Here is a 54,413-nt window from a genome sequence, read left to right on the forward strand (position 1 = left end):
ACAGGTTGTTCTTCATGCTCCGCCCGACCGCTGAGGCAGCATCCGAAGCGATGGAGATCGCCCAGACTTATCGCAACGCCCATGCATTGACGGGGCCTTCGCGACCCCTTGAGCTGCTTCATATCACGCTGAATGGTGTGGGCGCCTATCGCAGGCTGCCGCAGGATATCGCGTTCGCTGCGGAACAGATGGCTGCGACGATACGCGTCCGACCGTTCGAATTGGTGCTTGATGAGGTCATGAGCTTCCGCCATCCGGGCGAACCCCAGGCCTTCGTCATCTGCACCAGGCAGGAAAACGAAGCGCTGCTGGATCTTCGCCACCAAATCCAGGAAGGTCTGTATGAGGCGGGACTGCCCTATAACCTCGGTGGCCATCTGACACCGCATATGACGCTGCTCTACGATCGCAAGACAGTTCTGCCTGAAGAGCTTAATCGGCCGGTGCGGTGGACCGTCCGGGAGTTCCTGCTGATCCACAGCTTCTATGGAAAGAGCGAGCATAATGTCATTGGCCGTTGGCCTCTGCTCGGCTGAGCCAAGCTTGCACCGCGGGTGGGGATTCGCATACAACTCCCCACCCAATAGGCACAGGCGGAGCAGGACAGTGGACGTTTCAGAGATCATCATCCCCGGCGATACGCCCGGCATCGAATGGCGGTTGCCGGTCATCCGTTTCGAGGGAAACGATCCCGCCGCCCCGAAGGTCTATATCCAGGCCGCACTGCACGCGAACGAACTGCCGGGAACGGCGCTGGCGCATTTTCTCTGCCTACAACTCAGGCAGGCCGAAGGCGAAGGACGGATCGCCGGCGATATCACGCTTGTGCCACAGGCAAATCCGATCGGTGCCGCACAATCGCATTTCGGCGAGCTGCAAGGCCGGTTCGATCTGGGATCGCGGACCAATTTCAACCGAGACTTTCCGCTGATCTCCGTTCGTGATCGGCCAGAGCTGATTGACGGGCTCGACAACTACCCGGCAGCTGATCGATTGAAACGGGAGCTCATCCATATGGCGCTCGGCGCCGATCTGGTGCTCGATCTGCATTGCGATGATGAATCGCTGCAATATGCCTATATCGACGAAGCCTTCTGGCCGGAGGCGGCGGACCTTGCCAATGCGCTCGACATGGAAGCAGTGCTGCTTTCAGATGGCGAAAGCAGCGCCTTCGAAGAAGCGGTCGGTTTTGCCTGGAAGTATGAGGTGCCGGGCGAGCGCAAGGCGAAACTTCCGGGCAAGCTTTCAGTGACGGTGGAACTGCGCGGCCTGCGCGACGTCGACCCCGGTATGGCCGCAAAAGACGCCGAAGGCATGCTGCAATTCCTGATCGGGCGCGGTGTCGTCGGCGGCGGAGCGACCGTAGACAAGACCTTCTCCGGACCAGCCGTGCCGCTCGACAATGTTGAGATCGTGCGCGCGCCGCAGGGCGGTACGGTCCTCTTCCACCGCAATATCGGCGAGCGTGTCTCGGAAGGGGAGCTTCTGGCGACGATCGTCACCCGACCCGGTTTTGCCGAGGGCGATATCAAGATCCGGGCGCCGCAGGACGGGCTGTTGCTGACCCGCACGTCCGACCGGCTGGTGCGCCGACGCGGCGACCTGATGAAGATCGTCGCCGACAAGCCGAGCAAAGCAACGCGAAAGGCCGGCACCCTGGAAGACTGAACCGCATTCTTTTCCACGCGCGAATGTAAGGCTCCGCGCAACTGTCACACAGGCTTCAAGAAAATCCGCCAAGCCGTGGCAGACATATTGCGAAGGAGCGTACATGCCGCATTACGACATTGCGATCGTCGGCGCGGGAATTGTCGGGCTGGCGCATGCGCTGGCGGCGGCAAAGCGTGGCAAACGGGTCGTCGTTGTTGACCGTGACGCACAGGCAAATGGCGCTTCGGTGCGCAATTTTGGCTTTGTGACGGTGACCGGCCAGCAGGCCGGCGACTGCTGGAACAAGGCGCGCCAGGCCCGCGATATCTGGGCCGGGATTGTCGATGACGCCGGCATAGACGTCCTGCAGCGCGGGCTGCTCCTTGCCGCAAGGCTCGACGAATCCGAAGCCGTGATCGACGCCTTCCTGCGCACAGAGATGGGCGAGGGCTGCGAAAGGCTGACGCTCGATCAAGCACGGCGGCTTGTGCCGGCACTGCGACCGGAATCGGGGCGCTTCACACTCTATAGCCCACATGAGGTGCGGGTCGAATCCAGCACAGCCATTCCGCTGCTCGCCCGCTATCTCGAAGTCAAATATGGCATAGAGTTCCGCCGCTCGACAGCAGTGAGCGCCGTCGAGCCGCCGCGAATCGAAACGTCAACCGGCTTGATCGAGGCGGAGACGGTGGTTGTTTGCCCCGGCGACGATTTCAAGAGCCTGTTTGCGGATCGGATCGCTGCCTATAACGTCACACGCTGCAAGCTGCAGATGATGCGTGTTGTGCCGGCCCAGCGGGTTTCGCTCAGCACTGCGGTTATGTCCGATCTCGGGCTCGGGCGTTATCTCGGTTATGCCGAATTGCCGGAGGCGACTGCCCTGAAGGCGCGGCTTGACCGCGAATTCAAGCCGGAGCGGGAAAACGGCATCCACCTGATCGTCACGCAGTCGGAGGACGGATCGCTGATCGTCGGCGACAGCCACCATTACTCCGAAACACCCGATCCGTTTGGACTGGAGCGGGTCGACCGGCTGACCCTCGACGAAATGGATGCCGTGCTCAACCTGCCGGGTCGCTTCATTACCGAGCGCTGGATCGGCACCTATGCCTCCGCTCCAGACCGCTGGCGGTTTACCGACAAGCCCTCCGACGCGCTGCGCATCGTCGTCGTCACCGCGGGCTGCGGTGCTTCGACCGCCTTCGGTATCGGCGAAGAAACCATCGAGGATCTCTACGGGAGCGCAGCATGACGCAATTCAAGGCAGTGGTCTTCGACTGGGCCGGCACAATGATTGACTTCGGCTCTTTCGCGCCGATGGGGGCCTTTGTGGAAACCTTCGGCAAACTCGGCGTCGAGGTAACCATCGCCGATGCCCGCAAGCCCATGGGGCTTCCGAAGCGTGCCCATATCGCCGCGATGCTGGCCGAGCCGCATATCGCCGCGCGCTGGAAGGCTGTACAAGGAGCGCTTCCGGACGAGGCTGCAATCGACAAGGTTTACGAGCTCTTCGTTCCGCTGAACGAAGCTGTCGTGACTGATTACTGCGCTCTGGTGCCGGGCGCGATCAAGACGATCCAATATCTGCGCGAGCGGCAGATGAAGATCGGCTCGACCACAGGCTATACACGCTCGATCATGGAGCGCGTGCTGCCGCTTGCCGCCGAACAGGGTTATGCGCCCGACAATCTGATCTGTGCTGACGATCTGCCGCTTGGCCGACCGACGCCGATCGGCATGTATAAGTGCTTCCTCGACCTGATGGTCTATCCGGCCTCTGCCGTTCTCAAGGTCGATGATACCAAACCCGGCATTGCCGAGGGTGCTGCCGCAGGCTGCGTGACCGTTGGCGTGACGCTCTCGGGCAACGAGGCGGGGCTGACACCTGCAGAGCTGGATGCACTTTCGCCAGAGGCACGAGCTGCGTTGCACAAGCGGATCGGCGAGAAGCTGATTGCCGCCGGCGCCGACTATGTTGTTGAAACGGTGGCAGACCTGCCTGCCCTTATCGAAGAGCTTGAGGGATAAAGGACCAACGGCGTTTGCAGCGCTTATAGAGCGTGGTATCTCCCTTAGGAATCAGGGAGATCGAACCCGCATGGCCGTCACCATCTACGGTATCAAGAACTGCGACACAATGAAGAAGGCCCGCGGCTGGCTGGACGACCATGGCGTCGCCTACGACTTTCATGATTACAAAGCAGTCGGCATCGATCGTAGGCATCTGGAACGATGGATCGACGAGGCAGGCTGGGAGACGGTGCTGAATCGCGCCGGCACGACCTTCCGCAACCTGCCTGACGCCGCGCGCGAAAATCTCGACCGCGATAAAGCCATCGCCCTGATGCTCGACCAGCCGTCGATGATCAAGCGGCCAGTACTCGAAACTGGCGGCAAGCTGCTGATCGGCTTCAAGCCGGATATCTACGCGCAGGCGCTCAAGGGCTGAGCCATGTCCAAAACCACTCGCGCCACACAGGTCCTCACACAAGCCGGCGTCGCCTTCACGGTTCATACCTATGACTATGATCCGAATGCCGAGCGCGTCGGGCTGCAGGCAGCTGAAGCGCTCGGCGAGGAGCCTCATCGCGTGCTGAAGACGCTGATGGCAGAGGTGGACGGCAAGCCGGTCTGCGTGGTCGTGCCTTCCGACCGCGAAGTGAGCATGAAGAAGCTCGCGAGCGCCTTTCATGGTAAGTCGGGCAATATGATGAAACCGGCCGATGCGGAGCGGCTAACGGGATACCATGTCGGCGGCATCAGCCCTTTCGGGCAGAAGAAGATCGTGCCGACGGCGATCGAGGAAACCGCTCTTGCCGAACCGCTCGTCTATATCAATGGCGGGCAACGCGGGCTGCAGGTGCGGCTCGATCCGAAAGAGGCATTGAAGGTAGTGAAGGCGGCCGCCGCACCGCTGATCGCCTGATCAGAGAAAGCGGTCCAGCAGGCCGGCGATCGTCCTCGCCTCACTTTCTGCGAGCTTGCCGCCGATATGAGTTTCGATCGCTTTGCCGTAGACGGTCCACATGCGCTCCCGAAGCTGACGGCCGGCATCAGTGATCACCACCCAGCGTCCGCGACCATCCTCTGCGAAGACCTCGCGAGCAACCAGACCCTCCTTTTCCAGCCGATCGATCAAACGGGAAAGATTGTACTGCGCCAGCAGTGTCCGCTCCTCCAGCTCATAGGGGCGCAGCCTGTCTGATTGTGAGCGCGCCAACTCCCAAAGCACGTCATACCAGGCAAGCGGCGGCATACCGGCTGTCTTCAAATCGGCTTCGATCAAGCCCAGCAGCCGCTCGCGGGCGCGCATGAGGCGCGTCCAGGCAGAAACCACGGCTTCGTTCGGCTTTGGCATATTCTCAGACATAAATGTAATTACATCTATCTTGAAACTCAGCGCAAGCGATATTAGATGCATCTGCATGCATGCAAAGCCAACGATCCCTTGCCAAACCCCGGGAGATTTTCATGAGCAAGCTTACCCTCATCAGCCATCATCTCTGCCCCTATGTGCAGCGCGCCGCGATCGCGCTCCTCGAAAAGGGCGTGCCATTTGAGCGCATCGACATCGATCTTGCCGACAAGCCGGATTGGTTCCTGAAGATCTCACCCCTCGGCAAGGTGCCACTGCTCCGGATACAAGAGGACGATGGCCGCGAAGAGGTGTTATTCGAAAGCAGCGTCATCTGCGAATATCTGGAGGAAACGCAGGCGGGTATCGCCCTGCATCCGACCGACGCGCTGGCCCGCGCCCACCACCGCGGATGGATGGAATTCGGCTCTTCCGTGCTTTCCGATCTCTGGGGCTATGAGACGGCGCAGGATGCCGCGCAATTGGAGGCCAAGCACAAGGCGCTTGTCGCCAAATTCGCGACTGTCGAGCGGGTGCTGGCGGACGGACCCTATTTCGCCGGGGTTAACTTCAGCCTCGTCGACACGGTCTTCGGGCCGATCTTTCGGTACTTCGATCTGTTCGACACGCTCGGCGACAGTTCCATCTTCGACGGGCTCGAACGGGTCAAGCGCTGGCGCAAGGCGTTGTCGGAGCGGGCAAGCGTCCGGGGCGCCGTTGGCGAAGACTATCCGCAGCGCCTGATGGAATTCCTCGATAAGCATAACTCAATCCTGCTCAGGCTGCCCGCCGCCGCTTGAAGCGTATCCATAAGCGGCCGGACATGCATCCGGCCGCGTTGAAATCGGATGCGGCGCGCTTCATTTTCGCCGTAAAGGGGTCTAAGTCTTTTACCTCCCGTCGCAGACATCAGAAGGCAGGTTGATCCTATGACGTTCATGCCCCAGAGCCACAGCTCCGTTGATCCCGGCAAACTTGAGAAACTTGCGGAAGTCGCCATCAAGGTCGGCCTGCAGCTTGAACAAGGGCAGGATCTCGTCATCACCGCCCCGATCGTGGCGCTGCCGCTGGTGCGGCTGATCACCAAACGCGCCTATCTCGCCGGCGCTGGCCTGGTTTCGACCTTCTATTCCGACGAAGAAACGACGCTTGCCCGCTACCAGTATGGCAGCGACGAGAGCTTCGACCGGGCTTCCGGCTGGCTTTATGACGGCATGGCGAAGGCCTATGAGAAAGGCGCCGCCCGTTTGGCTATTGCCGGCGACAATCCGATGCTGCTGTCGGAACAGGATCCGGGCAAGGTCGGCCGCGCCAACCGCGCCAATTCCACGGCTTACAAGCCAGCACTTGAGAAGATCTCCAACTTCGACATCAACTGGAACATCGTCTCCTACCCTAACCCTTCCTGGGCGAAGGTCGTCTTCCCCGACGATCCGGAAGCAATTGCGGTCGCCAAACTCGCAAAGGCGATCTTTGCGGCGTCGCGCGTCGACGTGCCTGATCCGATCACAGCCTGGGCCGAGCACAATGCCAATCTGCGCAAGCGTTCTTCCTGGCTGAACGGCGAGCGTTTCGCTTCACTACATTTCACCGGGCCGGGCACGGACCTGACCGTCGGCCTCGCGGACGGCCATGAGTGGCACGGCGGCGCCTCCACGGCGAAGAACGGCATTACCTGCAATCCGAATATTCCAACCGAGGAAGTCTTCACCACGCCGCATGCGCTGCGCGTGGAAGGCCACGTGTCCAGCACCAAGCCGCTCTCACATCAGGGCACGCTGATTGACAATATCCGGGTTCACTTCGAAGGCGGCCGCATCGTCGAGGCCAAGGCCTCACGCGGCGAGGAAGTGCTGAAAAAGGTGCTCGACACGGATGAAGGCGCCCGCCGGCTGGGCGAAGTGGCATTGGTACCGCATTCCTCGCCGATTTCAGCGAGCGGCATCCTCTTCTACAATACGCTGTTCGACGAAAACGCTTCCTGCCATATCGCACTCGGCCAGTGCTATTCGAAATGCTTCCTCGACGGCGCATCGCTCAGCCAGGAGCAGATCAAGGCGCAGGGCGGCAATTCCAGCCTGATTCATATCGACTGGATGATCGGCTCCGACAAGGTCGATATTGACGGCATCAAGCCCGATGGCTCGCGGGTACCGGTGATGCGCCAGGGCGAGTGGGCGTAGTACCGGCCTTCGGCATCAGGCTGCGCTGACTGAGCCAGACGCTGACCAGCACCATGGCAAAACCTGAAAGCTGGATCGGTGTCAGGCTCTGGCCGAGCGCCAGCCAACCGAGCATGGTCGCGACAACGGGGCTCAGGAAGCCGAGCGACGCCGCGGCCGAAGGCTCTATGCGCGAGAGGCCGCGGAACCATAGCAGATAGGTGAAGGCAGCACCGACGAGGCCAAGCCAGGCAATGCCGAGGATATTGGCTGTCGTCGGCACGGGAAGCGCCGGTTCCAGGAAAAAGGCCACGGGCACGAGCAGAATCCCGCCTGCGGTCAATTGCCAGGAGGTAAAGGTGAGGCTGGAGACGGGCGGCTGCCAATGGCGGGTCAGCACCGTACCGAAGGCCATGGAGACCGCGCCAGCGAGACCTGCGACGACGCCAACGGGATCGAGGGCCGCTTTCGGCGTCAGCACCAGAAGTGCGACACCTGCGATGCCGATCAGGCCGGCCATAACGGCAATGAAGCGGATCGGCTTGCCAAGGAAGATGCGCGAGAGCGCGATGACGATCAGCGGCTGTACGGCGCCGACCGTCGCGGCCACGCCGCCGGGCAGGCGGTAGGCTGAAACGAAGAGCATCGCCCAGAAGAACGAGAAGTTCAGTGCGCCCAGAATGAAGACGCGGCTCCACCAGATGCCCGTCGGCAGCTTCCGGACAATCAGCAGCAGAAGCAGCCCTGCCGGCAGCGCCCGCAGCATCGCTGATGTCAGCGGGTAGCCATGCGGCAGGAAGGATGTCGTGACGAAGTAAGTGCTACCCCAGATGGCTGGTGCGATCGCGGTCATCAACACATCGGTGACGTATCGGATATTTGTCTTCATTTCAAGAATCTCTACTTCAAGATAATATTAAGATAACATGTTTTACCTTGACGTCAAGATATCTGCTGATATCGATGCAGCATGGACAAGGAGAAATCAGATCACGTCGACAGGATCCTGGCGCAATGGCGGCGCGAGCGGCCGGAGCTGGACGTTGAACCCATGGGCATCTTCGGCCGGCTGAAGCGGCTGACGACGCATATCGGCCGCGAAGTGGACGCGGTTCTGCTCAAGCACGGCCTTTCCTCCTCCTCCTTCGATGTGCTGGCCACGCTTCGCCGCTCCGGCGCGCCCTACCGGCTGTCGCCCGGAGAGCTGCTCGGCATGACGATGGTCAGCTCCGGCACGATGACGAACCGGATCGATCAACTGGAAAAAGCGGGCTTCGTGGAGCGCCTGTTCAATCCCGAAGACCGGCGCAGCGTGCTGATTGCGCTGACCGAAAAGGGTCTGGCGACAGTGGAAGAAGCGGTCGGCGCGCATGTCGCCAACCAGCAGCGGTTGACGCGCAACCTGACGGCTGACGACAAAGCCGAGCTCGACCGGTTGCTCAAAAAATTTCTGTCGGATTTCGAATAGTCAGACGGCGGCGAGGGCTTTTCGGACGCGTTCCAGATGCGTCTTGCGCTTGGCGTCCGTCGCGCGGTCCATGTCGTGCAGGCTCAGCATCCGGAACTTCACTTGCTTGGCGCAGAAATTGGCGATCCCGCGCTTCAACAGACGGCGGACGGGGTTGCCCATATAGACGTGCACCAGCCACCAGGGCGAACCAGTTGTCGTCAGCGCGTAGAGCAGCTTGATATTGGTCAGTTGCGGCACGATACGGCCGCCGGCAGCATCATGGGCAAAGGCGACATCAGGCGCAAAGACGCGATCGATGAAGCCCTTCAATATGGCCGGGAAATTGAACCACCATTGCGGAAAAACCAGAATGAGGCCGTCAGCCGCTTTCAGCCTCGCGACGATACCGGAAACGGCCGATGTATCGTAGGGCACATCGAAATAGCCGCCACGCTCGGCCTTGGACAGTCGCGGGTCGAAATCCTCCGCATACAGATCCAGGAGATCGACAGTATGGCCGGAGGTTTCGAGTGTCTCGCAAGCGGTCCGCGCCACAGAAGCGGCATAACTTTCCGGCAGCGGATGGGCGAGCACCAGCAGAATGTGCATCGCTAAAACAGGCTTCCCTGTTTCGGTGGCTCGCCGGCCTTGACCGTGCGCTTCCTGGCGCCTGATGGCGCAGCGCTGCCTTCCGTCGTCATGGCGCCGACGCGGCCGTCGGCGAACTCAATGGCGATGCCCATGCCGGCGGAGAGTGCCGATGCCTGCGAGACCGGCCTGTTATCCTCGTCGCGGATGACGGCATAACCGCGCTTCAGCACGTTCTTGTAGGAAAGAGACTGAAGAACGCGGTCCTGCGCCGAAAGCTCGGCGCGGGCACGCGTCAGCTGGTGGCGGATTGCGGTATCGGCATGGCGCGAGAGATTGCCGAGGCGCTCACGACCGCGATCGGTCTGCGTCTTCAGCCGGGCCGGCAGCGACGCAAGGATCGCCTCGGCACGTTCGATGCGGGATTTCGAGCGATCGAGCAGACGCTCGACGGTGCGCTCTGCGCGAGACATCCGTTCGTTCAGAAGCTGTCGGCGCTCGGTGATGCGGTTGGACAGCACGTCCGGCCGGAGATGCGAGGCGACACGCTCGAAACCGCGGCGTTTGTTGATGGTGTTGAGCTCCAGCCCGCGCCCGAGACCGGCAGCGGCCTCATCGAAGCGGCGTCGGGGCAGCGCCAGCAGCTGATCGAGCGACGGCAGGGCTCGCATCAAGGCGCGGACGGACTGGCGGCGCTGATCCATCTGGCGGCTCATGCAGCCCTGCAGGCGGGCAGTGAGACCTGCGACCTGGGCCTCGAGCTCGGCCTTGACGGGCACCGCCATTTCGGCAGCTCCGGTTGGCGTCGGGGCGCGGACATCGGCTGCGTAATCGATCAGCGTCCAGTCGGTCTCGTGGCCGACGGCGGAAATCAACGGAATCCGGCTACCGGCTGCGGCGCGGACGACGATTTCGTCGTTGAAGCTCCAGAGATCTTCCAGGCTGCCGCCGCCGCGGGCGACGATCAGCACGTCAGGGCGCGGAATCTCGCCGCCAGGCTCCAGGGCATTAAAGCCGTTGATGGCATTTGCCACCTCCTCGCCGGAGCCCTCCCCCTGCACCTTGACCGGCCAGACGATGACATGGACGGGGAAACGATCGGAGATGCGATGCAGGATATCGCGGATGACGGCGCCCGTCGGCGAGGTCACGACGCCGATCACCTTGGGCATGAAAGGCAGGCGCTTCTTGCGTGACGGGTCGAAAAGGCCCTCGGCACCAAGGCGGCGCTTGCGCTCCTCGATCAGCGCCATCAATGCGCCGGCGCCGGCTGGCTCCAGCGTCTCGATGACGATCTGATATTTGGAGGAGCCGGGGAAGGTTGTGACCTTGCCGGTCGCAATGACCTCCATCCCCTCTTCTGGCCGGAACTTCAGACGGGAAAAAGTGCCCTTCCATATGACCGCATCGATACGCGCACGGTCGTCCTTCAGCGAGAAATAAGCATGGCCCGAGGAATGCGGGCCGCGATAACCTGAAATCTCGCCGCGCACACGTACCTGATCGAAGGCTGTCTCGACGGTCCGCTTGATGGAACCGGAGAGTTCCGACACCGAATATTCTGCGAGATTGGTAGGCGAATCGCCATCAAAGACATTGCTCATCTCCCCTTTCTATTTTGATCGCCTCCAAACGGAAAGATCGGGGTAGGTGAAGGGTGAATTTTTATCCAAAAATTGGTGGGGGACCCAAGAAATAGGGATATCGCTACTCCGAAAAAAAACTTAGTATCACTCATGTTCGTAGGGAGTGGCGAACACCGACCCGAAAATGAGCATGCTGATGACAGTGAAAATTCTCCGTCGATGACCGACGCGGGAGCGATCGCCTTTCTCATCATCGCTATGCTCGACCTCATGGGAATCGGCTCGCGCTCTTTCTGGACAATCGGCTGATCAGACGGGATCGAATTGTAAGCGTCGTGCTGCTTCGTTCAACGCCGTGGTTGCACCTGGAAACTTCCGTTTACGTAAGTGAAAAAAGTAACGGAACTTTTCAGCCTGTAACAGAGTTGATTTAGATCGGAACACATACCCGGCGCAAGTCGGAGGAAATGCCGTCAGGTGAACGCATCCGTAACCATGGCTGCAATTGCAGCTTTCATTAAGGGTGACCAATAAACTTTTGTTAGCGGAGGGCCCCTAGGTTCCTCGCAAACGACCTGAAGAAGAGGTGACAACATGATCATCCTGACAGCAATAACGCTAGGCCTCACCGTCGGTCTCATGCGCTCGGCCAGCGTCATCGCGCTTGTCGCCATGTTGATCGGCGTCACCTTTGCGTTCGCCGCCATTGCTGCCGGTGGCGCGGTATCATTCCTGGCGCTTCTCTACACCATCATCGGCTACAATGCCGGCCTGCTGCTTTATCTCGGCGGCCTGTTCACCACCGATCGTCTGCGGGCCGTGCTCGTCCACTCCTGAAAGAGAGGACGTCAGTCCGACGTCCTCAGATAGCGAAAGAACTGGACGCCGCTATCAGCCGCTCTCGGCAGCGGGTCGAGATAGGCTGGAATATTGCCCTTGCCAAGCTGCGCATAAAGCCCCTCTGGCTTCAATCTGGCGATTTCACGTGTCTGCAGATCATCCGGGCAGAAGGCAAGCACGGTGACGCCCGTTCCCTTCAGAAATGCTTCCGCCTCCTGCGGCTCGGCCAGACCGATATGCATCTCCGTCAGCATGCCACCCTGATTGCGATGATAGGGCGCCGACAAAACACGGTCGGCGGTATAACGCAGGATCGGCACACCCATTTCCGAGGGCGCCGAAACGAGACCGGCAGGCAAGCCGCCAAGCGGCGCGAGCGCCTGCCTGGAGGAACATGAGGAGCCCCCCGGCTCGTCAACAGTCTTTGTCTTATTGATCTGCATTTCGACGAGCGCGCCGCCGACGGCCCATACGGCCGGCACGCTTGCCAGAACCGTGATGATATAGACGAGAGCCGCCGCCGCATTCTCGCTATCGCCGTTCGACACGCGCCTGATGTCGATGATCAACAGGGCCAACGGCAGGATAGAAAGCAAGTTTGCGAAGACGGCGCCTCGCACCTGGACCAGAGCGACGGCCCAACTGACGCTCAAGAGTGCCAGAAGGATAAGATGGACCTGCATGCGATCGCCCTGAACGGAGCGGAAAATGCAGACGGCGATCGCGAGCAGGCCAGGCGCATAGAATGCGCCAAGGGAAAAGGGATCCGTCCGGCCGAGCGCGAGAATGGATTGCGCTTCCGAGACATTGCGCAGCCAGAGCTCGACCAGCATAGGATCGAGATCGGCAAGCGGATTGCGCAGGCATTCAGGCGCAATGACCATAGCCGAACCGAAAACGGCGGCGCCGACCGCCGCAAGCACTGCGAAACGCAAGCCGCGGCCGAGACGGCTGGCAAAGAGCGCGGAGGCAAGCAGCAGGCTGCCACCGATGGTCGCCAGGCTGTAGAAGCCGAGCGAGAGATTGTCGCACGTCACTACCGAATAGCGCTGTGGCGGCACGGTCGCAAAGAAGAGGATGCTGATCGCAACAGCGAGGCTAAGGCCGAAAGCCCTCGTGGCGGCGGCAAACGGCTCGCCTTCCCAGACCCAAAGAAATGCCACGACCAAGCAATAGATGGCAACAAAAGGCGTGGTTTCCGCGCCGATCGCGATCGCCAATGCGGCCGACGCGCCAGCGACGGCGTAGTTCCACGCGCGCTGCTTTTCATCGAGAAGCATCGCCACCATGGTTGCGACGAGCGCGAGCTGGGCATTGTGATGATCGATGGCGCCGGGCGCAAAGCGATTGCCGGTATAGATCGCCATGCCGGCCAGACAGAAGGACAAGTGCATGCCGGCAAGGCCGCCAACGCGCTGGCCGGCAAGGCCCATGGCAATCAGGGCAGGAAAAACGAGCGACAGGGGCCAGACCACGAGTGCGGCAGCTTCCGCGGCATCATGACCGAAGAAGAGGCCGAAGAAGCGGATGAGCACAGCGATCGGCAGGTCGATCAGTCGTGACCAGTGCATGAGCGTGCCTTCGCCGAGGCCGAGCCGATACTGCATCAAATCGAACCAGCCCTGCCCGTTCAGGAAGTCCCTGACCTCCACGAGGCGCATGCCGTCGTCATTGTCGGGGCCGACATAATCGACCGGACCCCCGGCATATTTCATTACGACGATAATGCCGATCAGAATAAGGGAGTAGATGAGGGCGGATGGCAGGAGGCGCGTCAGCATCTGCCGAATACTGCCGATAAATCCAGTCCTGGCTGATGCGGATTGCGCCTTGGCGATCGGCTGCACTGCGTTCATCATGATAGCCAGGTCGTTGCGTGATGGGCAAACCTTAGCCTTGGCTTATCAAGAAAGTGTAAACCACGCGGCGTGACAGCTTTCGTTTCTCATAGCGGCTTGTTAACGCTGCATGGCGTAAATTCGACGCGGTTTCTTTGTTACGAGTGTAACCTATGGCGCGATCGTTCAGCGACAGTCCCGATATTGCCGTTCTGCTTCCCTGCTACAACGAAGCGGCGACCGTCGGCTCTGTCGTCAGGGGTTTCCGGGCGGCCCTGCCCGATGCGCATATCCATGTCTACGACAACAATTCCACCGACGGCACGGCGCTGCATGCCATGCTCGCCGGCGCACATGTTGTGCGTGAACGGCGCCAGGGCAAGGGCCATGTGGTGCGGCGTATGTTCGCCGATATCGATGCCGACATCTACATCATCGCCGATGGCGACGGGACCTATGCGCCCGAGGATGCTGAAGAACTACTGCGGACGCTGTTGACGGAGCGGGCCGATATGGTGGTCGGTACGCGACGCGGCGTGCATGATGATGCCGGCCGGCAGGGACATGCTTTCGGCAACCGGCTCTTCAACATCCTCTATCGCGCAATTTTCGGGCCTGACTTCACCGATATCTTCTCCGGCTACCGGGCCTTCTCGCGCCGTTTCGTCAAAAGCTTCCCCGCGGTTTCCGGCGGTTTCGAGATTGAAACGGAAATGTCGGTGCATGCGTCGCGGCTGAAACTGCCTGTCAGTGAACTGGAACTGCATTACGGCAGGCGCCCAGAGGGCTCGCATTCGAAGCTCTCGACCTTCCGCGATGGCGGCAAGATCCTCTGGATGTTTGCCATGCTGATGAAGGAGACGCGGCCTTTCGCTTTCTTCGGCACGATCAGCGTCCTCTTCATGCTGGCAAGCCTCGGATTCATGGGGCCGGTACTGGCGGAATATTTTGCGACCGGCCTCGTCAGCCGCATGCCGACCTGGGTGCTTTCGACGGCGCTGGCGATGATTTCTATTATGTTGTTTACTGCCGGCGTGATCCTCGATTCCGTTGCGCGGGCGCGGGCAGAGCAGTTGCGCATCCATTATATGAGCCTCGCAGCGCCGGTTTCGGTAAAGGATAAAACGTCGGCCATAACGCCTGATGACAAGAAAGCGGATGCCGCATGAAGAAGCTCGTTCGTTTTGCGATCGCCGGTGGGCTGGGCTTCATCGTCGATGCGGGCGTGCTTGCTGCCCTTTTGCACCTGACTCCGCTCGGACCCTTCATTGCCCGGCTGATTGCCATTGCACTCGCGATGGCGACGACGTGGGCCTTCAACCGGACTTTCACTTTCGACCGGTCAGGCCGATCGTTGGCAGTGGAAGGCTTCCGCTACGGCTCGGTCGGCGTGACGGCCGCCCTCGTCAACTACGGGCTCTATTCGGCGCTGCTTCTGTCATTACCAACGCTGCAGCCGCTTGTCGCAATGGTGCTCGCGACGGCAGCGTCGATGTTCTTCAGCTTCTTCGGCTATTCCCGCTTCGTGTTCCGGGGCAAAGCCGAATAAGTATCAGACCGCTTCCCAGCCATCCTGCTCACTGGCGCGGTAGATGGCGTCGATGACCTTCTGGTTAAGCTTGGAATCTTCCAACGTGACGATTTCTTCCTTTTCGCCTGCCGCAGCGCGGGCAAAGGCTTCAGCCTGGCACTTGTACTGGCGGCTGTCCTGGAAGCGGATGATCCGGGCTTCGTTGTGGCCGCGATCAGTCACCTCGATCTCCTCCGGGCCCCAACGATTGGCGTTGAAGGGCGACTTCACTTCGATATAGCCGTCGGTGCCGTGGAAAACCATGATCTGGCGGCCGGCCATTTGGGTGGAAATGTAGAAGCTCAGTTCGAAATCGCCGAAATCGGCCTTCACGCTGGAGTATATATCCGTGCCAAATTCCCCATCACGCTCGGTGATTGCCTGGACCCAGGACGGTTCCTTGCGGGTGGAGAAGCGGGTGCTGATGACGGGATAGACGCCGATATCCGGCAGGCCGCCGCCGCCAAGCTCGGGAATGTTGCGCATGTTGCCGGGGTCGCGGTTGTAATAGGTGAAGGCGCCCTGGACATGGCGAAGCTCGCCGATCACACCCTCCTGCAGCAGCGAGCGAACCTTCCGCCAGACCGGCGAATAGGTGATCATGAAGGCTTCGCTGATGATGACCTTGTTGCGATCGCGCGCAGCAATGAGATTGTCGATCTCGGAAGCTTTCAGCGCAATCGGCTTTTCGCAGAGCACGTGCTTGCCGGCATCCGCGGCCTTGATCGACCATTCGACATGCTGGGAGGTCGGCAGCGGTATATAGACGGCGTCGATCACATCGGACGCCAGCATTTCCTCGTAGGAGCCGAAGGCATGCGGCACGGAAAAACGGTCCGCCATTTCCCGGGCACGTGCAAAATCACGGCTGGCAATCGCGGTAATGACGCAGTTTTCCGCGTCCTGGATGGCGGGAACGACATTGTCGCGGCCGATCTTGGCCGTCGAGAGTATACCGAAACGCAACATGAAAGGTCCTCCTGAAATCGATCGGGCGCACCTTATGCAGCCCTGTCATGCGGTGCAATGGCGCGCGGGGGCGATCACGGAAGTTTGGTTTCCTTCAGGAAGACTCCGCGCTAGGGTACTGACGAACGGCGTTCTGCCGCTTCCTCACATTCAATCACCTCAGCATTTTTGGAGAGCGCCATGGAAATGCGCCGGCTTGGGAAAACAGGGCTTTTGGTCTCGCCGATTGTCTTCGGCGGCAATGTATTCGGCTGGACAGCCGACGAGAAAACGTCCTTTGATATTCTGGACGGCTTTTTCGGTGCCGGCCTCAATACGATTGATACCGCAGATGTCTATTCCGCCTGGGTGCCGGGCAACAAGGGCGGCGATTCCGAAGAGATCATCGGCAGGTGGCTGAAAAGGTCAAAGGTTTCCCGCGACAAGGTTGTCATCATCACCAAGGTCGGCTCGGATATGGGCCAAGGCAGGACGCTGAAGGCAAATTACATTCTCAGGGCAATCGAAGATTCTCTGCGCCGGCTGCAGACCGACTATCTCGACCTCTATCTGTCACATTGGCCGGACACCGATACGCGGCATGAAGAGTCACTTGGCGCTTATGCCAAGCTTCAGGAACAGGGCAAGATCCGCTCCTTCGGCTGCTCCAACTATGATGCGAGCCAGCTGCAAGCTTCCTTCGATGCCGCCGACAAAGCAGGCCTGCCGCGCTATCAGGCGCTGCAGCCCGAATATAACCTCTATGAGCGTTCGAGCTTCGAAGGCCCGCTTGCCGATCTCTGCATCAAAGAAGATATCGGCGTCATCACCTATTTCAGCCTTGCAGCCGGCTTCCTTTCGGGCAAGTACCGCAGCAAGGCGGATACAGAGGGCCGCGCCCGCGAAGGCCGCGTTTCCCAATATCTCGACGACAAGGGCATGCGCATTCTTGCGGCACTCGACAAAGTCTCGGTCGAAACGGGCGCAAAGCCTGCGGAAATCTCGCTTGCATGGCTGTTGCGCAAGAAGAGCGTGACGGCGCCGATTGCCAGTGCTACGAGCCTTTCCCAGCTTGACAGCCTGGTGAAAGCAACGACGCTCAAACTCTCCGACGAGGCGATGGCGCTGCTGGATAAGGCGGGCGCATGAAACGAGGTGGTGGCATGGCCGTGACGATCCGCGACGCGAAACCTGAAGACGAGGCGCGCTGGCGCCTGCTCTGGGCGGATTATCTCGCTTTCTACGAGGTCACCGTCGACGCCGACATCACCGATTCCACCTGGCGCCGGATCTTCGATCCGGCGTCGGCAATCTTCATGCGGGTGGCGGAACTCGACGGCGAAGTCGTGGGCTTCACGCTCTGCCTGACGCATGAGGGTACCTGGATTCGAGGTAAGGACTGCTATCTCGAAGACCTGTTCGTTTCCGGGAATGTGCGCGGCAGGGGTGTCGGCCGGGCACTGATGGACGACCTCGTTACCCTCTGCAAGAAGAATGGCTGGTCGCGACTCTATTGGCATACGAGCGAGCAGAACAAGACGGCCCAGGCGCTCTACGACACTTACGTCAAGAGTGACGGCCATATCCGCTACCGCATCAATTTCTGAACTGCGGAAAGCCCTCATACCATTCAGAATGATCGCCCTCCCAATTGGCCATCCCCGGCTTGGTCAGGATACCGCGCGGGCGTACATAGCTCTGGATCACACGCTTCGGCCGCTCGTGCCACTGGATGTTGAAAGCCCATAGCTTCGGGAAGAAACAGAGCGAGGCATAAGGCAGGTGGTCATGGATCCACCAGGCAAGCTTCAGCCAGTCGCTTTCATCAGTATAGTGATCGACCATCCACGGGATGGCAATGCAGGCGGCAGCGCCCATGCAGCCGTCAAAATCTCTGACATCCCAGATATGATGGGCAGCAGTGGCGGCGTTAGTCGAACAATTCAGCTTGTTCTCGTTGCCGAAGCGATTGACTGCGGGCGAGCGATAGCCGGAGCGAATGTGCAGGCGCCCGAAACTCGCTTCCAATGGCTCCAACAATTCCTCGCAAAGGCGGCTGCCCGTTTCGATTGCCAGATCGGGATCGTCGGGAATGTTCGGGATGCGATAGAAATCGGCGATCTCGGAGTGGAGGAAATCGCGGAAGAAGAAATTCGTCGACAGGCGCACTCGGCCGAGATCCTCGAGCCCCTTCATCGATCCTGGTTTCTTCATGCGCGGTCCTCCCGAGTGCTCCCGACATCATTGCCCGGGCAATGCAGTCGTTCCACCCGAAATGCGCGGGAACAATTAGCCCGGTGCCAACTTCTAAGAAATGTCGCCCAAGGGCGCAAATCTCTCAACAAAGGAACGGAACCATGGCCAAGGAAAAGACACTGGAAGATCTGTTTTACGATACGCTCAAGGATATCTATTTCGCCGAACGGCAGATATTGCGTGCTTTGCCGAAGATGGCACGCGCTGCCCAGTCGACGGAATTGAAGGCAGGTTTCGAAAAGCACCGTGAAGAAACCGAAGGCCATGTCGAGCGACTGCAGCAAGTTTTCGAGATCATCGGCAAGCGCGCCCAGGGCAAAACCTGCGAAGCGATCCAGGGTATCATCGCCGAGGGCGAGGAAATCATGGAGGAATTCAAAGGCACATCGGCCGTCGATGCCGGCCTGATTTCCGCGGCCCAGGCCGTCGAGCATTATGAAATCGCCCGCTACGGCACGTTGAAAACGTGGGCGCAGACGCTGGGCTTCAAGGACGCCGTCATGCTCCTCGATCAGACTTTGCAGGAAGAAGGCAAGACCGACCAGCTTCTGACGAAGCTTGCAACGACTGCCGCAAACCAGAAGGCACGCGCAGCCTGATACTCGCATCCGCAAGGAGAGCGGCCGGCGCCGGCCGCTCTCCTTCTTTCAGCCTTGTCTTCGCCGACGACCCCTCTATCATTTCCTTCAGAATACGAGGCGAGGTGTCGATATGGCTGACAGGCAGGCAATCGAGGCAACGGTTCATCTCTATGTCGAGGGCATGGCCTTCGCCAACGAGGCAGCCTTGAAGAAAGCTTTCCATCCCAAGAGCTCGATCATCGGGCACTATGAAAATGCGGTGGAATGGCTCTCGCGGGATGAATTCATTGCCGCCATCATCGAGGAAGGGGCAGCGCCACCGGGCACCCAGCCTTACATGGATATCGGCAGCATCGATATATCGGGCGATGCTGCGACCGTGAAAGTCACCGACGAATTCGCCGGCATGCGCTTCACTGATTATCTCTCGCTGCTGAAGATCGAAGGCCGCTGGACGATTGTCAGCAAGCTTTATCATCTCCATGTGTAGGGTCCTGTACCTTCCGTCTGCAACAGACCGCAAATCATCGCCCTATGCATTCTATGCATCCTATGCAGGCCCCGCATCGCCTCAAGTTCGGAAAAACAGGTCCATAAAATCAGAGCGCCCTTTGCGCGCTGATCAGACGCACAAAGGGCGCTTTATCTTTTGCTCAACGCAATTCTGGACGCGAAACCAGTTTTGCTTGAGATCGACTTAGCCGGCTCAGCCTCGCAAAACGCCGCCGGTGAACTTGGCAACGCTTGCGACGATCTTCTGGGTCAGCGCTTCGAAATCCTCGTCCGTCAGCGTGCGCTCGGCCGGCTGGATCTGGACTTCGATCGCAACGGATTTCTTGCCTTCGCCGACCGAGGCGCCTTCGAAAATATCGAAAACATTGACGCCCGTTATCAGCTTGCGATCGACACCGGTGGCAGTCTTGATGATCGCTCCAGCTTCCACGGTCTTATCGACGACGAAGGCGAAGTCGCGCTTGACGGCCTGGAAGGGCGAGAGGTCAAGCGCCGGCTTGGTACGGGTCGCCTTCTTCTTCGGCTCGGCCATGGCATCGAGATAGACTTCAAACCCGCAGAGCGCGCCGGAAACATCGAGCCTTTCGAGCATGGTCGGATGGAACTCGCCGAAATAACCGAGGATCACCTTCGGACCCATCTTGATCGTGCCTGAGCGGCCGGGGTGATACCATTCGGGACCGCCCTGCTCGATCTGAATATTCCCCGTCGGCAGGCCGCAGGCTTCGATGACGGCGAGCGCATCGGCCTTGGCATCGAAGACATCGACCGGCTTGCCGCCACCCTTTGAGGCATTCGACCACATGCGGCCAGCACCGGCAAGCGAGGCCGTGCCGCGGCGGATGCCGCCGGCTACGCGGCGCTGGCCTTCCGGCGTGTCGTTTTCGTAGGTACCAGAGACTTCGAAGATCGCCACGTCGCCATAGCCTTTGTCTGCATTACGCTGGGCAGCCGTCAGCAGGCCAGGCAGCAGCGAGGGGCGCATATCCGACATTTCGGCCGCGATCGGGTTGGCGAGCTTGAGGGCTGCCGAGCCGCCGCCGAAGAGCTTTGCCTGATCTTCGGAAATGAAAGACCAGGTGACGGCTTCCAGCATGCCGCGCGAGGCGAGAGCGCGCTTGGCGATGCGCGTGCGGATCTGCAGCACCGTCAGGATTTTACCGTTGACGGCAGCATGGCTTTCGAGCGGCGCCGGCTTGATGTTGTCGACGCCGTGAATGCGCATGACCTCTTCCACCAGATCGGCCTTGCCATCGACATCGGGACGCCAGGATGGAACGGCGACGGAGACACGTTCTCCGGAGCCCGAAACCTTGAAACCGAGACGGCTCAGAATCCTATTGCTTTCTTCGGTCGAAACCTCCAGGCCGGTCAGGCGCTTGACCTCCGAATAGGGGAAGTCGACGATCTTTGGCTCGTAACCCTTGTAGCCGACGATTTCGGCCCTGGCGGGCGTGCCGCCGCAAAGTTCAAGCACCAGTTCCGTCGTGCGTTCCAGACCCGGAATCATATACTCCGGATCGACGCCGCGTTCGAAACGGTAGCGGGCATCGGTGATGATGCCGAGCGCGCGACCTGACTTGGCGATGTTCATCGGATCCCAGAGAGCGGATTCGATCAGGACATCGACGGTATTCTCATCGCAGCCGGAATGTTCGCCGCCCATGATGCCGCCGATCGATTCGATGCCGTCTTCATCGGCGATGACGACGTTGTTCGGGCCGAGCTTGTATTCGCGCTGATCGAGCGTCAGCACGGTTTCGCCTTCCCGGGCGCGGCGCACAGTCAGGTTACCCGTGACCTTGGCGGCGTCGAAGACGTGCATCGGCCGGCCTTGATCGAAGGTCATGTAGTTGGTGATATCGACAAGTGCATTGATCGGGCGCAGGCCGATCGCGAGCAGCCGCTGCTGCATCCAGCGCGGGCTCGGGCCATTCTTGACACCACGGACGAGCCGCAGGCTGAAGCCCGGGCAGAGCTTGGCATCGTCGAGATCGAGCGTCAGCTTTACCGGCGTTTTTCCTTCGACAGCGAAGGATGGCGCGGGACGCGTCTTCAGCGTGCCGAGGCCGGAGGCGGCAAGATCGCGGGCAATGCCGTAGATCGAGGTGCAGTCCGGGCGGTTCGGCGTCAGGTTGATCTCGATGACCGGATCGTCGAGATGGGCATAGGCGGCGTAGCTCGTGCCGATGGGCGCATCATCAGGAAGGTCGATAATGCCGTCGTGATTGTCGGAGATCTGCAGTTCCTTTTCCGAGCACATCATGCCGCGGCTTTCCACACCGCGGATATTGCCGACCGACAGCGTTACGTCGATGCCGGGAACATAGGTGCCGGGAGCGGCAAAGGCGCCGATGAGACCCGCACGCGCATTCGGCGCGCCGCAGACGACCTGTACCGGAGCGCCCTGACCGGTATCGACCATCAGCACCTTGAGGCGGTCGGCCTGCGGATGCTTTTCGGCGGAGAGAACCTTGGCGATAACGAAGGGCTTAAAGGCTGCCTTATCGTCGACATCTTCCACTTCCAGCCCGATCTCAGTCAGGCGGGCGCAGATTTCATCGAGCGTAGCATCCGTTTCCAGATGATCTTTCAGCCAGGAGAGCGTGAATTTCATAGGTCCAATCCTCCCTTAAACGCTCAGGCCGCCGAACAGCGTCGGCATGTCGAGCGGGCGGAAGCCGTAATGGTTTATCCAACGGACGTCGGCGTTGAAGAAGTCGCGCAGGTCTGGCATGCCGTATTTCAGCATGGCGATGCGGTCTAGGCCCATGCCCCAGGCAAAGCCCTGATATTCGTCCGGATCGAGTCCGCCGTAGCGCAGTACGTTCGGGTGGACCATGCCGCAGCCGAGGATTTCCATCCAGTCGGTGCCTTCGCCGAACTTGACGATCGGGCCGGACCGGTCGCACTGGATATCGACCTCGAAGGAGGGCTCGGTGAAGGGGAAGAAGGACGGGCGAAAGCGCATTGTCACGCCGTCGACCTCGAAGAAGGTCTTGCAGAATTCCTCCAGCACCCAGCGAAGGTTGGCAACATTGGCCTTCTTGTCGACGACCAGACCCTCGACCTGATGGAACATCGGCGAATGGGTAGCGTCGGAATCCTGGCGGTAGGTCTTGCCGGGGATGATGATGCGGATCGGCGGCTTCTGCGCTTCCATGGTGCGCACCTGCACCGGCGAGGTATGTGTACGCAGAACCTTGCGCTCGCCCTTCTCATCCGGATTGAAAAAGAAGGTGTCGTGCATCTCGCGGGCCGGGTGTCCCTCGGGAAAATTCAGAGCCGTGAAATTGTAATAGTCGCTCTCGATGTCTGGACCTTCGGCGATCGAGAAGCCCATGTCGGCGAAGATCGCAGTGATTTCGTCGACGATCTGGCTGATCGGATGGATACGGCCGCGCTCGGCGGGCGATGAACGTACCGGCAGGCTGACATCGACCGTTTCGGCTTTCAGACGGGCATTGATCGCCGCTTCCTTCAGCACCGTCTTACGATCGATGAGAGCGTCGGTCACCTCGTTCTTCAGAGCATTGATGACAGCGCCGCGCGTCTGGCGCTCCTCCGGCGTCATCGCGCCGAGCGTCTTCAGAAGCTCGGAGACGGAGCCCTTCTTGCCGAGTGCCGAAACACGGACGGCTTCGAGCGTCTGTTCGTCATTGGCGGCGGCAATTTCGGCAAGCAGAGAGGATTTAAGCTGGTCGATATCTGACATTGTCTTCTTTCCGTCCAGATCAGGCGGCGTTCGAAAGGCGGGCCGAGCGGCCGGCGCCAGCAGTACAAAGAAAGAAAAACCCGCGCTAGCCCAAACCAGCGCGGGTTTCCCAAAATTCAAAAAAGCGTCAAGTTTGGGAAGCGCTGGTTAACGAACCGCGCCTTCAAACTCGTTAGCCGTGCCAGTTTCCTTGAGGTACTCAAGGGCCTTCTTGGCGGCAGCAACCAGCGCGCCGAATGCTTCCGGCTCATGGATTGCCATGTCGGACAGAACCTTACGGTCGACTTCGATGCCAGCCTTGTTCAGGCCGTCGATGAAGCGGCCATAGGTCAGGCCGAATTCGCGGACGGCAGCGTTGATACGCTGGATCCAGAGGGCGCGGAAGTTGCGCTTGTTAACCTTGCGGTCGCGATATGCGTACTGCTTGGCGCGATCGACGGCGGCCTTGGCGGTACGGATGGTGTTCTTGCGGCGGCCGTAGAAACCTTTGGCCTGCTTCAGAACCTTCTTATGCTTGGCGTGGGCGGTGACGCCTCTTTTTACACGTGCCATTTCATGATCTCCTTAATCTAACGCGTTACCGGAATAGTCTCAGAGACCGTTCGGCAGATAGTTCTTCACGACCTTACGGCCATCGGGTTCTGCCAGAACCATCGTGCCACGTGCATCGCGAATGAACTTGTTCGTGCGCTTGATCATGCCATGGCGCTTGCCAGCGGCAGCCGCCTTGACCTTGCCGGTCGCGGTGATCTTGAACCGCTTCTTGGCAGAGGACTTCGTCTTCATCTTGGGCATTTTGCTACTCCGTTCTGAGAGCTCCTCACATGCTTCATCAAAGAAGCCCTTCTGCGAAAGCCGGCTTTACGGTCTTCGCCAAAGGCGCGGGAGCGTTTGTTGTTGATCTGCGGGTCCAGTGACGAAACCTGCCCGCAAGCATTCGAAACTGCCACGGCATGCCCTGCCGGTCAGTTCGGACGCGCGCTTATAACCGCAGCGTCATGAAAGTGCAACGGGGCAGAAGAGGATTCTTGCATCCGCAAGAAACACAAAAGCCGCCCTGTCGGACGGCTTTGAGCGAAAGGATGCGGCACCGGTCACTTCGGCGCCAGCACCATCATCATCTGGCGGCCTTCGAGCTTGGGCTCGGCCTCGACCTTGGCAATCTCGAGCGTGTCGGCCTTAACTTGTTGGAGAAGCCTCATACCGAGTTCCTGGTGGGCCATTTCGCGGCCGCGGAACTTCAGCGTCACCTTCACTTTGTCACCTTCGTCAAAGAAGCGACCCATCGCCTTCATCTTCACCTCATAGTCATGGGTGTCGATGTTCGGGCGCATCTTGATTTCTTTGACTTCGACAATCTTCTGCTTCTTACGCGCCTCGGCAGCCTTCTTCTGGTTGGCATATTTCAGCTTGCCCAGATCGAGGATCTTGCACACAGGCGGTTCGGCATTGGGGGAAATTTCGACGAGGTCGAGGCCGGCTTCTTCCGCCATTCTCAAGGCCTGGTCGGTGGGCACGACGCCCATATTCTGTCCGTCAGCAGCAATCAGCTGAACTTTGGGAATGCGGATATCCCGATTCGAGCGCGGTCCATCCTTCACGGGCGCGTCGGTTTTAAAGGGTCTGCGAATGGTCGTATTCTCCTCGCGTTGTTCGGAACGTTGCAGCTTCGTGTCCCAGTTCGAAAAGGGGCACAAACGGGTCACACCATCGCTGCAACGGATTCAATAACATCCTTTAGCGGAAAAATCACCTGCTGTCAGCCCGTCAAGAATCTGTTTTATAGGCCAAAACAACAGGAGTTTCGCCCGATGTCCGACCAGATGTCCGTTCTTGAGCCCAAGTTCCTTGATGTCGGCGAAGGCGCGGCGGCGCGGCAGATCGCCATGCTGATACGCCCGGCGAAGGCCAACACCGATCTTCCCGCTCTCATTTGGCTATCCGGCTACCGATCGGACATGAGCGGCAGCAAGGCTGTCGAAATCGACCGGCTGGCGGAGGAACTGGGTGCCGCCTGCATCCGCCTCGACTATTCCGGCCACGGGCTTTCCGGCGGCGCCTTCACCGACGGCACGATCTCGCGCTGGCTGGAGGAGGCGCTCGCGGTGATCCGCAATACCGCCCCGGAACGAATGATCCTCATCGGGTCTTCGATGGGCGGCTGGATCGCGTTGCGGGTTGCACAGGAGCTGGCGAAGGGCGGCGGGCCAAAGCTTGACGGCATTGTGCTGATCGCGCCGGCGCCGGATTTCACCTCCGATCTGATCGAGCCGAACCTCAAGAAGAAGGAACGCGCCTCGCTGGAAGAGCGCGGCTATTTCGAGGAACGCTCGCAGTATAGCCCGGAGCCCAACATCTATACGCGCGCGCTGATCGAGGATGGCCGCCAGAACCGGGTGCTGACCGGGATCATCGAAACGGGCTGCCCGATCCATATCCTGCAGGGTATGAAAGATGCCGATATCCCCTATCTGCATGCGATGAAGCTCGTGGAACATCTTCCGGCGGACGACGTGCTGCTGACCTTCATTCGCGATGGCGATCACCGGCTTTCGCGCCCGCAGGACATCGAACGGCTGCGCACCGCCGTCAAAGGGATGATCCGCTGAGCTGAAGCCGGTCCCCCATCAAAGCATACGCAACTGCCCAAATAGAAGGTCACGGTTGAACAAGATCTGTTCGATCATCCAAAGGTTATGTTGCATTTTAACCATGTCTGCGAGTTGTACGGCCCTCCCAAGAAGTAACGATTGACTCCTTTCGGCCCTCTCCGTTAACTCTTTGTTAATAAATAAAGGGCGATGCAGGGAAGTAGGGCGTGCGGATCAAGGGTTTCCTCGTGGCCATGATGGCCGTGTTTGCAATGGCGCCGGCCGCTATTCCGGCTCCGAGCAAGAATGCCTCCATGGTGACCGGCAATGCGACATCGCAGCCGGTTGGTCATTACGACTTCTGTCAAACGCACCGCAGCGAATGCGGTGCCGACCGCAATACCGGCCCGGTCGCGATGACGGGCGCCAGGTGGGCAACGGTCCGTTCGGTCAACACGACCGTCAACCGCACGATCACGCCAATGACCGACAAGGAAATCTACGGCAAGGACGAGGTCTGGGCCTATCCGACCACGGCCGGTGACTGCGAGGATTTCGCGCTTCTGAAGCGCCGTATCCTCATCCAGCGCGGCTTCTCGCCTGCCGATCTGCTGATGACCGTCGTGCGCAAGCCCGATGGCGAAGGTCATGCCGTGCTGACGCTGCGTACTGCCGAAGGCGATTTCGTGCTCGACAACCTCGCTTCCGACGTCAAGCCGTGGTTTTCGACGCCCTATACGTTCATCAAGCGCCAGTCGAGCTTCAATGCCGGCCGCTGGGTAACCATTGAGAATGGCCGCGACGTTCTGGTCGGCGCTCTCAAGTAAGACGTTTCGAGGGGACTGTGGGAGAGGCCGGCGAAAGCCGGCCTTTTTCATTCCAGGATGCTCTCGCGCTGCCATCCGTGTTTCGCTCGGCTACGCTCGAGCGCCGTTCACGCATTCCCGATAAAAATGCCGGCTGCGAGGACGAGGCCACCGCCGACGACGACCTGGAAGGCGGCGCGCAGGAACGGCGTTTCCATATATTTGTTCTGGATGAATGCGATCGCCCAGAGTTCGAAGAAAACGATGATGGCGGCGGTGACGGTCGCGGTCCAGAATTGCGGGATGAGATAGGGCAGCGCGTGGCCGAGGCCGCCGAGCGCCGTCATGATACCGCAGGCAAGGCCGCGCTTGATCGGCGAGCCGCGGCCGGAGATCTTGCCGTCGTCATGGGCGGCTTCCGTGAAGCCCATCGAAATGCCGGCACCAACAGAGGCCGACAGGCCGACGAGGAAGGTCTGCCAGGTATCCTGCGTGGCAAAGGCCGCGGCAAAGATTGGTGCCAGCGTGGAGACCGAGCCATCCATGAGACCGGCGAGACCCGGTTGTACATAGGTCAACACGAACTGTCGGCGTGCTGTCTCATCCTCTTCCCTCTTCACGTCTTCGGGCGTGTGCTTGTCGCCGAGCATGCGAGCAATATCCTCGTGGCCTTGCTCTGCAAGTGCAAGATCGCCGAGAAGCTGGCGGGTAGAGGCGTCAGAGGTCTGCTTGATCGCTTCGACATAGAAGCGATAGGCCTGCTCCTCCATCGCTTCGGCCTCCTGCCTGATCGCATCGAGGGAGAGATTGGCGCGCAGCCAGCCTGGCTTGCGCTCGTAAAAGCCTTCGACATGCTCGCGGCGTATGAGGGGAATACGCTCGCCAAAGCGCTGGCGGTGCATTTCGATCAGCGACCTGCGGTGCGTGTCCTCCACCTCGGCCATATCCTCGAATACCTTGGCGGAGGCCGGAAATTCCTGTCGCAGATGTTCGGCATAAGCGAGGTAGATGCGAGCGTCATCCTCTTCCGAGGCGATAGCAAGCGCCAGGATTTCCTGCTCGGAGAGAGATCGGAAGGACCGTTTCGGTGATCTGAAAAACCGGGCGAGCATCGATAGTCTCCAATAATTTAGAATTATTCTAAACTTAGAGGGACGCAACACGTGGGTCAAGATCGAAACCCCGCGAGATTGACAGATTGACGCGATCGGCCGATCGCGCTTTGCCGACGCGGCGCGCCAACCTATATGGAGGCCACAAGCAGCACCGGGGTTAAAGATGAATAGCGAGATACAGGGACGGGCCGCGCATATTGCCGCCATCCGTGAAAAAGCCGAAGCCGAGATGAAGGTGATTGGCGTGGACGAGGCCTTCATTTCGAAGCTGGTGGAGACTTTCTACGGGCGGGTACTCGCGCATCCCGAGCTCGGACCGGTCTTCGATGCGCGGCTTTCCGGCCGCTGGCCCGAACATATGCAAAAGATGAAGAGCTTTTGGTCCTCTGTTGCTTTCCGCAGCGGCGCCTATGGCGGCAAGCCGGTGCGGGCGCATCTCGGCGTGGCGAACATGACGCCCGATCTTTTCCCGAAATGGCTTTCGCTGTTTTCGCGAACGCTCGAAGACGTGGCCCCGACACCGGAAGCCAGGGACTGGTTCGTGGCGACAGCGGAACGGATCGCAAAGAGCCTGACGCTGTCGCTCTTCTACAATCCGGCACTCGACGATCCCGCAAAGAAGACGGGCTGACCCTTTACTGCCTTGCCGAAAAGGTCGCACCCGCACTTGCGGCAACGACCAGAGCCGTCCCGGCCATTTGCAGAAACGTCATCGGCTGGGCCAGAATGACGAAGCCTGCGAGGGCTGCAATGGCTGGTTCGAGGCTCATGAGGATGCCGAAGGAGGCGGTCGGCATGCGACGCAGCGCGATCAGCTCCAGCGTGTAGGGCAGCAGCGGCACGAGAATGGCAAGGCCCACCATTTCGACCAGACCGAAAGCATCGAGCTTCGGCACGGCACCCGAGAAGCCGAAGGGTGTCGCCACCAGAGCGGCGACCATGAGCGACATGGAAAGTCCTTCCAGCCCCCTGAAGCTTGCGCCGATCTTCTTCGTGAGCACGATATAGATCGCCCAGCCGGTTCCAGCGCCGAATGCAAAGAGGACACCGAGGGGATCTCCAACCCAACCTTCGCCGTCATGGGCGAGAGCCAGAACGCCGAAAGCGGCGACAAGCGGCCAGATGAGGCGCCAGTTCAATCCGTAACCAATCGTCGCGACCGAAAGCGGCCCGAGAAAATCGATCGCTACGGCGAGACCGAGCGGAATGCGTTCGATCGACGAGAAAAAGCTCATCGTCATCAGCGCCGTCGTGGTGCCGAGGACCAGGGCACTCGTCCATTGAGCGCGGCTGTAGCTTGACATGCGCGGACGCACGGCGATCGCGAGGATAGTGGCCGCAAAGGCAAGGCGCAGCCAGGTGGCGCCGATCGGCCCATAAGTGGCGATGGCTGAGGAGGACAAAGCCGCGCCGAACTGCACAGAGGACATGGACATGAGACACATCATCCCGCCGGCGGCCACACCGCCAAACGCTGCGGGCGTCTGCGCCGTCAAGGTGCTCGTTCCGACGTTCGTTCTTTCTTCCATATGCTTCTCCGATTGCGCTCTTCATATGAGGACAGCGCATGAGCGACAAATTCAAACTTCTGATCGGGGCAGCAAAAGGCTTGATGCGATGTCAGAGGCGGCCTGAGAGGATGATCTCTTCTGCGTCTTCGAAACTCATGTCGAAGACCTTCCTGCCGATCTCGAAGCTGAAGCCGTTGCGGGCGAAGGCGGAGAGCTCTTTTGCCTTCCGTTTTTCGTCGAGTTCCTCGCGACGGAAAGGCCCGAAGGCACGCTTGCGGGCGAATATCGCCGCGGCATAGAGATCGTCAACCTCTTCAAGCGCTGACTCAACCCTGTCGCTGGAGATGCCCTTGACTGCAAGCTTCCGGGCGATGGCGCGCTTCGACTTGCCGCTGCGCACGGCAGAACGCGTACTGATCTTGGCATAGGCGCTATCGTCGATCGCCTTGTTGTCATAGGCGAAGTTGACAGCGAAATCAGCAACGGCCTTCAGCTGGGCTGCGCTGATATCCTCGAATTTCTCCTTCGCCTTGCGCGTGATGGCGTCAAAGAGCTGCTTCTCGGTCATCATGCGCCGTTCGAGGCGGTAGATGGTCGAGTTGCGCGCCCAGCTCAGCATACGCGGCGTCGGAACATCGGATGGAATGGTCTCCTCGGTCATGGGCAGCGATCAGGCTTCCAATCCCTTGAGCACATTGGCGACGTTGAGGCCAATTTCCGGCAGGCCGTAACCGCCCTCCATGCAGGTGACGACGGGCAAACCGGCACCGGAGATCATCTCGCCCATACGGATGAAATCCTCCGATTTCAGCTTGAAGAAGGAGATCGGGTCGCGCTCGAACGTGTCCACGCCGAGGGCGACAACGATTGCTTCGGCGCCAAAGCCCTTGATACGCGAGAGCGCATCGGACAATGCCGATGACCAGACATCGAATGTGGTGCCGGGTGCCATCGGGTAATTACGGTTAGTGCCCTCGCCTTCCCCTTCGCCTGCTTCATCGGCATGGCCGAGGAAATAGGGAAAGGCGTGGATGGGATCGCCATGCAGCGAGGCGGTGAAGACATCACTGCGGCGATAAAAGAGATCCTGCGTGCCATTGCCGTGATGAAAATCGACGTCGAGCACGGCGACCTTCTTTGCGCCGTGATCGAGCAGACGCTGGGCCGCGACGCCGGAATTGTTGATGAAGCAATAGCCGCCGAAGAGGTCGATGCCGGCGTGATGACCCGGCGGGCGGCAGAGCGCGAAGGCGAAGCGGTTGCCGGCATTCAGCCAATCCGCGCCCGATATCGCGCAGCGCATGGAGGCAACGGCTGCCTCGTAAGAGCCCTTGGTGATGGACGTGTCGGCCGCATTGGCATAATGGCCGATCGCGCCGACAATGTTTTCCGGTATGCGCTGGCCGGTGCGGCGGACGGGGAAGGAGTTGGCAATCGCCTCGCCCGTATATCCCGCGGCCACCCAGCGATCCCAGACGATCGCCAGAAACTCCAGATAGGCCGGATCATGGACCTTGCGCGCCGTTTCGAGGCCGTGAGCTTCCGGCGCAACAACATCCGAGAAGCCCGCGTTCTTCACCGCGGCGAGAATCCATTCCGCCCGGAACGGTGCCTCGAAGGGCGTCACGAGCTGGCCGTCGTGGAGCTCCGTCTTCGCATCGCGCAGCTTGTGGTCTTCGGAATAGATGACGCGCACGAGTGTCCTCCGCAAATCAGTCTGTCAGACTCAAGCCTTACACAGGCCCGCCCCAAGAAAAAAGCCGTTGAACACGTCTTGATCGCCACGAAAGATGACGCCACGTTCAAGCCGATTTCAGAATGCGTCCCTTTTCCCCAAGAGATTAAGTCCCATGAAAATCCTGATGGTCGATGTCGATGGCGTGCTGGTTCACGGACGGCCAGCTGACGGTCTGCCGCTTTTTACTTACCTCGAGCGCGACCTCGGCCTGTCGCCGTCCTTGCTTCAGCGGGAGTTCTTCATGCCGCACTGGCCGGGGATCATTACGGGCGAAGAGCCGATAGAACCCCGTCTGACGGAAATTCTCGGCCGGATCGCTCCGCATCTTACCGCCGAGAAACTGCTCAATTACTGGTTTGAAAATGATTCCCGGCTGGACCGGCAGTTGCTTGCCGACCTCGCCCGCCTGAAGGACGAAGGCACGCTTCTTTATCTTGCCACCAATCAGGAGCACAGGCGGGCGGCTTACTTGCGCGACGTGCTCGAACTCGGCGCGCTTTTCGACGGCATCTTCTATTCCGCAGCCCTTGGTGCTCGAAAGCCCGAAAGTGCTTTTTTCCGCCTCGTGACCGATGGCGTCGGTGTGGCGCCTGAAGACATCGGCTTCATCGACGATATCGAGGAGAATATTGCGGCTGCGGCGCAATTCGGCTGGAAGGCATTGCATTGGACGCCCGCATCGGCGCTCGCAGATGCCATCGCCGCCTTCACGCAGAACCCTCAGCCCACCCGCTTGTAGAAAAGCGTCGTGGCGCAAAACCCGCCTTCCGGCCAAAGCGCATAATCGGGGATGACGCCGACGCGCTCCCAGCCGAGACGCGGATAAATCGCTTCGGCATCGCTGCCGGTTGCCGTGTCGAGAACGAGGATCGTCTTGCCGCGACGGGCCGCTTCCTGCTCGGCCATCTCCATCAGGAGGCGCGCCAGGCCGTGACCGCGAGCGGAGCGATGAACAAGCAGCTTCTTCAGGTCGCCGCGATGCGGCTGGTTCGGCATCTGGGCAGCGCCGACCTGCACGGTGCCGACTATTTTGCCATCCATTTCGGCGCCGAAGAGGAGAGTAGCGCCATCAGCCACTGCTTCGGCGACGCCCCGCCAATAGGGTTCTGCACCAGCCGGCGTATAGGGCTGCATAAAGCCGACCGAAGCGCCGCCGTTGACGCAATCGGCAAGCACCTCGCAAAGATCGGGAATGGCTGCATAGGCTTCGGCGGCGGAGAGAAGACGGATGGTCGACATGATGGTTCCTGGTCAATGAGCGCGTGAGTTAGCGGGTGCCGTGGTCCAGCACGACGCAATAGCGTGCCGGCGCGTGACCCGGATTGTGAAAGACATGGCCGTCACCGACCGGCATGAAGAGGCAGTCGCCAGGCTTGAGGCGGTGAACGGTTTCGCCGACGGTCATTTCCAGCTCGCCGTCGAAGAGCCAAACATGCTGGGTCATGCCGCGGCTGGCTGCGTGCGGCGGGAAGGCGACCCGTGCACCGGCGGGAAACTCAACATCGACGATATCGACATCCGAGGCCGTACCCGACGGAGAAACGGCGCGGCGCATATAGCCGGTTTCGGGATCGCGCCAGACCTGCTGATCCTGACGGCGCGAGAGCGGCGATGCCGCCTGCGCTTCGTCGGCAAAGAATTCGGATAATGAGAGGCCAAGAGCAGCACAAACCCTCGCCAGAAGCGAGGCTGTTGGACTCGCCTCTGCACGCTCGATACGGGAGATCATGGCGCGGCTCACCCCTGAGGCATTGGCGAGATCATCCAAAGTGAGGCTTTTTTCCAGCCGCAACGTGCGGATGCGAATGCCGATCGCCTGTTCGAATTCCTGTTCCATCTTCCGATCCATGATTCCACTATAGGAGAAATACATGATCCAATGATGGAATCAAGTTCTCATGAGTGGCCTTGCTTTCACCATAGCGCCGTCGATAAATGGCAGCGGCATTCAAGAGCGGAGAACAAGATGGACGGTATTGCGCAAGGCACTGAGACGGCGGGAAGCTTCACGGCTGCCGCCTGGGACCGGATCAAGCCAATCATGGCCGAGATCGAGCGATTGCCGTTGCTGGAACGGCTTTCCGACGGCACGCTGCCGCCGGAGGTGTTCCGGCATTACATCCTGCAGGACGCGATCTATCTGAAGCACTATGCCCGCTGCCTTGCGATCGTCGCCGCAAAGGCGCCCGACAATGCCCAGGTGCTGCGCTTTCTCGGGTCGGCTCAGAAAGCGATCACGGTCGAGCAGGGTCTGCATGCCGGTTTCCTGACACAGTTCGGTATTTCGAGCGCGGATGTGACGGCGGCCGAGCCCTCGCCATCCTGCTTCGCCTATACGAATTTCCTGCTGGCGACGGCCTATCACAGCTCTTATGCCGTCGCGCTCTCGGCCATCCTGCCGTGCTTCTGGATCTACTGGCATGTCGGAGAAGGCATCAAGAGCAGGCCGGCGATCGAGGGCAACGTCTTCCAGGCCTGGATCAATACCTATGGCGATCCCCAATTCGCGGCCGGCGCTCGTGAGGTCATCGCTTTGACCGATATTGCCGGGCGCGCCGCCTCCCTGATGGAACGCCAGCAGATGATGGACGTCTTCGTGCGTGCCTCGCAATATGAATGGATGTTCTGGGATTCGGCCTGGCGGCTGGAGAAGTGGCCCGTCTGAGGCACGCTCCCTGGATAGCAAAATAGCGTAAACGGCGGGATAATTACCGCTTTGCGGGCGATCTGCACGCTGCTATATGGCGCGCATGAGCACCAATTCGACCACCCCGCTATCCCATATCCGCAACTTCTCGATCGTGGCCCACATCGACCACGGCAAATCGACGCTTGCTGACCGCCTCATCCAGACGACCGGCGGCCTTGCCGAGCGCGAAATGTCCGAGCAGGTGCTCGATAATATGGATATCGAGCGCGAGCGCGGCATCACCATCAAGGCACAGACCGTGCGCCTGCACTACCAGGCGAACAACGGCGAGAAATATGTCCTCAACCTGATCGACACGCCCGGCCATGTCGACTTCGCCTATGAAGTTTCCCGGTCGCTGTCGGCATGCGAGGGTTCGCTGCTCGTCGTCGATGCCAGCCAAGGCGTGGAAGCCCAGACGCTCGCCAACGTCTACCAGGCGATCGACAACAATCATGAGATCGTCACCGTCCTCAACAAGATCGACCTTCCGGCTGCCGAGCCGGAGCGCATCAAGGAACAGATCGAGGAAGTGATCGGCATCGATGCTTCCGAGGCCGTGCTGATTTCGGCGAAAACCGGCCTCGGCATTCCCGACGTGCTCGAAGCGATCGTTCATAAGCTGCCGGCACCGAAGAGCCCCGGCGGCGAGAAGGCGCCGCTGAAGGCACTGCTCGTTGACAGCTGGTACGATACCTATCTCGGCGTCATGGTCCTTGTGCGCGTCATCGACGGCGTGCTGACCAAGGGCCAGACCGTGCGGATGATGGGCACGGATGCGAAATACCAGGTGGAGCGCGTCGGTGTGCTGACGCCCAAGATGGTCAATGTCGACAGCCTCGGCCCCGGCGAGATCGGCTTCATCACCGCTTCGATCAAGGAAGTGGCCGATACCCGCGTCGGCGATACCATTACCGAAGACAAGCGCCCAACCGCCGAAGCGCTGCCGGGCTTCAAGCCGGCGCAGCCCGTCGTGTTCTGCGGTCTCTTTCCGGTCGATGCGGCCGATTTCGAAGATCTGCGCGCCGCCATGGGCAAGCTTCGCCTCAACGACGCTTCCTTCTCCTTCGAAATGGAATCGTCTGCCGCACTCGGCTTCGGTTTCCGCTGCGGTTTCCTGGGCCTCCTGCATCTCGAAATCATCCAGGAGCGGCTGGAGCGCGAGTTCGATCTTGACCTTATCGCCACCGCACCGTCCGTTGTCTACAAGATGTACATGACAGATGGCACTGAGCGCGAGCTGCACAACCCGGCCGACATGCCCGATGTCGTCAAGATCTCGGAAATCCACGAGCCGTGGATCCGCGCAACGATCCTGACACCGGACGACTATCTCGGCGGTATCCTGAAGCTCTGCCAGGACCGGCGCGGCATCCAGATCGAGCTCACCTATGTCGGCACGCGCGCGATGCTGACCTATGACCTGCCGCTCAACGAAGTCGTCTTCGATTTCTACGACCGGCTGAAGTCGATCTCGAAAGGTTATGCCTCCTTCGACTATACACTCACCGACCATCGCGAGGGCAACCTCGTGAAGATGTCGATCCTCGTCAACGGCGAGCCTGTCGACGCGCTATCGATGATGGTGCATCGCACGGCCGCCGAAAAGCGCGGCCGCGACATGTGCGAAAAGCTCAAGGAGCTGATTCCGAAGCACATGTTCAAGATCCCGATCCAGGCTGCGATCGGCGGTAACGTGATCGCCCGCGAAACGATCTCGGCGCTGCGCAAGGACGTGACCGCGAAGTGCTATGGCGGCGACGCCACCCGCAAGCGCAAGCTGCTCGACAAGCAGAAGGCCGGCAAGAAGCGCATGCGCCAGTTCGGCAAGGTGGAAATTCCGCAGGAAGCGTTTATTGCCGCGCTAAAGATGGGCGACGAGTAAGGGGACTATCCGAGTTTCGGTGCCCCCCTTCAGGCCCAACACGAAATCGGAGGCTGGCCCTGTGCCAGCCTTTTGCTTTTAAAGCCCCGCCACCCAGCGATGCCACTCTTCCTCGCTCCCGCGGAACACGTTGAGGTCGATACGGCCTTCGACGCCATGCGACAGGCCGGAGCCGGAATATTGCCAGAAGAGCCACTTCCGGTTCGGATAGACCTTGGAGGGATGTTCCGCGACCGCACGCAGCCAGAAGTGATAGTTCTGGAAGGCGCCTTCGAGATTGTCGGCGTAGAAATCCGGGGCGGTGTAGATGATCGGGCGCTTGCCATAGTGCCGCTCGATCTTCTCCATGAAGACCTGCATCTTTTCCTGCACGCGAGCGCGGGAGAGCTTCACCTTGCAGCTCGATTCGCCGTTCCATTCCACATCGATGACCGGCGGCAGTGCATCCGGGTCACGCGGCACGTTGCGGATAAACCAGTCGGCCTGTTCGCCGGCCGTGCGGCACCAATAGAAGAAGTGATAGGCGCCGCGCTTGATGCCGGCCTCCTTGGCGCGCCGCCAATTGGTCTTGAACATCGGATCCAAATGGTCGCCGCCATCCGTCGCTTTGATGAAGGCGAAATTCGCGCCGCGGGTCCGCAAGGTTTCCCAATCAATGTCGCCCTGCCAGCGGGAAACGTCGACACCGTGGACCGGGAGCTTGCGCGGCGAAATCCTGCCGAAGTTGATCGGCTTGGCATCGCGGAAACCATAGCCATAGACGCGCGAGCGACCGCGGGTCGGCGGCTCGATGGCGGGTGCCGCCGCCATGGCGAATTCGACGGGGCGTTCGCTCGGAACCGGCATCCCCGGCTGTGAAACGGCTGAAGGCGTCATCGCCGAGAAGGCGCGCGGCGCAGGCGCAGGTGCTTCCCAGGCAAGGCTTGCCTGGGGTATCGCATCGTCCGTTTCGGCTGCCGGGCCTGTGGTCTGCGGCACAGACGCCGGCGGCGGGGTGACGGAAGCGGTGATTTCCTTCGACGGTTTCGGAGTGGCGCCGGCCGAAAGAGTTTCCGGACCGGAAGCCGACGAGCAGCCCGCCAGAGCAAGGCAAGCAAGAAGGATCGCTGGGACAGCCGTGGAACGCATGAGCACCGTTACGCAAAACAAAACTGAAGGTGCTTCATTCATCCGCGAAGAACACCAGTTTGGAATAGCTAACGGAAAATTATCAAAAAAGACTGAATCCGAACTTTCGGCGTGCCGATTCGGCGGCGGTCCATTGCAGCGCCTTTTAGAAGTCCTTAGATCCCACGGATAAAAGGAGTCTCCCATGACCGAGAAAGCCCGCGTGACGATCCTCTACTGCACCCAGTGCAACTGGCTGCTGCGTGCCGCCTGGATGGCACAGGAACTGCTGCAAACCTTTACGGACAGTCTTGGAGAAGTGGCGCTCATTCCCGGCACCGGCGGCAATTTCGAAATCCGCATCAATGGCGATCTGATCTGGGAGCGCAAGCGCGACGGCGGTTTTCCCGGACCCAAAGAACTCAAGCAACGAGTGCGCGACATCATCGAGCCCGACCGCGATCTCGGCCATACCGACCGGGCCTCGCTGGAAAGCTGATACTCAGCGATAAGGCGAGCGGCAGGTCTTGTAGATGCCCTCGTAAGTCACGAAACGATCGGTGCGCGGATTGTAAGAGCGGTATTCGTTCCTGCACCATTCCACATGACGGCTGCGATCGTCCGCCGAGGGCCGCACCCGCTGCACCGGCGGCGGATCATAGGTCAACCTTGGCGGCAGGGCGCCGGGCGGCTGGTAATATTTCGGACCGGCGGCATTGGGCGGGCGATAGTTCGGTTGGACATAGGCCGGGCGATGCCACTGTTGCGGGCCGAACCCAAAGCAGCCGCGGTAGTCACAGATCGTCGACTGCGTATTGACAGGCCCAAGCGACGGCGAGGCCGCAACAGCCTCGGCCAGCGGCGCCGCGGCAAGCAGACCGGCAAGAAGAGCGAGGCGAAGGTCGAACATGGCGGTTCCTTTCCACTATCCCTCATATAGGGTGAAGAAACACACCATGCCATCCACGACCTGTGCGGTGCGGTCACGGCTTCATGACGCTTTTTTTGCATACTGTCAGGAAAACTTCAAAAACCCCGTTGACAGCAAAGGGCCACGCCCGTACATGGCTCTCCGTCGCCCAGATGGCGGAATTGGTAGACGCGCAGGTTTCAGGTACCTGTGCCGCGAGGCGTGGAGGTTCGAGTCCTCTTCTGGGCACCATTCCTTCTCGAAAGAGCTTATTTTCCAATAATTTCAGTCGAGAAGCCGCCCCGTCACGGGGCCGCTTCAACATTGCCACATTAATGCCAACATACTCCATTTCGATGGCCTCATGCGGATTCAGGTCTACATCATCGCCTTTCTTCTGAGCGCCATCATGTGGGGCGTGACCTTCGATGCCGCACGCAACGCCTATCGTGCCGCCCATACGGCCGGGTTAATGCCCAATCTGCATATCCAGCATAAGCTCGATCGCATTCTCTGAACGCCTCGTTCCCGCAGAGTGCTTTTCTTACCCCTTAAAAATCATAGGCATGCAGCGCCGATGCGCGCGGCGCTGCGAAAATAGCAAATAATTCCAGCAGACTACCGGCAAGCCACTCAGCCGGGCGAGCGGACGCCACGCGGCTGCCGGTTATTTTCGCGTCAGCTAAAGGCAAGCCTCGCACAAGAACGAAGTCGGATACCGGCATCACGATGAAGTTACTGCCGTTGCGCTCCGCAGAGATCCTTGCCCGCATACCGGACATACTCGCCAGGTGCCTGCCGGCGGCAATGAATATTATCAGACCCTTTGGAGTTCGCCTGGGATGAAAGTCGTAATTCTGGCAGGTGGTCTGGGTTCGCGCCTCGCCGAAGAGACCAGCGTGCGGCCCAAGCCTCTGGTCGAGATCGGTGAAAAGCCGATCCTCTGGCACATCATGAACATCTATGCCCATCACGGCCTGAATGATTTCATCATCTGCGCCGGTTACAAGGGCTACATGCTCAAGGAATATTTCGTAAACCTGTTCCTGCATCACAGCGACATCACCGTCGACCTCGCCACCAACGCGATCGAATATCACAAGGGTTCGAAGCCCAGCTGGAAGGTGACCATTGTCGATACCGGCATGAACTCCATGACGGGCGGTCGTATCCGACGCATTCGCGACCACCTGAGCCCAGACGAGCCCTTTTGCCTGACCTATGGCGACGGTGTCGCCGATATCGACATCACCTCGGAAATCGCCTTCCACCGCAGCCACGGCCTGAAGGCGACGATGTGTGCGGTGACGCCCCCGGGCCGCTTCGGCGCGACGAACATCGAGAACGATGTAGTGACTGCCTTCATCGAGAAACCGAAGGGCGACGGCCAGCGCATCAACGGCGGCTTCTTCGTGCTGCATCCTTCCGTCATCGACCTTATCGAAGACGACGACACGATCTGGGAAGCCGGTCCGATGCAGTGGCTGACAGCCAATAAGCAGCTGGCCGCCTTCCGCCACGACGGCTTCTGGCAGCCGATGGATACGCTGCGCGAGCGCAACCAGCTCGAGGAGCTCTGGAGTTCCGGAAAGGCGCCGTGGAAGATATGGGCCTGACCGACTTCTGGAATGGCAGGCGCGTGTTCCTGACGGGACATACGGGGTTCAAAGGATCATGGCTTTCGCTGTGGCTGGAAAAGCTCGGCGCGGAGGTTGCGGCGGTTTCGCTGGAACCCGAAACCAGCCCCTCCCTTTATGCGCGGCTTTCGCCCTGGAACGGGCAGGGCCACCACATAGCCGACATCAGAGATGCAGTAGCATTCAAGCAGCGCCTCATCGATTTCGAACCCGAAATCGTCATCCACATGGCAGCACAGGCGCTGGTGCGGCGCTCCTATGAAAATCCCACCGAGACCTTCGCGACCAATGTGATGGGAACTGCAAACGTTCTGGATGCAGTGCGCGATACACCCTCGGTCAGGACGGTTCTGGTCGTTACCTCCGACAAGGTCTATGCCAACAATGGCAGCGGCGTTCCTTTTATCGAAAGCGATACGCTCGGCGGCAAGGACCCCTACTCCAATTCCAAAGCCTGCACCGAGCTCGTGGTCCAGAGCTATCGCGACAGCTTCTTCAAGGAGCGCGATATCAGTGTTGCCACCGTGCGCGCCGGCAATGTCATCGGCGGCGGCGACTGGTCGAAGGATCGGCTGATCCCGGATTTCATCCGTGCTTTTGAAAGCAGCCAGCCGATCCAGCTCCGCTACCCGCAAGCGATCCGTCCCTGGCAGCATGTGCTGGAGCCACTCGGCGGTTATCTTGCCTTTGCCGAAGCCCTGACGGTTTCGGATGAGGCGGAGTTACCCGACGCGCTCAATTTCGGTCCGGATCCGCAGAGTTTCGCAACCGTTGCGGACCTCGCCGAAGCCCTCGGCCTCGCCCACGGCGTGAACGACGTCTGGAAACAGGCACCCGGAGCACACCTGCCGGAGGCGCCCGCGCTTACGCTGAGCTCGGCCCTGGCGTTTTCCACCATCGGCTGGCGCCCGCGCCTGAGCCTGCAACAGACAATCGACTGGACAGCCGCCTGGTACAGGGCCAACCGCGAAGGAGCCGACATGCGTGCCTTCTCGCTCGGCCAGATCGCGGCCTATGAGGAAGCAATATCATGACAGCGCATAATTGCCGGTTCTGCGGCGCTCCCTTGAAACATCGTTTCGTCGATCTCGGCTCGACACCGCTTGCCAACGCCTATCTGACGGAAGAACAGCTCAAGCAACCGGAGCCGTCCTATCCACTGCGCGCCTTCGTCTGCTCCGATTGCTGGCTTGTACAAGCCGATGCCTTCGTGCCGCCGGAAGACATCTTCAGCCACTACGCCTATTTCTCTTCCTACAGCGACAGCTGGGTGGAGCATGCCCGCCAGTTCACGGTCATGGCGCGCAAGCGCTTCGGCCTGAACGAGACATCGCAGGTCATCGAGGTGGCGAGCAATGATGGCTATTTGCTGAAACACTTCGTCGAGGCCGGCGTGCCGGTGCTCGGCATCGAGCCGGCCGAGAACGTCGCGGAGGTGGCCCGGCAGATCGGCGTTCCGACGGAAGCGCGCTTCTTCGGCAAGGAAACGGCTGCCGATCTCGTCTCCCGCGGCCTTGCCGCCGATATCGTCATCGGCAACAACGTGCTGGCACATGTGCCCGATATCAACGATTTCGTCGGCGGGCTCTCGGACGTCCTGAAGGAGGATGGCGTCGTCAGCGTCGAGTTCCCGCATCTGCTGCGGCTGATGGAAAACATCCAGTTCGACACCGTCTATCATGAGCATTTCTATTATCTGTCGCTGCTCGCAGTCGAGAAGGCCTTCGCGGCTCACGGCCTGGAGGTCTTCGACGTCGAAGAACTGCCTACCCATGGCGGCAGCCTGCGCGTGCTCGCCTGCCGCACGGCATCGACCGCTCATCCGACCGGCCCCGGCGTTGCCAAGGTGCGTGCCGACGAAGCAGCCGCAGGCTTCGATAAGGTCGAAACCTACGAGGCCTTCCAGAGCCGCGTAGCACCGATCAAGGATGGGCTGCTCGCCTTCCTCAACGAAGCCAAACGGGACGGCAAAAAGGTCGCAGCCTATGGCGCTGCCGCCAAGGGCAACACGCTTTTGAATTTCTGCGGCATCGGCACCAATCTCATCGACTATGTGGTCGACCGCAATCCGCACAAACAGGGCCATTTTCTGCCGGGCAGCAAGCTGCCTATCTACGCGCCGGAAAAGATGGACGAGACGAAGCCGGATTACGTTCTCATCCTGCCGTGGAACATCAAGAACGAAGTCGTGGCAGCCAATGGCAGGGTCGGCGCCTGGGGCGGGCGTTTTGCCGTCGCCGTACCGGAACTGACGGTAATCGGATGAAATTCATTCCGACCGCGGTTTCGGGTGCTTTTGTCGTCGAAGTCGAGCCGCGCTCCGACGAGCGCGGGTTGTTCGCGCGGACTTTCGACGCCAAAAGCTTTGCCGATCGCGGTCTCGTCCCGGTCTACCCGCAATGCAACGTCTCGCAGAACCACAAGCGCGGCACCCTGCGCGGCATGCATTACCAGGCAGAGCCGCGTCCGGAGATCAAGCTGGTACGTGCCACGCGCGGCAGGGTCTTCGACGTGGCGCTCGATCTGAGACGGGATTCGCCGACCTATTGCAAATGGGCCTCCGTCGAGCTCGATGCTGCCAGCTACAACGCCTTCTACATACCTGCCGGCTGCGCCCACGGCTTCCTGACGCTCGAGGACGACTGCGAGCTCTTCTACCAGATGTCGGAAGTCTATGTGCCGGAGCTTGCCCGCGGCGTCCGCTGGGACGATCCCGTCTTTTCCATCGCCTGGCCGTTTATGCCTGGTGTCATCAACGAGCGCGACGCCGCGCTTGAAAGCTACAGCCAGGAGACAAGCCTTTGAGCGGTATGAAACTCAGCATCTGCATTCCGACCTACAATCGCGAAGCCTATCTCCGAAACGCGCTGGAGCATTGCGAGAGCTACAATTTCAGCTTCCCCTACGAGATCGTCATCTCCGACAACGCCTCGACCGACAACACGACGCAGGTTGTCGAGGAATTCATCGCCAAGGGGCTGCCGATCCATTATCACCGCCGCGCCGTCAACGGTGGCTCGGGGCCGAACCTTGCCTGCGCCTTCCATCACGCGGTCGGCGAATATTCGATCTACCTTGCCGATGACGATTTCCTGATGCCAGCCGGCGTTGAAGCGGCAATGGCCTATCTGGATGCCAATCCCGATGTCGTTGCCTGCCAGGCACCCTGGTATCTCTATGATGAAGTCCACGATCGGGACCTCTCACAATTCTACGATATCGCCGAAGACATCAAGTTTCCGCAGCAGAGCTTCATCGAGCTCTTCCAGTTCATCTTTAACGGCCACATCTTCCCTGAGATTGGCATCTACCGTTCCTCCGCCCTGCGCTCCGCCTGGGTGCCGCGCGATTTCTGCTTCTGGGCTTTTTCCTATCTCGCGCATTTCGTCGATCAGGGGGCCGTCACTTTCCTGAAACAGCCGTTCTATCGCTCGGTGGCGGTCTCCAAGATCGCGCCTGCGCGCCAACAGGCCGGCAACGACGACGTCATGACCTCCTGGGACAAATATCGCGGTGGCTTGGAATACTACCTCTACATCGCCGCCAAGCGCGGCAAACTGAACACCAGCCGCGAGGCGCGCGCCATCTACGATGAGATGTGCAAGATCTTCACGCTGAACCGCATGTCGGTCGCCATCCGTTTCTGGGTGGCGCGGAAGGACTTCATCAAGGCCTATGAGCTCTATACCCGCATGGCGCTCGGCGGCCTCGGCGAACATCCTGAGGTCGCTGAGCTTCGCCATAGCCTCCCGATGATGGTGGCGATCCAGACGCTCACCTATCAGGTCAACGCGACCGCCGGTATCGACCGCCTCATCCTCAGCGGCATGGCCGATCCCAAATCGATCGGCGAGATGCTGCGCAACATGGGCCTGCTGCCGGAGATCGAGATCGTCGCTGACCCGCAGACGCACGATCCGGCGCGTCTGGAGAAAACGGCGATCTTTGCCGCCGATATGCCGCGGCGCGAGAACTTCCTGGAGCTCGGCTACAAGCCTAACCTCATCTTCATCGAAACCGACCTGACGCAGCACGTGCTCGTCTGATGCGTGAAGCTGCGTCGGACGCTGCAAAGCCTCGCGCCAGTTTCACCCCCTAGTTTTTGCAGAGTTCAGTGTGCCCCGATCGCGTGAGTCTCAGCCCTGTCACAAAGAATTAAGGCATGACCAACAGGATATTCTATACCAAACCGTCCATCACCGAGCTTGAGACGAGCTACGCAGCCGATGCCGCGGCGAACGGCTGGGGCGCCCGCTGCTACGACTATATCATCCGTTTCGAGAAGGAATTCGCGGCCTATCTCGGCACCAGCCACGCGATTGCGACGTCGAGCTGCACCGGCGCCATGCATATGGGGCTTGCGGCGCTCGGCATCGGGGCCGGCGACGAAGTGATCCTCGCCGACACGAATTGGATCGCAACCGCCGCACCGATCAAGCATCTGGGCGCCGAGCCTGTCTTCGTCGACGTGCTGCCGGATACCTGGTGTATCGATCCCCTGGAGGTCGAACGCCACATCACGCCGCGCACCCGCGCCATTATCGCCACCCACATTTACGGCAATCTCTGCGACATGGATGCCCTGCTGGACATCAGCCGCCGTACGGGCATCCCCGTCATCGAGGATGCAGCCGAGGCGATCGGTTCCGCGTGGCACGGCCGGCGCGCCGGCTCCATGGGCATTTTCGGCACCTTCTCCTTCCACGGCACCAAGACGCTGACGACGGGCGAAGGCGGCATGTTCGTGACTGGTGATGCCGACCTCCATGAAAAGGTGCTGACGCTCAGCAACCACGGCCGTGCGCGTGGGCAGAGCAAACAGTTCTGGCCCGATGCGATCGGCTTCAAATACAAGATGTCCAACATCCAGGCGGCGATCGGCTGCGCCCAGCTGGAGCGCATCGAGGAGCTCGTCTCCCGCAAGCGGGATATCCTGGCCGCCTATATGGTGCGGCTCTCGACGCTCAACGGCATTAGCATGAACCCGGAATATACCGGCACGATCAACGGTGCCTGGATGCCGACAGCCGTCTTCCACCCTGCCACCGGTATCACCCGCGAAGTGCTGCAACAGGCCTTCGAAGCCGCCAATATCGATGCACGCGTCTTCTTCCACCCGCTTTCCAGCCTTTCGATGTTTGTGGAAAAGCCGGCCAACATCAACGCCTGGAGCATTCCGGAGCGGGCAATCAACCTGCCGAGTTACCACGACATGAGCGAGGCCGACATCGACCGCGTAGCGGAGACACTGATTTCGATCGTCCGCAGCCATCAGGACAAAAGCGCCGTTCACCTCCGCCAGTCGGCCTGAGCGCAGAATACAGAAGGTTCCAGAGAATTATGACCACCAAGGACGATCGCCTCGAATTCGAAGCCCACAAGCGCGAAATGTCACTCGCGCTCGGCAAGGACGAGGAAGCCTTCCAGCATGCGCTCAATACGCTGGTAGCGCTGGACAAGTATGATTACGCTTATCTCTGGTCCTGGATGGGCGTGCCGATCATCCAGATGCCGGCCGACATCATGGCCACCCAGGAAGTGATCTGGAACACCAAACCCGACGTCATCATCGAAACCGGTGTAGCGCGCGGCGGCTCAATGATCTTCATGGCTTCGCTGCTGAAGGTAATGGGCAAGGGCAAAGTCATCGGCGTCGATATCGATATCCGCGCTCACAACCGCGACTCCATCGAGCAGCATCCGCTTTCGCCGCTGATCACGCTGATCGAGGGACCATCGACGACGGCCGAAACACTTGCCAAGGTCAAGGCCGAAATCCCAGCCGGCGCTTCGGTCATGGTCGTTCTCGACAGCGACCACAGCCGCGACCACGTTCTCGACGAGTTGCGCTGCTACGGCCCGCTCGTGACCGAAGGCCAGTATATCGTCGTCGCCGATACGCTGCTCGGCCGTGGGGACATGTCGCAGACGCCGACGAAACGTTCGAAGATCTGGTATCCGGGCGACGAACCTTATGCGGCGCTCAATGCCTATCTCACAGAGACAGACCGCTTTGAAACCGACGAGGCACTGAACGGCAAGCTGGTCCTTTCCAGCTCGCCGGGAGGATATCTCAAGTGCGTCCGCAAATGATGGAAAATCATCGCCACCTTTCGCATCGGGCGTCGATCAGACTGCGTCCGGTTGCTGATGGCGATCGTCCCCTGCTTTTCTCGCTTCGCCGCGACAGCGCACTCCAGTCACTTCTCTTAACCGTGCCCGACGCAACTGATGATGCGGCGCTCGATGCCTGGATCGAACGCCGGCGAAATGAGAAAGGCGGTGCCTTCCTCATCATCGAGGACCAGGCAAGTGGCAAATCTGCGGGCTATGTGCAGATCACACAGGTCCACCGTCGAAATGCTACCGGATACGGTGGAATCGTGTTGGCAGAAGGCGCCCGCGGTTTGGGGCTCGGACGTGCGGCTCTGACCGAACTCGGCCTCCATGCCTATCGGGCTCTCAGTCTTCGGAAACTGATGGCGGAAATCGATGTCGATAACAGCGCCTCGATCCGACTGCATCTGTCGCTCGGCTATCGCGAAATAGGCATCCTCAGGGCGCATTTCACCGACGCTGATGGCATGACACGCGACGTAGCGCTGTTCGAACGGCGGCTGGAGGAAAGGTGACATGACCGCAGTCGTTATTACTCAACCGATGCTTTTTCCCTGGCCGGGATTTTTCGAGCAGCTCATGCTGGCTGACAGCTATATCTATCTGGACGATACCCAGTTTTCAAAAGGCAGCTTCACCAACCGCATCCAGCTTCTGCGCGGTAACGACCGCTGCTGGATGACGATTCCGCTTGCCGGCAAGGGCAGTTTCCAGATGATTTCGGAACTCACTGCTGCGGGTGAGGACTGGAAGGCAAGTCATCGCGCGCTGCTGCGCCAGTCGTTACTCGGCGCCCCCTTTCTCGACGATGCCGTTTCGATCTTCGACAGCGTCTACCGCCATTCCTCGCTACTGGATCTGCTGATCGCCAGTATCGAAGAACCTGTCCGCTATCTCGGCATCGGTGCGAGCCGGACGATCGAGAAGACGAGCGAGATGGGCGTCGAAGGCACATCGTGGCAGCGCGTGCTCGACATCGTGCTGAAGGCGGGCGGCACTCGTTACCTGACGGGTCACGGCGCGGCGAACTATCTCGACCACGCGGCCTTCGAACGCGCCGGTGTGCAGGTGGATTATATGAACTACAGCCGTACACCCTGGCCTCAGCCTGTCGGCACGTTCACCCCCTATGTTTCTGTACTCGACCTGATCGCCCGAATGGGTCCGGAGGCGCGTAATTGTCTCATCCCGGCCACCGTGGCGTGGCAAGACTTCCTGAAGGAGGAAACGGTAACATCATGACCAACGCAAACGCAAAGATCACCGATGGCCTGCGCGCTGAATTCAACAGCAACGGCTACCTCGTCATGCGCGGCTTCTACGATCCGGCTGCCGACATCGTGCCGATCCAGGAAGGCATCCGCCAGATTCTCGAAGTGATCTGCAGGAAGTATGGCGTCGATGCTCCGACCGAAACCACACATGAGGCGATGACGATTGCCTATCCGAAGCTGATCGCCAAGAACCGCGCGTGGGGCGGTGAGGTCTATGATGCGGTCAAGCAGATCCCGGCCTTCATGCGCCTTGTCACCAATGTCACCAACGACAGTGCCTTCAAGGCGCTGCGTCCCGACAGCGTTCCAGGCATTGCGGCCGGCGGTTACGGCATCCGCATCGACAATCCGGGCGAAGAGAAATTTCGTGCGCAGTGGCATCAGGAGTTTCCCGGTCAGCTGCGAAGTGTAGACGGTATCGTCTTCTGGACCCCCCTTCTGCCGGTCACACAAGAAATGGGTCCGGTGCAGATCGCCCACGGTTCACACGCCGAAGGCTTGGTTCCGGTCTATGAAGACGACGCCGGCGCCGGCAAGACGGGTGCCTATGCATTGCATCTCGACCGTGCCGAAGAGCGTCTTGCCCGCTACAAGCATGTCGCGCCGCTGACGAACCCTGGCGACCTCGTGCTGATGGACTTCCTGACGCTGCATCAGTCGGGCCACAACGTCTCGACCACGCCGCGCTGGAGCATCCAGTTCCGCTATTTCAACTACCTCGAGCCTGTCGGCATCCGTATCGGCTGGAAGGGTTCGTTTGCCGCCGGCGTGAAGTTCGCCGATGTGCTTCCAGAGCTTTCCGTTCAGCGCGAGGCGGCCGAATGACGGCTTGCCGCGTCTGCGGAGGGGAAATTGCGGCGCTGGCCTATGAAACGCCGGCGCCGGCCCTCACCTCCATCATGACCCTGATCGACGTTCCGACGCGCGTTTACGTCTGCGACGGATGCGGCCATGCACAATGCGACGAGATTCCCGATATCGAGGCCTTTTACGATACCGGCTATCGCATTTCGCTGAACAGTAAGGACCATGACCAGATCTTTGCGGTCAAGGCCGACGGTACGATCGTCTATCGTACGGATCATCAGGCCGAGCTTTCCCGCAATCTGCTTGACCTTCCACATGGCGCCAAACTTCTGGATTATGGGGCAGCAAAAGCCGACACTTTGCGCAAGGTTTTCGCCGCGCGTCCGGATATCGAACCGCATGTCTTCGATGTCTCTGCCGACTACGCACCAGCCTGGGACGGCTGGATTGCGCCTGATGCGCAGGCGACCTACGAGGTCCCAGAGGCGTGGAGCGGCCGTTTCGATGCGGCGATGAGCCATTTCGTCATCGAGCACGTCGCCGATCCGATCGGTTTTATTCGTGGAATCCACAAGCTATTGAAGCCGGGCGGCGCGCTGCTGCTTTCGATGCCCGACGTTTCAGCCAATCCGGGCGACATGACCGTAGCGGATCACGTCAATCATTTCAGCGAATCTTCGCTGCGCCGGGCGCTTGCAGCGGGCGGCTTCGAGGTGGCGACCCTTGACGCCACATCCTTCCCCGGCGCCTTCTTCGTCGTCGCTATCCGCAGCGAAACCCCGGTTAAGCAAGAGCAGGATGCGACTCTCGTCCGACAGGCCGTCGAGCGCGGGCTGGAAATCTGCGAGTTCTGGCGGACTTCGGCCGCCGCCCTTGAAAAGCGTGCCGACGACTTTCGTGGACGCAAGGCGGCAATCTACGGCGCCGGATTTTATGGAAGCTGGATCTTCAGCCGTATTCGCAACGAAGTCGCGATAACCGCCTTCCTCGACCAGAACCCGAACATGCAGAACGCCGTGCATTTCGGGCATCCTGTCATCGCACCGACGGCGATCGCCGACGATGCGGAAGCACTCTTCGTCGGACTCAATCCGCTGAAGGCGCGGACCGCGATCGGCAATATGCCCTACCTGCACAAGCCGGGTCTCGAACTTGTCTGGCTGGAAGCCTGAAATCAGACAGCCGGCGGCGTATTGCGCCTCCGGCTTCTACCGCACCGGCTGGTAATGGCCGCGCAGCGGAACACGGCTGTCCATAGAGACGATCCCGTCGCGTTCACAGACGTACATAAGGGTCGGCATGCCGCCGGAGCGGAAGATCTGGTCGTAGCGGCGGCGGATCTGCACGGTTTCGGTGTGGCAGTCGTACGACTCCTCTACCTTCTTGTCCGGCTGTGCCTTCACGCCCGGAAGATCCTTGTAGGGATAGAGCGGCTGCACGGCCTGCCTGCCGGAAGTCTGCCAGTCTATGGCAGACGCGGGCGCAGCCGAAGCACCGGCAACAAGCGACAGCAGGAGAAGCGCAGCGAACCGCATCACAACCTCTTTCACGGACATCCTCTTTCGGCGCCCATTTTCAGGATGTAGGGAGATCGAAGCTTGCCATCAAGCGGAAGCGCGGGCGGGCTTGCGGAAATAGCTTCTGATGATCGGATGAGAAAAGAGGCCGGCAAGGATCGCAAAACCTGCGCCGACAGCAAAACCGGCAAGCAGACCACCGATCAGGCCTGCGATCATGATGACTTTCTTGCTCGGCCCATCCGCCTTGACGGGAACTTCGGCGGGCGAGACGATGCGGATATTGCTTTGGCTCAGGTTCTGCTCTTCGCTGGTCTGACCGGACCGCTTCAAGACTGATTCGTAAAGTTCGCGGGCGGCCGTCGCCTTGCGCTGCAGCTCGTTCAGCTGCACCTGCTTGTCCGACGTTGTGGCTTGCAGGGCTTTCTGGACCGCCAGCTCCTTGGCGATATCGTCTTCGGCCTTCTTGGCCTGTTCGTATTCAGCTCTTGCCGAGGTCGCGACCCGCTGCAGCTCGCCCTTGATCTCCGCCCCGATGCTGTCAAGCGATGAGCGGGCTGCCTGAAGGCGCGGATGACGCGAACCCATCTGGCTCTGCAGGCTGCCGACGACTGCGGCTTGGGCGGCATATTGCTGCCGCAGGCTGACGAGCGGCGATGTGCCTGTGGCACCATCCGCCTGACTTCCGGCTACGACATCTTCGACACGAAGATTTGCGGCGGCATCGGCGCGGGCCTTGGCCTGAATGGTCTTTTCCTGGGCGGTGACGAGCAGCGTATTCAGGGAGGAAAGGCGCTGGTCGGAGATCAGGTTGCCCTCGGTCGCCGCCATATCGTTGTCGGCCCGGAAAGTTTCTACCGCCTGCTCTGCTTCCTGCACCTTCTGTCGCAGATCGTCGAGGCGTCCGTCGAGTGCCGACGAGGTGGTCTCGTAAAGGCCTGATGATGCGCTGCTTTCCTCCTGCATGAAGGAGGTGACGACCTGGTTTGCAAGCTTCGCGGATTTTTCCGGATCGCGCGTCGTCGCGGCAAGCGAGACCACGTAGGTGTTATTCTCGCGTGTGATCAGCAGAGCCTTCTGAAGGGTGCCGATGATGGCTGCGCCATCTGTCCTGCCGCCGGTGAATTCCGGATCCTGATCGAGCTTCATGGCGTCGGCTACGCGACGCAATACGTTGCCCGAGGTCAACAGCTGGACCTGGCTATCGATCAGCGTCGAAATCATTTCCGGCGACGGGGCCGCATTCTGCGAGCCGCTGTCGGCAAGACCGATCTGACGCGGATCGAAATAGAGAGCCGCAACGGCGGTGAATTTCTGCGGAATACGGGGCGCGATCACGGCGCCGGCGGCGGCACCGGCGAGGCAAAGACCGGCAATGATCAGGCGCCGGCTCCAGACGGCAGCGACCGCAGACCTGATATCCAGCAATGGTCCGGCGGTGGCCGGAGCCTGCTCGACTACGGGTTCGGGCGCTGACGGGGGGGCAGGAATATCGCGGCGAGGCGGTTCGGCTGGACGGCTTTCCGAGGCTGTCGGGCGAATCGGAAGGGGATCGGGCTCGGGCGGTGGAGACGAAACGAAATCGGTCGGCCGGATGATCGGGCTGCGCGCACGGCTCCCTTCAGGCGCAGGCTGAGACGACTCAAAACTGCGCCAGGCAGGCAGGCGGCTCACCCTGTTCCCGTCATACTGTTTCATAACACCGCATCCGCCCGGCGAAAAAGCATGGCCAAGCAGGAGCGACTTTAGAAATTCTTAGCTAACGGACCGTTAAGATGGAGGGATCGAAGCTGATGTGGCGACCCTGCCGCGACCCGCGAGGATGGCCCATGAAACGGAAAAGACTGCTGCACAGGCTGCTGGTTGCCGCCGTCATGACCATTTCGTCCACCGCCCACGCCGCAGACGCATCTCTTTGCTATTACGGCGTCAATCTGTCCGGTGCCGAGTATGGGGAGCGCGGCGGCGTCTACGGCACGAACTACACCTATCCGACCGAAGAAACGATCAGCTATTTCGCCAGGAAGCGCATGACGATCATTCGCCTGCCTTTCCGCTGGGAGCGGCTGCAGCCGACGCTTGGCGCACGGCTCGACGATGATGAACTGCAGCGTTTGAAGGATACGGTCGCGCTGGTTCGCAAGCACAAGATGAACGTGCTGCTCGATCCGCACAATTTCGGCTACTACGACAAAGGCCAGGTCGGCAAGTCGCCCGCAACGAATGCGGCCTTTGCCGATTTCTGGGCTCGGCTTTCCGTCGAATTCGCCAATCAGGACGGCGTGCTCTTCGGGCTGATGAACGAACCGCATGACATTCCCGCGACCGACTGGCTGAAAGCGGCCAATGCCGCGATCCGCGGCATTCGAGCGGTCGGCGCGCGCAATCTCATCCTCGTTCCCGGCACGGCCTGGAGCGGAGCGGCAACGTGGGAAACGGATGTGATCGGCGGTACGAACGGAACCATTATGCTCGGTGTGCGTGATCCGCTCGATTTTTACGCCTACGAGTTCCATCAGTATCTCGATGCGGATTCCTCCGGCACCCATGAGACCTGCGAGGGCGCGAAGGCTGCGACCGATGCTATCGCCAATGTGACTGCCTGGCTGACGAAGAACGGCAAACGCGGCTTCCTCGGCGAATTCGGCGGATCTGCAAATGCGGATTGCCTCGATGGCCTGAAGACCATGCTCGCCACCATGTCCGACAATAGCGATGTGTGGATCGGCTTCTCTTACTGGGCCGCCGGCGAATGGTGGCCGGCCAGCGAACCCTTCAACGTACAGCCGCGTGACACGCCCGAGCGCCCGCAAATGCGCCTGCTTGAGCAGATGGTGGCCAGCCATGCGCCCGTCTGCGCAGCGGTAAAGCCTGCGGGGAAGTGACGTGGCAGCAATTGGAGAGACAGGCGCGAGATTTGAAACGGTTGCTGGTGCCGCCAGCCCGGCTTCGCGTCTCGATTACCCGGTCCTGATCCTCGGGCTGCTCTCGGTTCTCTACAATGGAATTCTTGCCTTTATAAACCACAACGTCATGCCGCTTTCGATGACGCATGTGGCGGCCAGCGAAGGCCTGATCATGGCGAGCGCAATCATCTACATCCTGCGCAAAGGGATCTATGAGGAAGACCTTCCGGCCTTGCTGTTCATGCTCTTTACGCTGATCGTGACGGTCTATGTCAGCGCGCTCAACCGCATGGCCTTCATCGATCATTTCCGCAACGTGCTGATCATCTTCTGCTTTACGGGGCTTGGAGGCTGGTGCAACGAGCGGACGCTGAAGCTGATCTTCCGGGTGGCCTGCTTCATGGTGCTGCTCTTCCTGATCTTCGAGATCATCAGCGTGCCCTTCTATGTCAGTATCGTGCATCCCTCGGACTATTTCGCCAACACGCGCGGGCTGAAGCCGCTCAGCTTCAACACGACCGGTCTTTTCCAGAATGCGCTCGGCTTTCCCGGCCGCTTCTCCTTCGGCATCATCGACCATCGCTCGTCCTCGATCTTTCTTGAGCAGGTGTCGCTTGCCAATTTCTGCGGCGTGATCGCGATCTACCTCATTTCGATGTGGGACCGGCTGACGCGGATCGACCGGGCGCTGGCCATTGCGACAGCGCTGCTGATCCTGACGACCAACGACACCCGCACGATACTGATCTTCTGCATCTGCTGCATCGCCGGTTATTTCGTCTTTCCGAAAATTCCCAAGGCCTTCAATCTGGCGCTGATGCCGCTCATCGTCTGCGCGGGCTTCCTCGTCTACATGAAGGATCCCAATGCGATCGGCGACAATTTCACCGGGCGCATCAATCTGACGATGAAGAAACTGATGGATCTCGATCCGTTGGCGATCCTCGGTCTATCTGTCGATAAAGTCGCCGAATTCGCCGACAGCGGCTATGTGTATCTCGTCTATGGCGCGACGATCTTCGGCGTCATCGCCTTCTGGCTCTTCGTCTGCCTGTTTCCGGCGGGCACGAGCCCGGCACAAAGGCGCTGCGCCCATTCACTTTCTCTTTTCATTTTTCTGAATATGATGATCGGGGGAACGGCAATCTTCTCGATGAAAATCGCCGGCCTCCTCTGGCTTGTTATCGGGTTCATGCGTTTCCGCGACACGCCACGCATCCGGCAGGGTCGTCCGGCAAATGTACTGAGTTGACGAAGCGGGGCGCCTGGGGCGATCCGCGGGAGCCCGTGGGAGCAGACATCAGATGCTTGTCCAGCTGCAATATCTGCGTGCCATCGCGGCGCTGATGGTCGTCTATTTTCACGCGATCCTGCAGCTTGCCAAGGTCAATCCCGCCATCGACGCGACTTCGTTCATCTATGGCGAAACGGGTGTCGATATCTTCTTCGTGCTCAGCGGCTTCGTGATGTGGCTGACCACCAGCGGGCGTGCCATGACGCCGGCCGATTTCGCACGCAAGCGCATCAAAAGAATCGTGCCGCTCTACTGGCTAGCGACGCTGTTTTCCGCGGCTGTGGCGCTTATTGCACCGTCGCTTCTCAAGTCGACAGCCTTCGATCTGCCGCATCTGATGGCATCGCTGCTTTTCGTCCCGTGGATCAACCCGGTCGACCCGACGATGATCGCGCCTGTCATCGTGCCCGGCTGGACACTGAACTATGAAATGTTCTTCTACTTCATCTTCGCGCTGCTGTTGCCGATCCGTGAGGATTATCGCCTGCCCGCCCTGTTCGGTGCCTTCGCAGCCATCCTGATCATCTGCCACCTGCTGCCGGAAACGACGGCCACCAAATTCTACGGCCAACCCATCATTTTCGAATTCCTGGCCGGCGTGGCGCTCGGCTGGCTCTATGGCCAGAAACTTCTGCTGCCGCAGCGATGGGCCTGGGTTCTGCTCGCCGTCGGCTTTGCCTTCCTCTTCATCAACGAGGATCTGGTGCGGCCCGACGGCCGGTATTATGCCTGGGGCATACCGGCGATCTTCATCGTCTACAGCGCTATTTCCATCGATTTTTCAAAACTGCCCTTCGTAGGATGGCTCAACTATCTCGGCGATGCCTCCTACGAGATCTATATTACTCACGCCTTCACACTGGCCTTCCTCAGGATTATCGCCAACCGTTTCCCCGTCGGCGCGCTTCAGCAGCCCGTCATCTTCGTGATCCTCTGCCTCGTTCTCTCTTCCATCGTGGGGGCAATCATTCACGAAATCATCACGCCGCGCAGAAAAGTGCGGATTGCCGGCCGGCCAGCCACCTGACCTGAAAATATCGGAAGGCGAGGACGGGATTTCGAACGGCGCAGGCAGAACGGAATTCCCTGCGGCCTGTCATAAGCTTGCGGCCATGAAAGCAAATGCCGCAGGCATGAAAGTTCGCCTTGCGATTTGTTGCAGAAATGAAAGTTTGCCGGCCTGTTCGCGGCCGCGGCTTTGATCTATGCACGGCCGACGGCTGAGAAGAGGGAAGAGGATATGACGGACTACGTATTGACGGTCTCCTGCAAGTCGACGCGCGGCGTCGTGGCGGCAATTTCGACCTATCTCGCCGAAAAGGGTTGCAACATCATCGACAGCTCGCAATTCGACGACCTCGATACCGGCAAATTCTTCATGCGTGTCAGCTTCATCTCCGAAGAGGGCGCTACCCTTGCGGAGATCAAGGAGGGTTTCAAGCCGATCTACGAGAAGT

62 protein-coding genes and 1 tRNA gene (1 of these 63 only partly in view) are annotated in these 54,413 nt (G+C 60.1%); 40 read left to right on the plus strand and 23 right to left on the minus strand.

Annotated features, from left to right (window positions below; translation table 11 throughout):
* The first annotated feature begins 14 nt into the window (after positions 1-14).
* The 6 genes from FHT92_RS07270 (at position 15) to ybaK (ending at position 4,576) form a co-directional block, all read left to right on the plus strand.
* Positions 15-536: a 2'-5' RNA ligase family protein gene (locus FHT92_RS07270; protein WP_183823471.1), complete on the plus strand. Its 522-nt coding sequence runs from the start codon at positions 15-17 to the stop codon at positions 534-536.
* 70 nt (positions 537-606) lie between these two features.
* Complete coding sequence (locus tag FHT92_RS07275; RefSeq protein ID WP_183823473.1) at positions 607-1,668, plus strand: succinylglutamate desuccinylase/aspartoacylase family protein; 1,062 nt, start codon at positions 607-609, stop codon at positions 1,666-1,668.
* Positions 1,669-1,771: 103 nt separating this feature from the next.
* A complete protein-coding gene (locus FHT92_RS07280) occupies positions 1,772-2,902 on the plus strand; it encodes a TIGR03364 family FAD-dependent oxidoreductase (RefSeq protein WP_183823475.1) in 1,131 nt (376 codons plus the stop codon).
* Positions 2,899-3,678, plus strand: coding sequence for a phosphonoacetaldehyde hydrolase (gene phnX, locus FHT92_RS07285; RefSeq protein WP_183823477.1), 780 nt, complete (start codon positions 2,899-2,901; stop codon positions 3,676-3,678). The genes FHT92_RS07280 and phnX overlap by 4 nt, the downstream gene beginning before the upstream one ends.
* Before the next feature lie 70 nt (positions 3,679-3,748).
* Positions 3,749-4,099, plus strand: coding sequence for an ArsC family reductase (locus tag FHT92_RS07290; protein ID WP_183745910.1), 351 nt, complete (start codon positions 3,749-3,751; stop codon positions 4,097-4,099).
* A 3-nt stretch (positions 4,100-4,102) separates the two neighbouring features.
* The gene (ybaK, locus tag FHT92_RS07295; protein ID WP_183823479.1) at positions 4,103-4,576 is read left to right on the plus strand and encodes a Cys-tRNA(Pro) deacylase; all 474 of its coding nucleotides are present in this window, start codon (positions 4,103-4,105) and stop codon (positions 4,574-4,576) included.
* On the opposite strand, the gene FHT92_RS07300 is transcribed toward ybaK, so the two are convergent.
* Positions 4,577-5,020, minus strand: a complete 444-nt coding sequence (locus tag FHT92_RS07300; protein ID WP_183745905.1) for a MarR family winged helix-turn-helix transcriptional regulator — start codon at positions 5,018-5,020, stop codon at positions 4,577-4,579.
* A 101-nt stretch (positions 5,021-5,121) separates the two neighbouring features.
* Between FHT92_RS07300 and FHT92_RS07305 the strand changes: the two genes are divergently transcribed.
* Positions 5,122-5,805 (plus strand): glutathione S-transferase family protein, encoded by a 684-nt coding sequence (locus FHT92_RS07305; protein WP_183823481.1) that lies wholly within the window; start codon positions 5,122-5,124, stop codon positions 5,803-5,805.
* Between the two features lie 129 nt (positions 5,806-5,934).
* Complete coding sequence (locus FHT92_RS07310; RefSeq protein ID WP_183823483.1) at positions 5,935-7,188, plus strand: aminopeptidase; 1,254 nt, start codon at positions 5,935-5,937, stop codon at positions 7,186-7,188.
* On the opposite strand, the gene FHT92_RS07315 is transcribed toward FHT92_RS07310, so the two are convergent.
* Positions 7,136-8,056, minus strand: coding sequence for an EamA family transporter (locus FHT92_RS07315; RefSeq protein ID WP_183823485.1), 921 nt, complete (start codon positions 8,054-8,056; stop codon positions 7,136-7,138). The two genes, FHT92_RS07310 and FHT92_RS07315, sit on opposite strands and share 53 nt — an antisense overlap.
* Positions 8,057-8,137: 81 nt before the next feature.
* On the opposite strand from FHT92_RS07315, the gene FHT92_RS07320 reads away from it, so the two are divergent.
* Positions 8,138-8,635, plus strand: coding sequence for a MarR family winged helix-turn-helix transcriptional regulator (locus tag FHT92_RS07320; RefSeq protein WP_183823487.1), 498 nt, complete (start codon positions 8,138-8,140; stop codon positions 8,633-8,635).
* On the opposite strand, the gene FHT92_RS07325 is transcribed toward FHT92_RS07320, so the two are convergent.
* Positions 8,636-9,226 carry an NAD(P)H-dependent oxidoreductase gene (locus FHT92_RS07325; protein ID WP_183823489.1) on the minus strand — a complete coding sequence of 197 codons (591 nt, stop codon included), beginning with the start codon at positions 9,224-9,226 and terminating at the stop codon, positions 8,636-8,638.
* A 2-nt stretch (positions 9,227-9,228) separates the two neighbouring features.
* A complete protein-coding gene (gene xseA, locus FHT92_RS07330; protein ID WP_183823491.1) occupies positions 9,229-10,809 on the minus strand; it encodes an exodeoxyribonuclease VII large subunit in 1,581 nt (526 codons plus the stop codon).
* Positions 10,810-11,385: 576 nt separating this feature from the next.
* Here xseA and FHT92_RS07335 point away from each other — a divergent pair.
* Complete coding sequence (locus FHT92_RS07335) at positions 11,386-11,628, plus strand: hypothetical protein (RefSeq protein ID WP_183745892.1); 243 nt, start codon at positions 11,386-11,388, stop codon at positions 11,626-11,628.
* An 11-nt stretch (positions 11,629-11,639) separates the two neighbouring features.
* On the opposite strand, the gene FHT92_RS07340 is transcribed toward FHT92_RS07335, so the two are convergent.
* Positions 11,640-13,487 (minus strand): hypothetical protein, encoded by a 1,848-nt coding sequence (locus FHT92_RS07340; protein ID WP_183823493.1) that lies wholly within the window; start codon positions 13,485-13,487, stop codon positions 11,640-11,642.
* A gap of 155 nt (positions 13,488-13,642) precedes the next feature.
* Here FHT92_RS07340 and FHT92_RS07345 point away from each other — a divergent pair, with 155 nt between their 5' ends.
* Both FHT92_RS07345 and FHT92_RS07350 read left to right on the plus strand, forming a co-directional pair.
* Positions 13,643-14,638, plus strand: coding sequence for a glycosyltransferase (locus FHT92_RS07345; RefSeq protein ID WP_183823495.1), 996 nt, complete (start codon positions 13,643-13,645; stop codon positions 14,636-14,638).
* Positions 14,635-15,018 (plus strand): GtrA family protein, encoded by a 384-nt coding sequence (locus tag FHT92_RS07350; protein WP_183823497.1) that lies wholly within the window; start codon positions 14,635-14,637, stop codon positions 15,016-15,018. Before FHT92_RS07345 ends, FHT92_RS07350 begins: the two co-directional genes overlap by 4 nt.
* Before the next feature lie 3 nt (positions 15,019-15,021).
* Here the strand turns inward: FHT92_RS07350 and FHT92_RS07355 are convergent, their stop codons facing one another.
* Complete coding sequence (locus FHT92_RS07355; RefSeq protein WP_183823499.1) at positions 15,022-16,008, minus strand: Gfo/Idh/MocA family protein; 987 nt, start codon at positions 16,006-16,008, stop codon at positions 15,022-15,024.
* Between the two features lie 180 nt (positions 16,009-16,188).
* Between FHT92_RS07355 and FHT92_RS07360 the strand changes: the two genes are divergently transcribed.
* Entirely contained in the window at positions 16,189-17,136 is a 948-nt protein-coding gene (locus FHT92_RS07360) for an aldo/keto reductase (RefSeq protein WP_183823501.1), read from the plus strand.
* A gap of 14 nt (positions 17,137-17,150) precedes the next feature.
* Positions 17,151-17,594, plus strand: a complete 444-nt coding sequence (locus tag FHT92_RS07365; protein ID WP_183746501.1) for a GNAT family N-acetyltransferase — start codon at positions 17,151-17,153, stop codon at positions 17,592-17,594.
* Here the strand turns inward: FHT92_RS07365 and FHT92_RS07370 are convergent.
* Positions 17,584-18,201, minus strand: coding sequence for a hypothetical protein (locus FHT92_RS07370; RefSeq protein WP_183823503.1), 618 nt, complete (start codon positions 18,199-18,201; stop codon positions 17,584-17,586). The two genes, FHT92_RS07365 and FHT92_RS07370, sit on opposite strands and share 11 nt — an antisense overlap.
* A gap of 143 nt (positions 18,202-18,344) precedes the next feature.
* On the opposite strand from FHT92_RS07370, the gene FHT92_RS07375 reads away from it, so the two are divergent.
* Together FHT92_RS07375 and FHT92_RS07380 are read left to right on the plus strand one after the other, a co-directional pair.
* Positions 18,345-18,842: a ferritin-like domain-containing protein gene (locus tag FHT92_RS07375; RefSeq protein WP_183745874.1), complete on the plus strand. Its 498-nt coding sequence runs from the start codon at positions 18,345-18,347 to the stop codon at positions 18,840-18,842.
* A 112-nt stretch (positions 18,843-18,954) separates the two neighbouring features.
* Positions 18,955-19,314 (plus strand): nuclear transport factor 2 family protein, encoded by a 360-nt coding sequence (locus FHT92_RS07380; RefSeq protein ID WP_183745872.1) that lies wholly within the window; start codon positions 18,955-18,957, stop codon positions 19,312-19,314.
* A 216-nt stretch (positions 19,315-19,530) separates the two neighbouring features.
* Here the strand turns inward: FHT92_RS07380 and pheT are convergent, their stop codons facing one another.
* The 5 genes from pheT to infC all read right to left on the minus strand — a co-directional run bounded on the left by pheT (position 19,531) and on the right by infC (position 24,683).
* Positions 19,531-21,954, minus strand: a complete 2,424-nt coding sequence (pheT, locus tag FHT92_RS07385) for a phenylalanine--tRNA ligase subunit beta (RefSeq protein ID WP_183823505.1) — start codon at positions 21,952-21,954, stop codon at positions 19,531-19,533.
* 15 nt (positions 21,955-21,969) lie between these two features.
* Positions 21,970-23,052, minus strand: a complete 1,083-nt coding sequence (gene pheS / locus FHT92_RS07390; protein ID WP_183823507.1) for a phenylalanine--tRNA ligase subunit alpha — start codon at positions 23,050-23,052, stop codon at positions 21,970-21,972.
* 147 nt (positions 23,053-23,199) lie between these two features.
* Positions 23,200-23,604 (minus strand): 50S ribosomal protein L20, encoded by a 405-nt coding sequence (rplT, locus tag FHT92_RS07395; RefSeq protein ID WP_007813309.1) that lies wholly within the window; start codon positions 23,602-23,604, stop codon positions 23,200-23,202.
* Positions 23,605-23,643: 39 nt separating this feature from the next.
* A complete protein-coding gene (rpmI, locus tag FHT92_RS07400; RefSeq protein ID WP_004108077.1) occupies positions 23,644-23,847 on the minus strand; it encodes a 50S ribosomal protein L35 in 204 nt (67 codons plus the stop codon).
* 299 nt (positions 23,848-24,146) lie between these two features.
* Positions 24,147-24,683 carry a translation initiation factor IF-3 gene (infC, locus tag FHT92_RS07405; RefSeq protein WP_183746499.1) on the minus strand — a complete coding sequence of 179 codons (537 nt, stop codon included), beginning with the start codon at positions 24,681-24,683 and terminating at the stop codon, positions 24,147-24,149.
* Between the two features lie 180 nt (positions 24,684-24,863).
* Between infC and FHT92_RS07410 the strand changes: the two genes are divergently transcribed.
* Positions 24,864-25,661: an alpha/beta hydrolase gene (locus FHT92_RS07410; RefSeq protein WP_183823509.1), complete on the plus strand. Its 798-nt coding sequence runs from the start codon at positions 24,864-24,866 to the stop codon at positions 25,659-25,661.
* Between the two features lie 209 nt (positions 25,662-25,870).
* Positions 25,871-26,470, plus strand: a complete 600-nt coding sequence (locus tag FHT92_RS07415; RefSeq protein WP_183745860.1) for a transglutaminase-like cysteine peptidase — start codon at positions 25,871-25,873, stop codon at positions 26,468-26,470.
* A gap of 107 nt (positions 26,471-26,577) precedes the next feature.
* On the opposite strand, the gene mbfA is transcribed toward FHT92_RS07415, so the two are convergent.
* Positions 26,578-27,561 carry an iron exporter MbfA gene (gene mbfA, locus FHT92_RS07420; RefSeq protein WP_183823511.1) on the minus strand — a complete coding sequence of 328 codons (984 nt, stop codon included), beginning with the start codon at positions 27,559-27,561 and terminating at the stop codon, positions 26,578-26,580.
* A gap of 166 nt (positions 27,562-27,727) precedes the next feature.
* Here mbfA and FHT92_RS07425 point away from each other — a divergent pair, with 166 nt between their 5' ends.
* On the plus strand, positions 27,728-28,195 hold the full coding sequence (locus FHT92_RS07425; protein ID WP_183823513.1) for a group III truncated hemoglobin: 468 nt from the start codon (positions 27,728-27,730) through the stop codon (positions 28,193-28,195).
* A 4-nt stretch (positions 28,196-28,199) separates the two neighbouring features.
* Here FHT92_RS07425 and FHT92_RS07430 read toward each other — a convergent pair whose 3' ends face one another.
* The 3 genes from FHT92_RS07430 to FHT92_RS07440 form a co-directional block, all read right to left on the minus strand.
* Positions 28,200-29,093: an EamA family transporter gene (locus tag FHT92_RS07430; RefSeq protein WP_183823515.1), complete on the minus strand. Its 894-nt coding sequence runs from the start codon at positions 29,091-29,093 to the stop codon at positions 28,200-28,202.
* Positions 29,094-29,184: 91 nt separating this feature from the next.
* Positions 29,185-29,736 (minus strand): recombination regulator RecX, encoded by a 552-nt coding sequence (gene recX / locus FHT92_RS07435; RefSeq protein WP_183823517.1) that lies wholly within the window; start codon positions 29,734-29,736, stop codon positions 29,185-29,187.
* 9 nt (positions 29,737-29,745) lie between these two features.
* Entirely contained in the window at positions 29,746-30,771 is a 1,026-nt protein-coding gene (locus FHT92_RS07440; RefSeq protein WP_183823519.1) for a histone deacetylase family protein, read from the minus strand.
* 154 nt (positions 30,772-30,925) lie between these two features.
* Between FHT92_RS07440 and FHT92_RS07445 the strand changes: the two genes are divergently transcribed.
* A complete protein-coding gene (locus FHT92_RS07445; RefSeq protein ID WP_183823521.1) occupies positions 30,926-31,552 on the plus strand; it encodes an HAD-IA family hydrolase in 627 nt (208 codons plus the stop codon).
* On the opposite strand, the gene FHT92_RS07450 is transcribed toward FHT92_RS07445, so the two are convergent.
* Positions 31,534-32,052 (minus strand): GNAT family N-acetyltransferase, encoded by a 519-nt coding sequence (locus FHT92_RS07450; protein WP_183823523.1) that lies wholly within the window; start codon positions 32,050-32,052, stop codon positions 31,534-31,536. The two genes, FHT92_RS07445 and FHT92_RS07450, sit on opposite strands and share 19 nt — an antisense overlap.
* Before the next feature lie 28 nt (positions 32,053-32,080).
* Entirely contained in the window at positions 32,081-32,650 is a 570-nt protein-coding gene (locus FHT92_RS07455) for a helix-turn-helix domain-containing protein (protein WP_183823525.1), read from the minus strand.
* 129 nt (positions 32,651-32,779) lie between these two features.
* Here FHT92_RS07455 and tenA point away from each other — a divergent pair, with 129 nt between their 5' ends.
* Entirely contained in the window at positions 32,780-33,478 is a 699-nt protein-coding gene (tenA, locus tag FHT92_RS07460; RefSeq protein ID WP_183823526.1) for a thiaminase II, read from the plus strand.
* A gap of 76 nt (positions 33,479-33,554) precedes the next feature.
* Complete coding sequence (gene lepA / locus FHT92_RS07465) at positions 33,555-35,387, plus strand: translation elongation factor 4 (protein WP_183745831.1); 1,833 nt, start codon at positions 33,555-33,557, stop codon at positions 35,385-35,387.
* 78 nt (positions 35,388-35,465) lie between these two features.
* Here the strand turns inward: lepA and FHT92_RS07470 are convergent, their stop codons facing one another.
* Positions 35,466-36,515 carry a GH25 family lysozyme gene (locus FHT92_RS07470; protein ID WP_183745829.1) on the minus strand — a complete coding sequence of 350 codons (1,050 nt, stop codon included), beginning with the start codon at positions 36,513-36,515 and terminating at the stop codon, positions 35,466-35,468.
* A 184-nt stretch (positions 36,516-36,699) separates the two neighbouring features.
* Here FHT92_RS07470 and FHT92_RS07475 point away from each other — a divergent pair, with 184 nt between their 5' ends.
* Complete coding sequence (locus FHT92_RS07475) at positions 36,700-36,993, plus strand: SelT/SelW/SelH family protein (protein WP_183745827.1); 294 nt, start codon at positions 36,700-36,702, stop codon at positions 36,991-36,993.
* Positions 36,994-36,996: 3 nt separating this feature from the next.
* Here the strand turns inward: FHT92_RS07475 and FHT92_RS07480 are convergent, their stop codons facing one another.
* On the minus strand, positions 36,997-37,404 hold the full coding sequence (locus tag FHT92_RS07480) for a BA14K family protein (protein WP_183823528.1): 408 nt from the start codon (positions 37,402-37,404) through the stop codon (positions 36,997-36,999).
* A gap of 167 nt (positions 37,405-37,571) precedes the next feature.
* Here FHT92_RS07480 and FHT92_RS07485 point away from each other — a divergent pair.
* Positions 37,572-37,656, plus strand: a tRNA-Leu gene (locus FHT92_RS07485).
* Positions 37,657-37,768: 112 nt separating this feature from the next.
* Positions 37,769-37,921, plus strand: coding sequence for a hypothetical protein (locus FHT92_RS07490; RefSeq protein WP_183745823.1), 153 nt, complete (start codon positions 37,769-37,771; stop codon positions 37,919-37,921).
* 34 nt (positions 37,922-37,955) lie between these two features.
* Here FHT92_RS07490 and FHT92_RS07495 read toward each other — a convergent pair whose 3' ends face one another.
* On the minus strand, positions 37,956-38,186 hold the full coding sequence (locus FHT92_RS07495) for a hypothetical protein (protein ID WP_183823530.1): 231 nt from the start codon (positions 38,184-38,186) through the stop codon (positions 37,956-37,958).
* A 60-nt stretch (positions 38,187-38,246) separates the two neighbouring features.
* Here FHT92_RS07495 and rfbF point away from each other — a divergent pair, with 60 nt between their 5' ends.
* The 11 genes from rfbF (at position 38,247) to FHT92_RS07550 (ending at position 48,411) form a co-directional block, all read left to right on the plus strand.
* Positions 38,247-39,020: a glucose-1-phosphate cytidylyltransferase gene (gene rfbF / locus FHT92_RS07500; protein WP_183745821.1), complete on the plus strand. Its 774-nt coding sequence runs from the start codon at positions 38,247-38,249 to the stop codon at positions 39,018-39,020.
* The gene (gene rfbG / locus FHT92_RS07505) at positions 39,011-40,075 is read left to right on the plus strand and encodes a CDP-glucose 4,6-dehydratase (RefSeq protein ID WP_183823850.1); all 1,065 of its coding nucleotides are present in this window, start codon (positions 39,011-39,013) and stop codon (positions 40,073-40,075) included. The genes rfbF and rfbG overlap by 10 nt, the downstream gene beginning before the upstream one ends.
* Positions 40,072-41,307 carry a class I SAM-dependent methyltransferase gene (locus tag FHT92_RS07510; protein ID WP_183823532.1) on the plus strand — a complete coding sequence of 412 codons (1,236 nt, stop codon included), beginning with the start codon at positions 40,072-40,074 and terminating at the stop codon, positions 41,305-41,307. The genes rfbG and FHT92_RS07510 overlap by 4 nt, the downstream gene beginning before the upstream one ends.
* Complete coding sequence (gene rfbC, locus FHT92_RS07515) at positions 41,304-41,846, plus strand: dTDP-4-dehydrorhamnose 3,5-epimerase (RefSeq protein ID WP_183823534.1); 543 nt, start codon at positions 41,304-41,306, stop codon at positions 41,844-41,846. Before FHT92_RS07510 ends, rfbC begins: the two co-directional genes overlap by 4 nt.
* Positions 41,843-43,087, plus strand: a complete 1,245-nt coding sequence (locus tag FHT92_RS07520; RefSeq protein WP_183823536.1) for a glycosyltransferase family 2 protein — start codon at positions 41,843-41,845, stop codon at positions 43,085-43,087. The genes rfbC and FHT92_RS07520 overlap by 4 nt, the downstream gene beginning before the upstream one ends.
* 116 nt (positions 43,088-43,203) lie before the next feature.
* Positions 43,204-44,352 carry a DegT/DnrJ/EryC1/StrS family aminotransferase gene (locus FHT92_RS07525; RefSeq protein WP_183823538.1) on the plus strand — a complete coding sequence of 383 codons (1,149 nt, stop codon included), beginning with the start codon at positions 43,204-43,206 and terminating at the stop codon, positions 44,350-44,352.
* Positions 44,353-44,381: 29 nt separating this feature from the next.
* A complete protein-coding gene (locus FHT92_RS07530) occupies positions 44,382-45,134 on the plus strand; it encodes a cephalosporin hydroxylase family protein (protein ID WP_183823540.1) in 753 nt (250 codons plus the stop codon).
* Positions 45,119-45,673 (plus strand): GNAT family protein, encoded by a 555-nt coding sequence (locus FHT92_RS07535; protein WP_312858751.1) that lies wholly within the window; start codon positions 45,119-45,121, stop codon positions 45,671-45,673. Before FHT92_RS07530 ends, FHT92_RS07535 begins: the two co-directional genes overlap by 16 nt.
* Before the next feature lies 1 nt (position 45,674).
* Positions 45,675-46,400, plus strand: coding sequence for a WbqC family protein (locus tag FHT92_RS07540; protein WP_183823542.1), 726 nt, complete (start codon positions 45,675-45,677; stop codon positions 46,398-46,400).
* Positions 46,397-47,257, plus strand: coding sequence for a phytanoyl-CoA dioxygenase family protein (locus FHT92_RS07545; protein WP_183823543.1), 861 nt, complete (start codon positions 46,397-46,399; stop codon positions 47,255-47,257). Before FHT92_RS07540 ends, FHT92_RS07545 begins: the two co-directional genes overlap by 4 nt.
* Positions 47,254-48,411 (plus strand): class I SAM-dependent methyltransferase, encoded by a 1,158-nt coding sequence (locus FHT92_RS07550; protein WP_183823545.1) that lies wholly within the window; start codon positions 47,254-47,256, stop codon positions 48,409-48,411. Before FHT92_RS07545 ends, FHT92_RS07550 begins: the two co-directional genes overlap by 4 nt.
* 36 nt (positions 48,412-48,447) lie before the next feature.
* On the opposite strand, the gene FHT92_RS07555 is transcribed toward FHT92_RS07550, so the two are convergent.
* Together FHT92_RS07555 and FHT92_RS07560 are read right to left on the minus strand one after the other, a co-directional pair.
* Entirely contained in the window at positions 48,448-48,774 is a 327-nt protein-coding gene (locus FHT92_RS07555; RefSeq protein ID WP_183823854.1) for a hypothetical protein, read from the minus strand.
* 69 nt (positions 48,775-48,843) lie between these two features.
* The gene (locus tag FHT92_RS07560; protein ID WP_183823547.1) at positions 48,844-50,454 is read right to left on the minus strand and encodes a GumC family protein; all 1,611 of its coding nucleotides are present in this window, start codon (positions 50,452-50,454) and stop codon (positions 48,844-48,846) included.
* A gap of 131 nt (positions 50,455-50,585) precedes the next feature.
* On the opposite strand from FHT92_RS07560, the gene FHT92_RS07565 reads away from it, so the two are divergent.
* The 4 genes from FHT92_RS07565 to purU all read left to right on the plus strand — a co-directional run.
* The gene (locus tag FHT92_RS07565; RefSeq protein ID WP_183823549.1) at positions 50,586-51,641 is read left to right on the plus strand and encodes a glycoside hydrolase family 5 protein; all 1,056 of its coding nucleotides are present in this window, start codon (positions 50,586-50,588) and stop codon (positions 51,639-51,641) included.
* A 1-nt stretch (position 51,642) separates the two neighbouring features.
* Positions 51,643-52,914: a hypothetical protein gene (locus FHT92_RS07570; RefSeq protein WP_183823551.1), complete on the plus strand. Its 1,272-nt coding sequence runs from the start codon at positions 51,643-51,645 to the stop codon at positions 52,912-52,914.
* Positions 52,915-52,966: 52 nt separating this feature from the next.
* A complete protein-coding gene (locus FHT92_RS07575) occupies positions 52,967-53,983 on the plus strand; it encodes an acyltransferase family protein (protein WP_183745779.1) in 1,017 nt (338 codons plus the stop codon).
* A 213-nt stretch (positions 53,984-54,196) separates the two neighbouring features.
* Positions 54,197-54,413, plus strand: the beginning of a protein-coding gene (gene purU / locus FHT92_RS07580) for a formyltetrahydrofolate deformylase (RefSeq protein ID WP_183823552.1). The gene runs 668 nt beyond the window's last position; the window shows 217 of its 885 coding nt (coding positions 1-217); its start codon is at positions 54,197-54,199; its stop codon lies beyond the right edge, outside the window.

The sequence above is a fragment of the Rhizobium sp. BK377 genome, assembly GCF_014193935.1.
In the GTDB taxonomy this organism is placed as follows: domain Bacteria; phylum Pseudomonadota; class Alphaproteobacteria; order Rhizobiales; family Rhizobiaceae; genus Rhizobium.

What these genes read in the sequence shown, in the direction of transcription:
- FHT92_RS07335 (WP_183745892.1), top strand. Translation starts at nt 11,386, where the DNA reads ATGATCATCCTGACAGCAATAACGCTAGGCCTCACCGTCGGTCTCATG.
- FHT92_RS07445 (WP_183823521.1), top strand. Translation starts at nt 30,926, where the DNA reads ATGAAAATCCTGATGGTCGATGTCGATGGCGTGCTGGTTCACGGACGG.
- FHT92_RS07510 (WP_183823532.1), top strand. Translation starts at nt 40,072, where the DNA reads ATGACAGCGCATAATTGCCGGTTCTGCGGCGCTCCCTTGAAACATCGT.
- FHT92_RS07470 (WP_183745829.1), bottom strand. Translation starts at nt 36,515, where the DNA reads ATGCGTTCCACGGCTGTCCCAGCGATCCTTCTTGCTTGCCTTGCTCTG.
- xseA (WP_183823491.1), bottom strand. Translation starts at nt 10,809, where the DNA reads ATGAGCAATGTCTTTGATGGCGATTCGCCTACCAATCTCGCAGAATAT.
- FHT92_RS07530 (WP_183823540.1), top strand. Translation starts at nt 44,382, where the DNA reads ATGACCACCAAGGACGATCGCCTCGAATTCGAAGCCCACAAGCGCGAA.
- FHT92_RS07495 (WP_183823530.1), bottom strand. Translation starts at nt 38,186, where the DNA reads ATGTCCGGTATGCGGGCAAGGATCTCTGCGGAGCGCAACGGCAGTAAC.
- FHT92_RS07305 (WP_183823481.1), top strand. Translation starts at nt 5,122, where the DNA reads ATGAGCAAGCTTACCCTCATCAGCCATCATCTCTGCCCCTATGTGCAG.
- rfbC (WP_183823534.1), top strand. Translation starts at nt 41,304, where the DNA reads ATGAAATTCATTCCGACCGCGGTTTCGGGTGCTTTTGTCGTCGAAGTC.
- FHT92_RS07375 (WP_183745874.1), top strand. Translation starts at nt 18,345, where the DNA reads ATGGCCAAGGAAAAGACACTGGAAGATCTGTTTTACGATACGCTCAAG.
- ybaK (WP_183823479.1), top strand. Translation starts at nt 4,103, where the DNA reads ATGTCCAAAACCACTCGCGCCACACAGGTCCTCACACAAGCCGGCGTC.
- FHT92_RS07565 (WP_183823549.1), top strand. Translation starts at nt 50,586, where the DNA reads ATGAAACGGAAAAGACTGCTGCACAGGCTGCTGGTTGCCGCCGTCATG.
- FHT92_RS07350 (WP_183823497.1), top strand. Translation starts at nt 14,635, where the DNA reads ATGAAGAAGCTCGTTCGTTTTGCGATCGCCGGTGGGCTGGGCTTCATC.
- tenA (WP_183823526.1), top strand. Translation starts at nt 32,780, where the DNA reads ATGGACGGTATTGCGCAAGGCACTGAGACGGCGGGAAGCTTCACGGCT.
- FHT92_RS07550 (WP_183823545.1), top strand. Translation starts at nt 47,254, where the DNA reads ATGACGGCTTGCCGCGTCTGCGGAGGGGAAATTGCGGCGCTGGCCTAT.
- FHT92_RS07560 (WP_183823547.1), bottom strand. Translation starts at nt 50,454, where the DNA reads ATGAAACAGTATGACGGGAACAGGGTGAGCCGCCTGCCTGCCTGGCGC.
- FHT92_RS07325 (WP_183823489.1), bottom strand. Translation starts at nt 9,226, where the DNA reads ATGCACATTCTGCTGGTGCTCGCCCATCCGCTGCCGGAAAGTTATGCC.
- lepA (WP_183745831.1), top strand. Translation starts at nt 33,555, where the DNA reads ATGGCGCGCATGAGCACCAATTCGACCACCCCGCTATCCCATATCCGC.
- FHT92_RS07575 (WP_183745779.1), top strand. Translation starts at nt 52,967, where the DNA reads ATGCTTGTCCAGCTGCAATATCTGCGTGCCATCGCGGCGCTGATGGTC.
- FHT92_RS07345 (WP_183823495.1), top strand. Translation starts at nt 13,643, where the DNA reads ATGGCGCGATCGTTCAGCGACAGTCCCGATATTGCCGTTCTGCTTCCC.
- FHT92_RS07290 (WP_183745910.1), top strand. Translation starts at nt 3,749, where the DNA reads ATGGCCGTCACCATCTACGGTATCAAGAACTGCGACACAATGAAGAAG.
- FHT92_RS07480 (WP_183823528.1), bottom strand. Translation starts at nt 37,404, where the DNA reads ATGTTCGACCTTCGCCTCGCTCTTCTTGCCGGTCTGCTTGCCGCGGCG.
- rplT (WP_007813309.1), bottom strand. Translation starts at nt 23,604, where the DNA reads ATGGCACGTGTAAAAAGAGGCGTCACCGCCCACGCCAAGCATAAGAAG.
- FHT92_RS07340 (WP_183823493.1), bottom strand. Translation starts at nt 13,487, where the DNA reads ATGAACGCAGTGCAGCCGATCGCCAAGGCGCAATCCGCATCAGCCAGG.
- pheT (WP_183823505.1), bottom strand. Translation starts at nt 21,954, where the DNA reads ATGAAATTCACGCTCTCCTGGCTGAAAGATCATCTGGAAACGGATGCT.
- FHT92_RS07430 (WP_183823515.1), bottom strand. Translation starts at nt 29,093, where the DNA reads ATGGAAGAAAGAACGAACGTCGGAACGAGCACCTTGACGGCGCAGACG.
- FHT92_RS07310 (WP_183823483.1), top strand. Translation starts at nt 5,935, where the DNA reads ATGACGTTCATGCCCCAGAGCCACAGCTCCGTTGATCCCGGCAAACTT.
- FHT92_RS07300 (WP_183745905.1), bottom strand. Translation starts at nt 5,020, where the DNA reads ATGTCTGAGAATATGCCAAAGCCGAACGAAGCCGTGGTTTCTGCCTGG.
- FHT92_RS07410 (WP_183823509.1), top strand. Translation starts at nt 24,864, where the DNA reads ATGTCCGACCAGATGTCCGTTCTTGAGCCCAAGTTCCTTGATGTCGGC.
- FHT92_RS07545 (WP_183823543.1), top strand. Translation starts at nt 46,397, where the DNA reads ATGACCAACGCAAACGCAAAGATCACCGATGGCCTGCGCGCTGAATTC.
- FHT92_RS07490 (WP_183745823.1), top strand. Translation starts at nt 37,769, where the DNA reads ATGCGGATTCAGGTCTACATCATCGCCTTTCTTCTGAGCGCCATCATG.
- FHT92_RS07355 (WP_183823499.1), bottom strand. Translation starts at nt 16,008, where the DNA reads ATGTTGCGTTTCGGTATACTCTCGACGGCCAAGATCGGCCGCGACAAT.
- phnX (WP_183823477.1), top strand. Translation starts at nt 2,899, where the DNA reads ATGACGCAATTCAAGGCAGTGGTCTTCGACTGGGCCGGCACAATGATT.
- FHT92_RS07380 (WP_183745872.1), top strand. Translation starts at nt 18,955, where the DNA reads ATGGCTGACAGGCAGGCAATCGAGGCAACGGTTCATCTCTATGTCGAG.
- FHT92_RS07365 (WP_183746501.1), top strand. Translation starts at nt 17,151, where the DNA reads ATGGCCGTGACGATCCGCGACGCGAAACCTGAAGACGAGGCGCGCTGG.
- FHT92_RS07525 (WP_183823538.1), top strand. Translation starts at nt 43,204, where the DNA reads ATGACCAACAGGATATTCTATACCAAACCGTCCATCACCGAGCTTGAG.
- FHT92_RS07475 (WP_183745827.1), top strand. Translation starts at nt 36,700, where the DNA reads ATGACCGAGAAAGCCCGCGTGACGATCCTCTACTGCACCCAGTGCAAC.
- FHT92_RS07320 (WP_183823487.1), top strand. Translation starts at nt 8,138, where the DNA reads ATGGACAAGGAGAAATCAGATCACGTCGACAGGATCCTGGCGCAATGG.
- FHT92_RS07280 (WP_183823475.1), top strand. Translation starts at nt 1,772, where the DNA reads ATGCCGCATTACGACATTGCGATCGTCGGCGCGGGAATTGTCGGGCTG.
- FHT92_RS07370 (WP_183823503.1), bottom strand. Translation starts at nt 18,201, where the DNA reads ATGAAGAAACCAGGATCGATGAAGGGGCTCGAGGATCTCGGCCGAGTG.
- FHT92_RS07270 (WP_183823471.1), top strand. Translation starts at nt 15, where the DNA reads ATGCTCCGCCCGACCGCTGAGGCAGCATCCGAAGCGATGGAGATCGCC.
- pheS (WP_183823507.1), bottom strand. Translation starts at nt 23,052, where the DNA reads ATGTCAGATATCGACCAGCTTAAATCCTCTCTGCTTGCCGAAATTGCC.
- FHT92_RS07360 (WP_183823501.1), top strand. Translation starts at nt 16,189, where the DNA reads ATGGAAATGCGCCGGCTTGGGAAAACAGGGCTTTTGGTCTCGCCGATT.
- rpmI (WP_004108077.1), bottom strand. Translation starts at nt 23,847, where the DNA reads ATGCCCAAGATGAAGACGAAGTCCTCTGCCAAGAAGCGGTTCAAGATC.
- FHT92_RS07450 (WP_183823523.1), bottom strand. Translation starts at nt 32,052, where the DNA reads ATGTCGACCATCCGTCTTCTCTCCGCCGCCGAAGCCTATGCAGCCATT.
- FHT92_RS07455 (WP_183823525.1), bottom strand. Translation starts at nt 32,650, where the DNA reads ATGGAACAGGAATTCGAACAGGCGATCGGCATTCGCATCCGCACGTTG.
- FHT92_RS07540 (WP_183823542.1), top strand. Translation starts at nt 45,675, where the DNA reads ATGACCGCAGTCGTTATTACTCAACCGATGCTTTTTCCCTGGCCGGGA.
- FHT92_RS07425 (WP_183823513.1), top strand. Translation starts at nt 27,728, where the DNA reads ATGAATAGCGAGATACAGGGACGGGCCGCGCATATTGCCGCCATCCGT.
- FHT92_RS07315 (WP_183823485.1), bottom strand. Translation starts at nt 8,056, where the DNA reads ATGAAGACAAATATCCGATACGTCACCGATGTGTTGATGACCGCGATC.
- rfbF (WP_183745821.1), top strand. Translation starts at nt 38,247, where the DNA reads ATGAAAGTCGTAATTCTGGCAGGTGGTCTGGGTTCGCGCCTCGCCGAA.
- mbfA (WP_183823511.1), bottom strand. Translation starts at nt 27,561, where the DNA reads ATGCTCGCCCGGTTTTTCAGATCACCGAAACGGTCCTTCCGATCTCTC.
- rfbG (WP_183823850.1), top strand. Translation starts at nt 39,011, where the DNA reads ATGGGCCTGACCGACTTCTGGAATGGCAGGCGCGTGTTCCTGACGGGA.
- recX (WP_183823517.1), bottom strand. Translation starts at nt 29,736, where the DNA reads ATGACCGAGGAGACCATTCCATCCGATGTTCCGACGCCGCGTATGCTG.
- FHT92_RS07555 (WP_183823854.1), bottom strand. Translation starts at nt 48,774, where the DNA reads ATGCGGTTCGCTGCGCTTCTCCTGCTGTCGCTTGTTGCCGGTGCTTCG.